Below are 57,671 nucleotides of genomic sequence, written 5' to 3'. Positions count from 1 at the left end.
GATCTTGCCGTTTTTGAAGTCGAGCATGACCTCTTCGCGCTGCTCCTGCTTCAGGTCGGAGTGCATCGGTGCGACGTTCAGCTTCATGCGCTTGAGCGAAAAAGCGAGCTCCTTGACCTTCTGCTTCGAGGAGGAGAAAATGATCGTCTTCGTTCCCGTAGGCTTCGAGAACAACTCGCGGACGATACCCATCTTCTGGTTCTCGTAGCAGACGTAGGCCGACTGCTCGATCGCCTCGTTGGGCTTCGACACGGCGATATTGACCTCGGCCGGATCGTGCATGATCTCCTTGGCCAGCTTGCGTATCTTGGGCGGCAGAGTGGCCGAGAACATGATCGTCTGACGCTCGGAAGGCAGCTGGGACACGATCCGCATGATGTCGTCGAAAAAGCCCATGTCGAGCATCCGGTCGGCCTCGTCGAGCACGAAGTATTCGACATGGGAAAGGTCGATTCCGCTGTTCTGGATATGCGCGATCAGCCGGCCCGGCGTGGCGATCACGATATCGGTTCCCATCAGCATGCCCTGCTTCTGCTCGCTCCACCCGAACCCGTCGCCGCCGCCGTACACGACCGTAGTCGAAAGCGGCAGGAAGTAGGAAAATCCCTGAAACTGGACGTCGATCTGCTGCGCGAGTTCGCGCGTGGGCACGACGATCAGCGACTTGACCACGTTGTCGGGATTGCCCTCCCGCAACAGCCGCTCGAGCAGCGGGAGCGTATAGGCCGCCGTCTTGCCCGTTCCCGTCTGGGCGCAGCCGATCAGGTCGCGCCCCTCCATAATCACCGGTATGGTCTGTTCCTGCACGGGAGTCATCTGGTCGAAATTCATCGGCCGGATTCCTTCCAGAATATCTTCATGAAGCCCCAATTCTTCGAATTTCATAATCTTGCTTGTTGATTTCCGGGCGTAAAGATACGGAAAGTATCGGATTGTTTCCAATGCCTCGGGCAATCGATACCTCGAAAACAACGCGCGAAACGGCCATGTCGCCGAATGTGCGCTCACGAGCGAGACGTGTCGCCGCCGGTGCGAATCCGGCCGCCCCGACGCTAAAAAATCAGCCACTCACATAAAAGTAGGTGGCCGATTCGTTTTTGGCGGAACACAATAAGGCGCAATAAAACCGCAACCGCATGATATTCCCAATGCATGTTCTCTCAAACAAAGTAACGGGTTGATCTAAATAACCGCTAGAACTCATGTATAACCAATAAGACAATAAGCAATATAATACCTAATAGGAAAGGTCCTATAACAATAATGAATCCTGCCTGTTTCCAATTTTTCTGAACAAATTCAAAATGCTGTACGCTTTTCCACTTTTTATATTTCCATGCCCACCGGTTACCGAAGATACCGAAAATAACAGACAGTGTAAGCACACAAATAACCCTCACAAGGATAAACCATTTTAGAATAAGCGAAGGGCCCCCAATGACGGATACCATAATTCCACCGAATATCCACAGCATCCCCCACAGTATCATCCACGGCATCCCATTGAAAACAGCCCATAACCATGAAAAGCAAAACGCTCCCCAGTTGAATTTTAACAACTTCAACGGGCGTTCCGGCATTACCTCATTAGAATAACTATTCTCATTCCGATTATCCGGGGATATATTCACATTCGGATATGCTTTACCGCAAGAGGGACAATATCGGGCATCCTGTTCATATGTTTCCTGCCCGCAATACGGACAGTATTTATAATCGACTCCCATAATTTTAACAATATTAAAAATCAAAAAAATCGTAATCGCAGTACCTCTTCAGGGGGAACGGATATAATGGCATCCTCTCCGTCAAAAATCACGTTAAACCCGATGTATATCTCATCCCTATTGATCCGAATAAGTGCGATCCCATCATATTCATTACTCGAACGATCTTTTTTTACGACACTGGTCTCTAAAACCTCTATTCCGGCAGCAGGAAACTCTTCATTGAGAATTTCTTGCAATGTTGGTTTTGCCATTTCGTTAATCTGATCTTTATCCGAACGAAAAATATCAATAGTATACCCCGCCTCCGTATCGCTGTTTATTACGTTTTCGATCGATTCTATCGCATACCCCAATAATAAAATACCCACGAAAGCAACAATCACCCACAACACACCGTAAAATACCGATTTAGAACGATTCGACCGACTTTTCCGATCTGAATGCGGTTCATACGGTCGATTAGGTCGAACGGTCGGTAAATCAGTGCGAATCGTATCCGCAGCTACCAAATGCCCGCAATGGGGGCACTTATGTACCCGCCACCCGAGCTCTTTGCCGCAATATGTACAGTAACTAATCCGTGATTGCACAACTCGGAAGATTATAATCGCAAAGGACTATGGCATAAACAAACATAACCCATATCTCCTTTAAAATTTCGCAAATCGTCATCTAAATCCATAAGAATATCAAAACGATATTTCAGTTCGTTATCGACATAGAAAGTTGACATTACCACTATAGCCATATGGTATTTTTCCTCAAATTCCTCCCTTATTACGCATAGCATTTCGCATTTAGAATCTGTTTCCGCCAATACTTTTTGCAAAAAAAATTGTTTTTGCAAATGACCTCTGGCAATAAGGCTTAGAATTGTATTACCTTGTGATGAATCATAATATAATCCATCTATTCCCGTTAGCGTATCCGGTCGTATTACGTTTCCGGTTCCTATGTATTGTAATTCTATTTTATACGCAGGAAAAAAGAGTGTTGAATTTGAATCCGCGTCAAAAGAATTTTGTCCCCAAAGCGGTTCGGATGCGGACAAAACGGTTACAATCAAAAGCAAAACAACGTTTCGCCAACGATTTGCAATTGATTTATATGGTAAACTTTTCATATCCCTGTATCAATTTACTGTTAGGAGTATTGCATTTTTCACCTTTGCTTTCCAAGCCGAAATGCCGTTTGATTGCTTGTGCGATATGGGCGTTTACCGTATCAAGCTCTTTTCCTTCAACGGTGTGAAGGTATTGTCCCAGCAATTCGCGGTCGTTTTCGATAAACAGAAAGACCTGATCTGTCAGTCGTTCCGTAAATTCGTTCAGTACGCTCTGAGTGAATTGAGAAATGTCTGAAGCCATAACTATCCATGTGTTAGTTCGCCAAGTCCCATGGCAGTCAAAATGAAATGTAAGCACATAAAAAACGTGGGACTAAACCCTTATTTGCTTTCTGAGGTCTTCGACTACCTTGTACAACAAACAGAGTAAAGCCCACGTCGGGACGTGAGCGTTTACGCTTTACTCTTGTTGTACTTTGTGAAATTGTCGAAGTTTCAGAAAGCAAGAATAAAAGCTAACGCTTTTTATGTATGGTCAGTAAACAGCTCGTTTTATCTCATAGGCCAAAAATTGTATTTTTTACAAAAATAGAAAGTTTTCATAAAAAACGACTGTTTATGACGTTATGAAAACACCCCCAAAGGGAAATTTCCAGAAATCTATCCGGGTTTTCGGCGCGACTCGGCTGCGCGGGCGACCGAACCGTACCGCCTCCGTAGTGCGTTGAACGTTTCCCGGGAAACCTCGTAACGCCTGCATACGTCGGCGATCGACTTGCGGCAGCGCAGCATCCGTACGATCTCCCGACGGTTATCGATCAGTATCCGCAATTTCGTGTAGCTCCCTTTGCGACGGCCGAGTTTCACGCCCTCGGCCCGACACAGGGCCAGCGCCTCTTTCGTTCGCATCGAGATCAGGTTCCGTTCGATCTCGGCCGCCAGCCCGAAGGCGAAGCAGAGCACCTTGCTATTGATGCTGTCGTCGAAGGCATAGCCCTCCTTGATACTGTAAAGGACGATCCTGTGCTCGAGGCAGCGCCCCATGATCGCCATGATGTCGGTCAGCGTGCGACTCAGCCGCGACAGCTCCGTCACGATCAACGTATCGCCCGACCGCATTTTCCCGAGCAACGGGCCCAGCTTTCTCTCCTTCTCGTTCTTGCGGCCGCTGACCACCTCGGTCACCCAACGGTCGACCACGATGCCTCCGGCGGCGGCGAACCGCCTGATTTCGTCCTGCTGGTTCGCCAGATTCTGCTTCCCAGTGCTCACTCTCAAATAGGCAACTACCATGGAATCCGCTATGATCATTCCGGCTCCGTACACAGGCGCCGAACCGATTACAGCAAACTTCGGGCAAAATAAATCCGGCATGGTTTCCCGATCGGTCGTCCGGGAAATCCGCCGCACGGCGGACCTGAATCCGCCCGGTTTTCACCGTCTCCCGAAAAAATCGGGAATCAGGCCGGTTCGGAAGAACCTTCCTCGGCAGCGCGACAGGCAGTCTCCGAGCGGCCCGGCGAATCGTTTTTTTTTGCTACCTTTGGGACCTGCAAACTATCATTCCGCATGGCTAAACTGACTTTTCTGGGAACCGGGACGTCGCAGGGGGTACCGGTCATCTCCTGCCATTGCAGGGTCTGCCTGTCGCCGGACGAGCGGGACAAGCGGCTGCGAACGTCGGCCCTGATCGAGACGGGCCGCGAAACGATCCTGATCGACGCGGGCCCGGATTTCCGGCAACAAATGCTGCGGGCGGGCGTGGAAAGACTCGACGGAATTCTGCTGACCCACGAGCATAAGGACCATATCAGCGGACTGGACGACGTGCGGGCATTCAACTACACTTCCGGCGCTCCGGTGAAGCTCTATGCCGAGGAACGGGTCCAGAAGCGGGTAAGGCAGGACTTCGACTATGCGTTCTCGGAGCATCCCTACCCCGGCGTTCCGGAAATCGACCTGCATACGATTCGCCCCGACGAGCCTTTCTCCATCGGACAGACGAGGATCGTCCCGATCCGGGGCATCCACTACAAGCTGCCGGTCCTCGGCTTCCGGATAGGACCGCTGGCCTACCTGACCGACATGAACCAGATCGACGAGCGGGAAATCGACAAAATACGGGGCGTAGACACGCTGGTCATCAACGCCTTGCGCAAGGAACCTCACCTGTCGCACTTCACGCTCGACGAAGCGCTGCGGATCAGCCGCGCCGTCTCTTCTAACGTCACCTACCTGACGCACGTATCGCACCAGATGGGACGCCACGCGGAGGAACAGGCCGCGCTGCCGGAGGGCGTCTATTTCGCATACGACGGCCTGACCGTCGAAATTCCCGAATAACGTGGAAAAGCTGCTGCTCGTCACGCCTCCGTTCGTTCAGGTCAACTGTCCCTACCCGGCCACCGCTTACCTGAGCGGCTACCTCCGGCACAGGGGATTCGACGTCGCTCAGGCCGACCTGTCGGTCGAACTGATCGGAGCCGTGTTCTCGCGGGACTTTCTCGAGCGGGTTTTCGAGCTGCGGATTCCGGACGAAGACGAGAATCTGGAGCGCATCCATGCCATGCGGACGCGCTATACGGCCACGATCGACGCCGTCGTCGATTTTCTGCGCGGACGGGACCCGGGCCTCGCCCAGCTGATCTGCACGGGCGAGTTTCTGCCGCAGGCGGGAAGGTTCGAGACGATCGGGGAGCTGAGCGACCTGTTCGGCACCCTCGGCACGGCGGAATGCGCCAAATTCCTCTGCACGCTCTATCTGCAGGATCTGAGCGATCTGATCCGCGCGACGGTGACCGAGCACTTCGAGATCGTCCGCTACGGCGAGCGCCTGGCCATGGCGATCGGGTCGTTCGCCGAGATCGAGACCGTACTGGCCGAGCCGAGGAACCCGATCGAAGAAAGAATGTGCGAGCTGCTCGAACGGAAAATCACGGCCGAGCGGCCGACGGTCGTCGGCTTCACGATCCCCTTCCCGGGATGCCTGCTCGCCGCGCTGCGGTGCGCTCAATACCTCAAGGAGCGCCATCCCGACATCCGGATCGCCGCGGGAGGCGGATATCCGTCGACCGAGCTTCGGACGATGAGCGACCGGGGCATCTTCCGCTACATCGACTACCTGATACTCGACGATGGGGAGCTGCCGCTGGAGCGGATTCTTTTGGACGGAGAGCTCGTGCGGACCTACACGCGCGACGGCTATCACGAAGGCGAGGGGAACGTGACCCACAGGGAAAGAGGCTGTCCGGACTTCACGGGGCTGCTTTTCGACCGGTATCTCTCGCTGCTCGAGACGACCAATCCGATGCACCGGCTGTGGACCGACGGACGCTGGAACAAGATGACGATCGCGCACGGCTGCTACTGGGCCAAGTGCGCCTTCTGCGATACGTCGCTCGACTATATCCGGCGGTACGAGAGCGTTCCGGCCGCCACGTTCGTAGACTGGATGGAAGAGGTGATCCGCCAAACGGGCAGCCGCAGTTTCCACTTCACCGACGAGGCGGCCCCGCCCAAGCTGCTCAAGGAAATATCGCTCGAGATACTCCGCCGCGGACTGTGCGTCAGCTGGTGGACGAACGTCCGCTTCGAGAGCCGTTACACGGGCGACCTGTGCCTGCTGATGGCCGCGGCCGGATGTATCGCCGTGTCGGGCGGGCTGGAAGTGGCCTCGGACCGGCTGCTGAAGAAAATGAACAAGGGCGTCGATATAGCGCAAGCCGCGCTCGCCATGCGTAACTTCAGCTATGCGGGCATCATGGTCCATGCCTACCTGATGTACGGCTTTCCTACCCAAACGTTGCAAGAAAGCGTCGACTCGCTCGAGGCGGTGCGCCAGATGTTCCGGGCCGGACTGATCGATTCGGCCTTTTGGCACCGGTACGCGATGACGGTTCACAGCCCGAGCGGAACCGACCCGGAAGCGTTCGGCGTCCGTCGCCGGAATGCCCATGTGCACGCGTTCGCCAACAACGAAGTGGCATTCGTCGAGAACCGGGGATACGATATCCGTCTGGTCGGGGAAGGACTCGACGAGGCGCTCAGACACTACATGGCCGGCGACGGGCTCGACCGTCCGGTTCACAAGTGGTTCGCCGGGAAAACGCCACGCACGACAGTGGACGCCTCGCTCATAGCCGATCAGATGATCCGGCCCGACGCATCGCGTCTGTTCGACGAAAACGCAAGGGTCGTGTGGATCGGTCCTCCTCCCGTTCGGCAAGAGGACGGCCTCGTGCTGCACGGCGCCTCGTCTGCAAGGAAACTGAAATTCAAGCCGCATGAGACCGAATTTCTGCTGTGCCTGATGCAAACCGCCTCCGATCTGTCGCGCAAGTTCACGTTCGGCGAGGCAGCCGAGCTGTTCCGGCATTACAGCGAGGAGTCTTTCGTGGCTTTCTACCTGTCGAAAAAATGGGACCTGATGCGGCCGCTCGGCCTGCTGCAGATATGAATTTCCGGAAAGCCCTGTGGGACGGGCCGCCCCCCGAAATAAGCCGCTGCAAAGGCGCTTGCACGGCAAACAGAGTCACGGTCGCTGCGCACCGAGGATTTCGCATCGGAACACTCGGCGGCCCGGAAACAAACGAGGAGAACGGCCCCGCCCGGCCGGCTCCGACGCGAAAGCGCAAGGAAGAACGAATAACCGCTGCGCCCGAAACGCAGTCAAAAGATACGAAAGCATGAACTTCAAGGACAAAACAATCGTCATTACCGGAGCATCGTCCGGAATCGGTTACGCGCTGGCGTACGAGTTCGCTTCGCGAGGGGCCCGGATCGTCATGGGCGCCCGGTCGGAAGACAAGCTCCGCTCCATCGCCGAAGATCTGGCTGCCCGAGGGACGCAAGCCGTCTACGAACCGACGGACGTCACGCGCGAAGAGGATTGCCGCCGGCTGGTAGAAAAGGCGGTCTCGAGCTTCGGCCGAATCGACGTGCTGATCTGCAACGCGGGCATCTCGATGCGCGCGCTGTTCGACGAGGTCGATCTCGGCGTGCTCAAAAGACTGATGGATGTCAACTTCTGGGGAACGGTCTACTGCACGAAATACGCGTTGCCGTATATTCAGGCCTCGCGCGGATCGATCGTCGGCGTGTCGTCGGTAGCCGGATTTCACGGCCTGCCCGGCCGCACGGGCTATTCGGCCTCGAAATACGCGATGACCGGATTTTTGGAGACGGTCCGCATCGAGAACCTGAAAAAGGGAGTGCACGTAATGATCGCGGCTCCGGGTTTCACGGCGTCGAACGTACGTTTCTCAGCCCTGACCGCCGACGGATCGGCTCAGGGCGAGTCGCCACGCAAGGAGGAGAAGATGATGAGCGCCGCCGAAGTGGCCCGCCGCATCGCGCGCGGGGTCGTCCGGCGCAAGCGTACGCTCGCCATGGACTTCAACGGGCGCGCCACCGTGCTGATCAAAAAGTTCGCGCCGGGATTGCTTGACCGGCTGTACTACAGCCACATGGCCAAAGAGCCCGATTCGCCCCTGAAATAACCGTTCCGCAACCATCACGAGCAGGAGCGGGCACGGCGGATTTGCAGCAACGTCCTTCAGTCGCCGTGCGCGCTCTTGCATGGAATCCAAGCATCAATCGGCCCGGGGAAAGTTATGTATCCGTAGCAAAAGGCGAACGGTCTCTTTTTGTAGTTATAACCGAACAGATACAGACACACGACACACATCAAGAAAAACGAAATGGTTTTGGGGCCGATTCAGGAATGAATACCGCTGAAGCCATTCCCGATACAATCCAGTGCCTCCGTCAACAATCAAGAGATTCTTACCACCAACAAAAAGCGAAGAGATATAAACAGACTTGTCGACAGACCGAAGACTATTTATCAACACGATTCGGCCCGGTTATCCACATTTCAGCGGGACGGCTCCGGAATACACACAAGAAGATCAGGGAAATCGGAAAGGGGCACACCAAGACTCGGCTCTGTCTCTCTTCGGACTCTGCGGACGAAAGGTCCGGTCGCCGCACATTTTCGGAAACGATCCGGTCCCTCCATTCGGCGGACGAAACGCCCGATCGTCGCATATTTCCGGGAACAGATTGCCTGCCGATGAAAATGCAGCAAAGGCTTACTTGCCGAGCAAGGGCTTGAGAAATTGTCCCGTATAGCTTTCCTCGACGCGAGCGACCTGCTCGGGAGTCCCGGCCGCCACCAGACGGCCTCCGTCGCGCCCACCCTCGGGACCGATGTCGATCAGGTAGTCCGCCACCTTGATCACGTCCAGATTGTGCTCGATCACGATCACCGTATTGCCCTTGTCGACCAGTTTTCCGAGCACGTCGAGCAGCACGCGGACATCCTCGAAATGCAGGCCGGTCGTCGGCTCGTCGAGTATATAGAGCGTCCGGCCCGTATCGCGTTTGGCCAGTTCGGTCGACAGCTTGATCCGCTGGCTCTCGCCGCCCGACAACGTCGTACAGGGCTGTCCGAGCGTCAGATAGCCGAGCCCCACGTCCTGAATCGACTTGAGTTTCATGTGAATCGACGGAATCGCCTCGAAAAACTCGACCGCCTGATTGACCGTCATGTTCAGCACGTCGTCGATGTTCTTGCCCTTATATTTGACCTCCAGCGTCTCGCGGTTGTACCGGTGCCCGTTGCAGACGTTGCACTTGACATAAACGTCGGGCAGGAAATTCATTTCGATCGTCTGCACGCCGGCTCCTTTGCACGCTTCGCAGCGCCCCCCCTTCACGTTGAACGAGAAGCGGCCCGCCTTGAACCCGCGAATCTGCGCGTCGGGCGTCGACTCGAACAGTTTGCGGATGTCGCCGAACACGTTGGAATAAGTGGCCGGATTGCTGCGCGGCGTCCGGCCGATCGGCGACTGATCGACGACGATCAGCTTGTCGATATGCTCGATGCCTTCGATGCGGTCGTATTCGAGCGGCCGCTCGTAGGAGCGGTACAGTTCGCAGCTCAGCGCCCGGCGCAGCGTCGCGTCGACCAGCGACGACTTGCCGCTGCCGCTGACGCCCGTCACGCAGATCATCCGCCCCAGCGGGAACTCGACGTCGATGTTCTTCAGGTTGTTACCCCTCGCGCCGCGAACGAACAGACTCTGCCCGCTGCCCTCACGGCGCACGGCCGGGACTTCGATCCGACGGCGGCCGCACAAAAAGTCGGCCGTCATGCCGCCCGAAGCCATCACTTTCGACAAAGGTCCCTCGGCTACGATCTCTCCGCCGCGAACGCCGGCGCGCGGGCCGACATCGACGATCCAGTCGGCCTGACGCATCATATCCTCGTCGTGCTCGACGACGATCACCGAATTGCCCGCGTCGCGCAAAGCCTTCAGGCTGGCGATCAGCTTGACGTTGTCGCGCTGGTGAAGCCCGATGCTCGGCTCGTCGAGAATGTAGAGCACGTTGACGAGCTTCGATCCGATCTGCGTAGCGAGCCGGATACGCTGGCTCTCGCCGCCCGACAGCGAGCGCGAGCTGCGGCTGAGCGACAGATAGCCGAGCCCTACGTCGAGCAGGAAGCGCAGCCTCTCGCGAATTTCCTTGAGCAGCTCCCGGGCGATCTGCCGCTGCTTCGGGGAGAGACGGTCCTCGAGACCCTCCATCCAACGGGCCAGCTCCTCGATGCTCATGGCCGACAGCTCGGCGATGTTCTTGCCGTCGATGCGGAATTGCAGGGCCTCTTTTTTCAGACGCGATCCGCCGCACACGCTGCACACCTTGCGGACGACGAACTGCTCTTTCCACTTGTCGCCCCGGGCGGAGGAGGAGTCCTCCCGCTGTTTCTCGATGTAGTCGGCCAACCCTTCCCACGACACCATGTAATTGCCCGTGCCGCCCAGCTCGCGGGCGTCGATGCGCAGCGGTTCGCTCGCACCGTACAACACGGCGCCGAGAGCTTCCTCGTCGAGCGACTCGATCGGGTCGTCGATCGAAAAGCCGTACCTGCGCCCCAAAGCCTCCATTTCGGCGAACAGCAGATTGTTGCGATAGCGGCCGAGCGGCTCGATGCCTCCCTCGCGGATCGAGCGCCCGCCGTCGGGCACGATCCGCTTCAGGTCGAAAACGGCTTCCTCGCCCAGCCCGTTGCAATGCGGGCAGGCACCCTGAGGCGAATTGAACGAGAAAGTATGCGGAGCCGGCTCGTTGAACGCGATGCCGCTCGTCGGACACATCAGGTGACGGCTGTAAAAACGCACGTTGTTCGTATCGTAGTCGTAGACCATCATCGTTCCCTTGCCCTGCCGCATGGTCTCCTGCAGGCTCTTGAGCATCCGCGCCCGGACATCGGGCTTCACGACCAGGCGGTCGACGACCAGCTCGATATGGTGAATCTTATAGCGGTCGAGCCGCTGGCCGGCATGAATTTCCTGAATCTCGCCGTCCACGCGGGCATACAGATAACCTTTCTTGGCCAAACTCTCGAACAGCTCCCGATAGTGCCCCTTGCGGCCGCGCACCAGCGGAGCCAGAAGCGCGATCTTTTTTCCGGGAAAGTCGCGAAGGATCAGATCGACGATCTGTTCGTCGGTATGATGCACCATCACCTCGCCCGTAACGGGCGAATAGGCTTCCGAAGCACGGGCGAAAAGCAGGCGCAGAAAGTCGTTGATCTCCGTAACGGTACCTACCGTCGAACGGGGATTCTTGTTCGTCGTTTTCTGCTCGATCGAGATGACCGGACTGAGCCCCGTGATCTTGTCGACGTCGGGACGCTCCATCGTGCCGACGAACTGGCGAGCGTAGGTGGAAAGCGTCTCCATATAGCGTCGCTGCCCCTCGGCATAGATCGTGTCGAAAGCGAGCGACGACTTGCCGGAACCCGACAGACCGGTGATGACGGTCAGTTTATCGCGCGGAATCTCGACGTCGACGTTCTTGAGGTTGTGCACTCTCGCCCCGTATACTCTTATCGTCTTATCTTCGGACATAAGTCAAATTTCAAACCTTTCCCCGGACTACCGTGCGCGACGGAAATCCCGGTTCGGAACCTTGATAACGAACGAACGGCCGGCTTTATTATCGTAGTCGTAGTCTCTGATCCAATGGTTCAGCTCGCGGAGCATCTTGTAGTTCGTCCCGTGACTGCGCGCGACGGCGGCCCAATCGATCGGCCGGCCTTCGACCGTCGCCTCGTGGTAGTCCGTCAGCGGCTTGTAATAATCGTCGGGGTCGATACGGAACCCGTAGGCGGCCGGATCGGGCGCGATGAGCTTGAAAGCGAGCACGCGAAAGACATAGCGCAGCGTCTCGGCGGGCAGAAACAGATCGTAATAGGAATCGACGCCCTGCTTCGCAAGCCGTCGCGACACGCCCCCTATGCCGACGTTGTACGAAGCGGCGGCCAACGTCCAACTGCCCAGCCGCTCGTAAGCGTCGGCCAAATAGCGGCAAGCCGCCTCGGTCGCCTTCGTCACATCGTAGCGCTCGTCGACGTCCCCGCCTACGAGCAACCCGACCGACTTCGCATAGACCGGCATCAACTGCCACAGGCCGGCTGCGCCGGCTCCCGAGCGGACGTTAGGGTCGAGCCCGCTCTCGGCCATGCAGAGATACTTGAAGTCGTCCGGAATCCCGTATTTTTTCATGATCGGCTCGATGACCGGAAAATAGCGCGTCGTGGCGAGCAGCGTCAGCGTCGTGCGCGAGTGGAGGTACATGCAGCTCATCAGCTCGCGCAACAGGCTCTCGCGCGTATCGTAGTTGTCCAAAGGCACCGCCTCGCCGGCAAACTCCAGACTCTGCGGCAACGCGGGCACGACGACAGGGGCCAACGTAACGGACGAAGGAGCCGGAGCGCCGGAAGGCTGCGCGCAGGCCGAAACGGAGGCCAGTACGAGCAGCGAGCAAAACAGGTATTTCATATTCATGCGTTACTTTAAGATCAAGCGTACAAAGATACGAAAATTATTCCCTTTTTCGGAGTCGCTCCGATCCTTAGCCGGACGGACGGCCCCGTTCGTCCGGCGGACCGCCAGTCCATCAAACGAGACGGAGCCGGTTCCGCATAAAGCGCCGCATCCTTGTCGTGCCGAACCCCGCGACCGCCGGCTCGGGACAACCGTTTATCACGAACCGCTCCGGCAAGCCGTCGGGCACTTTTCCCGAGAGAATATTCGGCCGGAAGAGGAATAATCGGCCGAAATAACGTAGCTTTGCAAAAAATCGCGCTTATGCTGACCGCAGGACACTACCATACGCTGACCGTCCGCCGAATTTCGGACCACGGGCTTTATCTGGGCAACGAGGAGGGGGACGAGGTGCTTCTCCCGAACCGCTTCGTCTCGCTCTCCGACCGGATCGGAGACCGCAAGGAAGTGTTCGTCTACCACGACTCGGAGGACCGGCTCGTCGCCACGACCGAGCGGCCGCTGGCGACGGTCGGACAGGCCGCCTTTCTGGAAGCGGTCGACAAGACCGTGCACGGGGCCTTTCTCGACTGGGGGATTCCGGCCAAGCACCTGTTCCTGCCGAACCGCAACCAGCAGGGACGCATCGAGATCGGCAAGAAATACGTCGTCTACGTCTACTCGGACAACATCACCGGCCGGGCCGTCGCAACGACCTACCTGAAATCGTTCGTCGACAATGCGGAACCGAGCGTCGCTCCCCGCGACGAAACGGACATTCTGGTCGCGCTCGAAAGCCCGATCGGTTTCCGCGTCGTAGTCAACGACCGCCACTGGGGCATGATCTACCGCAATCAGATTTTCCGTCCCGTACACGTAGGCGACCGGATGAAAGCCTATGTCACGCGAATCACCGAAGACAACCGGATCGACCTGAGCCTGCAGAAGCAGGGATACGACGAGGTGAAGGAGTCGGCCGAGCGATTGCTGGAACTGCTGCGCAAAGCCGGAGGCACGCTCCCGCTCGGCGACGACAGCGCCCCCGACGCGATACACAAGCACACCGGCATGAGCAAGAAAACGTTCAAGCGCAGCGCAGGCCGACTGTTCAAGCAGGGAATCGTCATACTCGAAAAGGAACGGATTACGCTGAAATAAGCGGCGAGTCGAGCCGCGCAGAAATAAAAAAGCGCAGTCAACACATGGCCCAATCGCCACAAAAGCGATCAGTCACATCCCGGTACCCGCCGCCCGACACGTCCGCCGTACTTCCCGAACCTCATTAACTTTCTCTGTGCCGACCGTCGAATCTTCGACGCGCTCGGCTCCCTGCACGAGCCCTCCTCCGGCGGCCAGGATTCGGGGGCAAGGTCCGAACCGGATACGCGGCCTGCGACTGCGAGCCGCAACCGGCGGATGCAAAATCCCATGTGCAAACATTATTCGGTACGTTAAAAAACATAATCGCCCTCACAATCCTCATATTCTCAAAAGCCGGCGAAAGAACGGGCCCGTCAGGCCGGAATCCGCAGGAATCCTGCTACGTCAAACCGGCACACGAAAACATGTGCCGCCTTACGGAAACGACCGCACGATTCGGACGCAGCGCGTCCCGGACCGTCGTCCCCTGTCGAGACGACTCGCCGCTCTCCACGCTTTCCTTGAAAAGAAGCCTCGCGCCGCTGCGCGGCAAAACGCAAAATCGACCTCCCGAATACTCGGCGCGCGAAAGCGGAAACGCCACCCGGAATGCGCGCGGCCGGAACAGCTGCCCCATATTCCGGAATGCCGGCCGGTAAACGACCCGGCAACGGGAACGTCCTCCTCCCGAACGAGCGGACCGAACGCGAAAAAGCCTTTCCCGAGACATAGCCGCGTCGCGGGAAAGGCCTCTCGGAGACGGTTTTCTACACCGCTCCTATCGTATGTCCATCTCGTCGAGCAGATAGCCCGCCCCGCCGACCTTGTCGATCAGGAAAAGCACGTAGCGGATGTCGACGGCGATATTACGGCACTTGGACGGGTCGAACTCGATGTCGCTCATCGTGCTTTCCCACGTGCGGTCGAAGTTCAGGCCGACCAGTTCGCCCCGGCCGTTGAGCACCGGGCTGCCCGAGTTGCCGCCCGTCGTATGGTTCGTCGCGAGGAAAGCGACCGGAACCGTCCCGTCGACAGCCCAGCGGCCATAGTCCTTCGAAGCGTACAGATCGCGCAGGCGTTGGGGAATATTGTAGTCGTACACGGTCGGGTCGTCCTTTTCCATGATTCCTTCGAGCGTCGTCTGAGGCGTATAGTACACGCCGTCGAGCGGCTTGTAGCCCTCCATGCGGCCATAGCTGACGCGCAGCGTCAGATTCGCGTCGGGATAGAAAACGGCATCGGGCTCCATTTCCATCAGTCCGCGCATATAGATACGATAGAGCGAAGCGATCGATGCGCTCAGATCGCGGTAACGACCGAATATACGATCCCGGTACACCGCGTCGAAGGCATCGGCCAGCCGAACGGCCGGATCGGCCTCGATCGCAGCCTGCGCGGTCGCCGAATCGCCTGCCGTCATCCGCTCGAATCGCTCGGGTGCAGTAAAAAGGCTGTTCCCGAACAGATCGTCGACGAATTCCCGCACGCCTCCCAGCGAATCGACCGTCCGGACGAAAGCCTCGGGACGGAACTCCTGCGGCACATTCTCCAGATACTGTCCGAGCATCCGCTCGGCGATCCGGCGGTCGATCGAGGGACTGTAATCCTTGTAGAACGCTCTGGCGGCAGCGGCCCGTTTCGACACCGGCATCCGGCGGACAGCCGACGCGAAACGCGAGAGCTCGACGGCCCAGTAAGCCTCGTTATAGTAATCGCGCGCGAAGGCGTAAGGTTCCAGCTCGGCATACAGGGCCTTCATCCAGCCGAGCAGACCGGTGTACTGGGGATGCGAGGCCGCCCATCGGTCGAAGCGGCTCTCCTGCTCGCGCTTCTTGCCGAGCGTGCCCAGACGTTCCAACCCCCGGCTCTCGCCCTGCCACTTTTTCCACGCGTTGGCCACCGAGGCATGCTTCGACGCGTAGCGGATGCGCGTATCGGCATCCTTGGCCTGCTCCTCGCTCATGATGTCGAGACGCATCGTCCTCAGCGCGATCTTGTGCGGGTTGCCTCGATTCAGCAGATAGTCGACCGCATCGGACAAAACGTATTGCTGGGTCTGCCCCGGAAACCCGTATATGAACGTAAAGTCGCCCTCGCGCAGTCCGCGCGTCGAAATCGCGAGCGAGCGACGCGGACGGAAAGGCACGTTATCTTCCGAGTAGTCGGCCGGAGCATTGTCGGGCCCCGCATAGATGCGGAACAGCGAAAAGTCGCCCGTATGGCGCGGCCACATCCAGTTGTCGGTATCGCCGCCGAACTTGCCGATCGACGAAGGCGGAGCTGCCACGAGACGGACGTCGGTGTAGTTGCGGTATACGAACAGGAAATACTGATTGCCGTAAAAGAACGGCTCGACATCGGCCCGGCAGTCGGTCCCCCGAACCGCCGCGTCGGCCACCCGGGCCGCATTGAACCGGATCAGCGAGTCGCGGCGCGCCTCGGGCAGATCGTCCCGCACCCCGTCGAGCACCTGCGCGGTCACGTCCTCCATGCGGACCAGAAACGACACGTACAGGCCGGGGTTGGGCAATTCTTCGCTCCGATTCATGGCCCAAAACCCGTCGGTCAGGTAATCGTGCCGTACGCTGCTGTGCGACTGGATCGCGCCGTAGCCGCAGTGATGGTTCGTCAGCAACAGCCCCTCGCCGGAAACCAGTTCGCCGGTGCATCCGCCGTTGAACAGCACGACGGCATCCTTCAGCGAAGCCTTGTTGACGCTGTAAATATCCTCGGCCGAAAGGCGGAACCCCTTCGAGCGCATGTCTTTGATCCGCGTGCCTATCAGCGCCGGAAGCCACATGCCCCGGTCGGCCCGCAGCGCCGGGGCCAGCATCAGGGCGGCCAGCAGCGCGATAAAAGATTTCTTCATCATAGATTTTTCCAAAAGGTCGATATGCAAATTGCGGCAGATTCTACCCTATCAGTTCGTCCAGCTCGACGTACAGCCGCTGCACGGGCAGCCCCATCACGTTGTAGAACGATCCTTCGATACGCTCGATCCCGACATAGCCGATCCACTCCTGAATGCCGTACGAGCCAGCCTTGTCATAGGGAGCGTACGTGTCGACATAATGTCCGATTTCCTCGTCGGACAGAGACCGGAGAAAAACGTCGGTCGACGAGGAAAACGAAACCGCGCGGTCGGCCGTGCGGATCGTCACGCCGGTGACGACCCGGTGCCTGCGGCCCGAAAGCGCACGCAGCATCGCGACCGCGGCACCGCGGTCGGCGGGCTTGCCGAGAATATGATCGTCGACGGCGACGACCGTATCGGCCGTCACCAGAATGTCGAACGAGGCGAGCGGTAACGGATAGGCGTCGGACTTGAGCCGCGCCAGGTAAACGGGAACCTCGCCGGCCGGCATACCCGCCGGATAGGTCTCGCTCACGTCGTAAGGCTCGGCCTGCACGAAAGGCAGTCCGCATCCGACGAGCAACTGCCTGCGCCGGGGAGAGGCGCTGGCGAGAATCAGCCGGTAGGCTTTCAACTTTTCTGCGAGCAACATGGTTTGATCGTTTTTTGCCATTCAAAAATAATCAGTGCGATTCAGTCCGTCGAGCGGCGTGTGCGGCCTCCTCCGGCACCGTTCTCTCCGTTCGCGGAACGGGTTTCGCTCCGAGAGCGATCCGCTGGGAACCGCAAGCGGCCGGGACACAAGCGTCCGCATCCGGTCATTTGATATCGAAGTCGAACATCATCCGTCCCTCGAGCCATGCCTGCAAGCGGTCGCCCGGACGGACCGGACCGACGCCGACAGGCGTGCCGGTGAAAATCAGATCGCCGATCTTCAGCGTGATGAAATGCGAGAGGTAGGATACGATCCTATCGACGCCGAAGATCATCTGCGCCGTATCGCCCCGCTGCCGTAGCTCGCCGTTGAGCCGCATCTCGAAACGTAACCGCTGCACGTCGCCGCCCAACTCGGCGAGCGGTACGAACTGCGGCGACACGGCGGCCGAATAGTCGAACCCCTTGCAGATTTCCCACGGCAGCCCCCGGACGATGCAGTCGCGCTGCAGGTCCCGCGCCGTAAAGTCGATGCCGAGCCCCACCTCGTCGTAGCAACGGGACGCGAAACGCTCGTCGATCGCACGCGCCACGCGGCCGATCCGCACGACCAGCTCGGTCTCGTAATGCACCTCGCGGCTGAAAGCGGGCACATAGAACGGATCGTTGTTGCGCAGCAGCGCCGTGTCGGGCTTGCAGAAAAAGACCGGCGCGGACGGAATGTCGCGGCGGCCGTCCAGTTCCTCGATATGTTCCGCATAATTGCGGCCGATGCAGATGATTTTCATTTCATGTCGCTTTTGAGCAGTTCGACCATCCGGCTCCCTACACGGTCCGACACCCCGCTGCGGCCGATCAGCGAGCGCAACTCGGCGTAATCGGTCTTTATCCGCTCGTGCTTGGCCCCTCCGGGCAGAACGGCCTGCAGCTCGGCCGTCGCATTGGCCATCGTCATATGGTGTTGCAGCAGCTCGCGCACGCACTCGCGGCCGAGTACGAGGTTGACGAGCGAGACGTATTTCGTCTTGAGAAACATCTTGCCGATCAGCATCGACGGCCAGTCGCGGCGATAGCATACCATCTCGGGCGTGCCGAGCAGAGCCGTCTCGAGCGTCGCAGTCCCCGACGTGACGACGGCCGCCTCGCTGTGGGCCAGTAACTCGTAAGTCGCGTCGCAGACGTAGCGCACGGGCGAGCCCGCGATCAGCGGCTCGTAGACCGAGCGGTCAAGCCACGGCACGCCCGCCACGACGAACTGATACTGCGGAAATCGCCCCGACAACTCGACCATGAACGGCAGATTGTAGCCGATCTCCGAGCGCCGGCTGCCGGCCAGGCATGCCACGACCGGACGTCCGTCGAGCCCGTGCACGGCCCGGAACTCCTCTTTCGAGCCGAGCGCGGCACGGCGCGCATCGATCGCGTCCATCAGCGGATTGCCCTCATAGATCGCCTCGATACCCCGGCGACGGAAATACTCGACCTCGAACGGAAAGATGACGAACAGCCGGTCGACCCAACGCCGGATTTTTTTCACGCGCGACTCCTTCCATGCCCAGACTTTCGGCGCGATGTAGTAATAGGTCGGTATGCCGCGCTCGCGGCCGAAACGGGCCAGACGAAGGTTGAAACCGGCATAGTCGATCAGCACGAGCACGTCGGGAGCGTAGGCCGCCACGTCGCGCTTGCACTGTTCGATCTGGCCGAAGATCGTCCGCAGATTCTTCAGCACTTCGGTAAATCCCATGAACGACGCTTTCTCGTAGTGCATCGCCAGATTCTCCGCTCCGCCTACGGCGGCCATCTTGTCGCCGCCCCAAAAGCGGAAGCGGGCTCCGGGATCGGCCTTCAGTATGCCCTTCATCAGGTTCGACCCGTGCAGGTCGCCCGAAGCCTCGCCGGCTATCAGATAGTATTTCATAACGACTCGGTTTGCATAAATATTTACCTGCCGACTCCGGCTACTCTTCCGCACGAAAACAGGGATGCCGTATTCCCGGCATACGCTCCGTTTCCGAGACGCGCCGGCCCTTCATTCTATCGTATACCCGTAAGAACCCGGCGAAACGGTTTTCGCCCGGCCCCTCCATCGTACGGACGCGCTTGCTGTCCGACGGCCGGCTGCTCCCGCACGAGCGGCCGAGACAGCCGCCCGGACGTTTTCAACCCGTCCTTCGAATCTTCCGGCTCACCCTGCGAATCCGCGCCGAGCGGTTCGCAGCCTTGGCCAAGTCCCGACCGATTGCCGTCCGGTCTTTTCCCGATGCCCGGGCAAAAATCCGGGGGCAACCCCGACACGGCCCGTTACCTCAACAGATCGGGCCGCAACCGCTCGGTACGCTCGAACGCCTGCTGCTCCTGCCACTTCTCGATCTCGGCGAAGTTGCCCGACAAGAGCACGTCCGGCACCTTCCAGCCGCGAAAATCGGCCGGACGCGTATAGACCGGCGGCGCCAGCAGGTTATCCTGAAAACAGTCGGTCAGCGCCGAACTCCCGTCGCCGATCGCACCGGGCAGAATGCGCACAACGCTGTCGGCTATAATCGCGGCGGCCAGCTCGCCTCCGGTCAGCACGTAATCGCCGATCGACAGCTCGCTCGTGATCAGATGTTCGCGCACCCGGTAGTCCACTCCCTTGTAGTGACCGCACAGGATGATGATGTTCCCGAGCGTCGAGAGCCGGTTGGCCTCGTGCTGGTCGTAGCGCCGGCCATCGGGCGAAGTATAGATGATCTCGTCGTAGCTGCGCTGCCGCTGCAACTCCTCGATGCACAAAAAAATAGGCTCGGCCTTCATCACCATGCCCGCCTCGCCTCCAAACGGGTAGTCATCGACCTGACGGTGTTTGTCGAACGCGTAATCGCGCAGGTTGTGCACGCAGATTTCGACGAGCCCCTTCTGCTGGGCGCGCTTGAGTATCGACTCGTTCAGCGGGCTCTGCAACAACTCGGGTACGACGGTCAGAATGTCTATTCTCATGGCCGGATCAGTTTCTGGTAGCGCTCCCGCCTGCTGCGGTGAACGAAAACGATGTCTTTCGTATCGCCGTCGGCGAGCGGCCTCATCGTCCCCTCGCTCAGCACATAGCCGTCGTAACCGATCGAGCCGAACAGCGCGACGATTCGCGGACGGTTATCTCCCCCGGTCTCGATCAGCACGGTCGGGTGATGCCGCTCGAGCAGCGGACGCATCTCGGTCATCACGACAAGCTCGTAGCCCTCGATATCGCACTTGATCAGATCGATCCGGTCGAGCGACGCGAACAGCTCGCTGCCGCGCCTCATCTCGGCCTCGAATTCGACGAGCGCCAACCCCGCCGCCGGCTTGTCGAGCACGAAGTTCTGCCCCGTGCCGAAATAGCCGTCGCGGTCCACCGTCGCGTTGCCCATGCGAATCGTCCGGTCCGCGTCGCCGAGCGCGCAGGCGAGAACCTCGACATGGCGGAAACGGCGCAGATTGTGCCGCAGCACGCGGCGGATCGGCTCGACCGGCTCGACGGCCCGGACACGTCCCTGCGGCCCGACCAACGAGGCCAGCGCATAGGAGTAATAGCCAAGGTTGGCCCCGATGTCGATCGCCGTATCGCCCTCCGACACGAGATTTTTCAGGAAACGGGGATACTCGTAGGCGGCCGAGCGGCCGATCCCCGTGCGGTAGCCGAGCAGGTACATTCCGCTCAGCGTCTTCAGATAACGGTCCAGCGACAGAGTCCGGTACATGGCCCGGCGGACCGCATGTCCCACAGCGCCCACTTCGCTCGCTCTTTTAAGATTCAACAATTCACCTCTCCTCCGAGCACCTCGGTCACGAACGGATTGTAGAGCGCCTCGTGGCCGATCGTGCTGTCCTGCCCGTGACCGGGATAGAAATGCACGTCGTCTCCCAACGGCATCAGCTTGTCGAGTATGCTCCGCATGATCCAGCTGTAGTCGCCGCCCGGCAGGTCCGTCCGGCCGATGCTCTCGCGGAACAGCGTGTCGCCCGTCAGCAGCAGTTTCTGCTCGGGATTGTACAGCGCGATGTGACCCGGCGTATGGCCCGGCGTCTCGATGATCCGCATCGTCGTATGGCCGAAACGAATCTCCTTCTGCCCCTGCAGGTCGACGTCGATGCCCGGCACCGAATCGACCCGGAACCCGTAGATCGCGCCGTGAGTCGGCGCCGACTCGATCAGAAAGGCATCGCGCCCGTCGATCGCGAACGGAACGCCGTAGGTGTCCTTCACGTAATTCACGCCGAGCATATGGTCCACATGACCGTGCGTATTGACGGCCATGACGGGGCGCAGCCCGTTCTGCTCGATGTATTTCGACAGCGCCGCGTTCTCCTGCGGGGTGTATCCGCCCGCATCGACGATGATGCACTCGCCCGTAGAATCCGACAGCACGATCGTATTCTCCTGAAACGGATTGGAAACGATAACTCCGGTCTTTATCATATATTTGTCCTATATTTACGCCGCAATCGCAGACAAAGATAGCGATTAGTTACTGTGGTAAAAAACAAAACGGGAAAATAAGTGGGAAGAAAAAAAGCGAATCATCCGCTGATCGAGTCGCTCGAAATCGTCGCCGTAGCCGCCGAGGGCAAGGCGCTCGGGCGATGGAACGACATCGTCGTGTTCGTTCCGATGGCCGTGCCGGGCGACGTGGTCGACGTACAGGTGTGTTGCAAACGCCGGAGATACATGGAGGGCCGTATCGTCCGTTTCGTCCGCCGCTCGCCGCTGCGCGTCGAGCCGGTCTGCGAGCATTTCGGCGTCTGCGGCGGATGCAAGTGGCAGAACATGCCTTACGACGAACAGCTCCGCTTCAAGCAGGAGCAGGTCGCCGAGCAACTGAAACGCATAGGAGGAATCGAGCTGCCCGAGATCGGCCCGATCAGGGGCTCGCGGCAGACGCTGTTCTACCGCAACAAACTGGAATTCACTTTCAGCGACCGGCGCTGGCTGACGCCCGAGGAGATCGCCGCGCAGGACGAGCCGGCGCGGGAACCGGCCCTCGGCTTCCATATTCCGGGACTGTTCGACAAGGTGCTCGACATCCGCAAATGCTGGCTGCAGCCCGATCCGTCGAACGCGATCCGGCAGGAAGTCCGCGCATTCTGCATCGACCGGGGCTACTCGTTCTACGATATCCGCGAGCATCGGGGACTGATGCGCAACCTGATCGTGCGCACCGCGTCGACGGGCGAGGTGATGGCGATCGTCGTGTTCGGGGAAGACGACCGCGAGCGCATCGACGCGCTGCTGAGCCACACGAGAGAGCGCTTTCCCGGACTGGCATCGCTGATGTGGGTCGTCAACACGAAACTCAACGACACGATCGGCGATCTGGAAATCCGCCTGCACAGCGGGCGCGACCATATTTTCGAAGAGATGGAAAGCCTGCGTTTCAAGGTCGGGCCGAAATCGTTCTACCAAACCAACTCGTCCCAAGCTTACGAACTGTACAAGATAGTCCGCGAGTTCGCCGCGCTGACCGGACAGGAAACCGTCTACGACCTGTACACGGGCACGGGCACGATAGCCAACTTCGTCGCCGCCCGGGCGTCGCGAGTGATCGGCGTCGAGTACGTGCCCGAAGCGATCGAGGACGCCCGGACCAATTCGCGCCTCAACGGCATCGACAATACGACGTTCTACGCGGGAGACATGAAGGACGTGCTCGACGAGGCGTTCGTCGAGCGCAACGGTCGGCCCGACGTCGTGATTCTGGACCCGCCCCGGGCAGGTATCCACGAGGACGTCGCGCGCACGATCCTCGGCGCAGCGCCCGGACGGATCGTCTACGTCAGCTGCAACCCGGCCACGCAGGCCCGCGACTTGGCGTTGCTCGATGCCGACTATCGCGTGCTCCGCATTCAGCCGGTGGATATGTTCCCGCACACCCACCACGTCGAAAACGTCGTGCTGCTGGTCCGGAGAAACGAACAAAGGATATGAATCCGTACTCATGGAACGATTTATCATTGACAACTATTATTGCGAATTAGACCGAAGAATCATCCTCCACATCTTCGAGACGTTTTGTATTCTGTTTCCGCAACGGCACTTGCAACGAGATCGCATCGCCGTAGTCAAATGGGACAGGGACTATCCTCTGACTGCACCGCAGCGCATGAATCCGGGACAAACAGAAAAATTCCGAATCTACCTCAACGCCTCAACAAAATACTGGTCCCAAATTATTTACCAACTGAGCCATGAATTGAGCCACGTTGTCATGGATTGTTATCCGCAAACAGATGCCCTAAAATGGATACCCGAATGTTTATGCGAAGCGGCATCAGATTACCTGTTGGAATTAAGCGGTGCATTCTTCGAAAAATTCGACCCGTCCTATGCTTGTTGTCACGCAGACTATTTGGCAACTCATTTGGCCGACTCGGGCGAGATTCGGGAGGTTTCGTTGGCCGGATTTTGCCAGACACGGGCAAAAGAACTTGCAACCGACCCGACGGAAATCGAGAATAAAGGACGTCCGAGAAACAATCTGATCGGAAAATATCTGTACCGATTGATTCGCCTCAATCCCGTAGGTTGGCAGGCGATCACCCTTTTCTCCGCTCCGATTTTACGCGACTGCACCGATACAAGAACATTTTCCCAAGCATGGCACAGCTGTTGCCAGACCGAAGAACAAACGGCATTCGTCAACGCGTTGAGCCGGATGCTATTCGACCGGTCTGCGGCGGAATGACATCTTTTACGTCTCACGCAACATGCAAATTTACAACGCTTCCCCAGACCAAAATGCAACATTCCGGAAGCGGGAAGCATCTGAATAATACAGAACATCCATACGAAAAGAGAACCTTTAAACTCGAAACAAGATGAAAAAGACGATCGTACTCGCCGCCGCGCTGCTGATAGCCGCCGGCGCCTCGGCTCAGGAAAAGAATTTTCTCGACAAACCCTATATCGAAGTGACGGGCAAAGCCGACATGGAGGTGACACCGGACGAAATCTACGTGCGGATCGTCATCAACGAAAAGGACAACAAGGGGAAAGTCTCGGTCGAGCAACAGGAAAAAGAGATGTTCCGCCGTCTGAAAGCCGCGCACATCGACATCGAGAAGGATCTGGTCGTGCAGGACATGACGAGCGACCTGCAAACCTATTTCCTGCGTAAGAACGCCATTCTCTCGACGAAAACCTACCAACTGAAAGTCTCCAGCGCCGCGCAGCTCGGACAAGCGTTCGAAGCTCTGCAGGCGGCAGGGATCGCCGACGTGAACATCGAGCGCACCGACGTGTCGAACATGGACGAGCTGCGCCAGCAAGTACGCGCCGATGCGGCCAAGGCGGCCCGCAAGAACGCCGAGGTGCTGGCCGAAGCCGTAGGCCAAACGGCCGGTCCGGCCGTCTATATTCAGGACTACGGCTACAACACGCCCCGCTATGCGAACGTGATGCTGATGGCCAAAAGCGCCGCCGTCGCCGATGCGGCCGGCACGGCGGAAGCGGCTCCGAATCTGGAATTCGAAAAAATCAGGATCGAGCACTCGGTCACGGTCCGCTTTCTGCTGAACTAAGCGGAACGGACATGATCCGGCCGACCATAGAGCTAACTGAAGACGGGACGCCCACGCTGAGGCATCCCGTCTTCGGCGATACGTACCACTCTACGCGCGGAGCGACGGGAGAGTCGATGCACGTCTACATACGGCAAGGGTTCGCGGCAAGCGGCCTGCCCCATGTCAGGCTGCTCGAAGTCGGGTTCGGCAGCGGCCTGAACGCATGGCTTACGGCGCGGGCCGCTTTCTTTATGAACCGCACGGTGGCTTATACGGCCTTGGAGCCCTATCCCGTCGATCCGCGAACCGCCGCGCAACTCAGCTACGGAGCCGACCGGCTGTTCATGGCCCTGCACGAGGCTCCGTGGAACGTTCCGGCGCGAATTACCGAGCGATTCCGCATCCGAAAGGTCGAAACTTCCTTGCAGGATTACGAATTTGACACTACCTTTGATTTGGTTTACTTCGACGCTTTCGCTCCGGACACGCAACCGGAACTGTGGACGGCGGACGTTTTCCGCCGGATATTCGACATCCTGAGCGAAGGAGGGCTGCTGGTCACCTATTCGGCCAAGGGTGCGGTCAAGCGCAATCTGCGCGAGGCGGGATTCGACGTGAAGCGCCTGCCCGGAGCCCTCGGCAAAAGGCATATGGTGCGGGCCGTCAGACCGGTCGGATAAATCCCCGGAAGCGTCCGGAACGACCCAAAGGACAGGACAAAGCGATTGCAGCAACCCGCTCATGCTTCGGGAACTCGGACGGAACCGGCCGGACCGTAACCCGTCCGCACGGCAATCGGGCAAGAGCGGACCATGCGCTAACAACGACAACCGTTATGAAGGAAAAACGGCTATACTCTTTCGAATACCTGCGGTACGCTCCGCTGGAGGACCTGCCCGAGGCGGAGCGGCGGCTGGCGAATTGTGCCGCCGAGGCTTGCTCGAAGTCGTATGCGCCCTATTCGGACTTCCGGGTCGGCGCAGCCGCGTTGCTCGATGACGGGGAAATCGTGTCGGCAGCCAATCAGGAAAGCGAGGTCTTTCCCTCGGGCATGTGCGCCGAACGCAGCCTGCTTTACTACGTGCAGTCGAACCGGAGCGGACGGAAAGTCCGCGCGCTGGCAATCGCCTCGCTGCCCGCTTCGCGGGAATGTTCGCCCTGCGGAGCATGCCGGCAGGTGATCGCCGACACCGAAAAGAGGCAGGGCGCTCCGATCCGGCTGATCCTGTGCGGCGCCTGCAGCGCGACGGTCGTAGAATCCGCGCGCGCCTTGCTGCCTTTCACGTTCGAGCTCGAATGAATCCCATGACAAGCAAAAAAACGACCGCAGCTGCCGAACCCGTAACCCGGGCGCTCTCTTTTTCTTCCCGAACAGCCGAACGGAAAAGAGCCGTCTTCTGTCCGGCCGTTCTCCCGAAAGCCGTCCCGGCTACGCGGATCGCACCATGCACCCGAGACATCGCCGTTTTCGACCGGCACGGGCAGAAAGAACGACGCAAACGGCCCGCGTCCGTCTGCGAAAATCCCTCCGGGCTTGCAGAAAACGGAACGGGATTCGGCCCCGCCGGCCGACGAAAGGCTCGTTTTTCACGGACGAACCGTTTCTACGGATATACAGAAACCGATACGGGCGAGATAACCGTCCTCCGCCTTCAGCCAATTCGAAACCGAACATGCCGTCTTTGGCACAAACGCGCAGGCGCCGCATGAATACCCGAAACGACCGCATATGTTTGAACCCGAACGAATACTATACGAAGACAACCATCTGATCGTCGTGAACAAGCGCTCCGGCGAGCTGGTCCAGCCCGATCCGACGGGCGATCCGGCTCTCGAGGACGAAGTCAAGGAGATGATCCGCGTCCGCGACGGCAAGCCCGGAGCCGTCTTTCTGGGCGTCGTACACCGGATCGACCGCCCGGTCAGCGGAGCGGTCCTGTTCGCCAAAACGAGCAAGGCGCTCGCGCGCATGAACGAGACGGTCAAAAACAGACGTATCCGCAAAATCTATTGGGCTATTACTGAGAACCGTCCCTCGCCCGAATCGGGAAGTCTCAGGCATTTCCTCATGCGCGACGGGCGGACGAACCGTACGAAGGCCTACGACCGTCCGGTCCCCGACGCCAAGGAAGCCCGGCTCGACTACCGGCTACTGGCTGAAAGCGATCGTTACCGGCTGCTCGAAATCGAGCTGCTCACCGGAAGACACCACCAAATACGAGCCCAATTGTCGAAGATAGGATGCCCGATCCGCGGCGATCTGAAGTACGGAGCCCCGCGCTCGAACCGCGACGGCAGCATCTCGCTGCATGCCCGCTCGATCGAGTTCGTCCATCCGGTCCGCCGCAGTCCGGTCCTCATCACGGCGCCGGTACCGCCGCAGGATAACCTGTGGAAATATTTCGAACAGACCGCCGGGCAGCAACAGTCCTCCAGCATCGGAGGAAACGGCTTGTAAGGTCCTGCCCGGCCATGCGAGCGAAACAGGATATTCCGGGGCTTGCCGCGCGACCGAACGGCGATAGAGAACGGATATTTTGCGGAACGGTCCGCCGCAGCCCCTGAGCCCTGAACTCGAATGCGGATCGTCATGCACCGGCCTTGACCGGAAGCCATAACCGCATCGCGGGAAACGGGCTCCGATACATAGGCTCAGAGGATTCCGCCGGCAAACGAACCGAACCGGACGACGAAATCGATGGATCGCGAACAATTTTACCGAGAAATATACGACATCGTGAGGGCTATTCCGCCCGGCCGCGTCGCAACCTACGGGCAGATCGCCTCGCTGGCTGGCAGGCCGCTGTGCTCGCGCATGGTAGGACAGGCGCTGCATCGGGCTCCGGCATCGTCCCGCCTGCCTTGCCACAGGGTGGTGAACAGTCAGGGACGGACGGTTCCCGCCTGGCCCGAACAAAAAATCCTGTTGGAAAACGAAGACGTAGCCTTCAGGTCCAACGGCCATGTCGACATGCGGCGCAGCCGCTGGAATCCGGAGACCGAGTAAAAGCCGCTTTCCAAAAGCCGATATCGGACTCGCCATGGTCCTCTTCGGAAGGCTCGACACGGATGCAAAAAAGCGGAGCCGCCCCTCAGGGACAGCTCCGCTCGACTCAACGGCTCAGAGCCTATTTCTTAGCCTCTTCTACCGACACCTTGCGGAAATCCTTCAGCAGCTTGCTCAACTCCAGCGCAGCCTTGCGGGCACGGGTTCCGGCAGCCTTGTTGTTCTTCTCTACCTGAAGATCGGCGTTCTCGGTGAATGCGGCGATCTGCTCCTTGATTTGAGCTACTAACTCTTTCATAACGATATTCTTTTAAAGATTAAACATTCGGACATACTCCCCGGGCCTTATTATACGACCCTCGCATACGCGACCCGGAGCCTCGTTGCCGCATGCAAATATAGCAATTCCCCAATAAATTAGAAGAAAGCGGTCCATTTTTTACCTCTCCGAGCCGATTTTATCGGCGATTCCAGATGCAACGATAATTGAAACGCCGGTTCGGCGCCGTGTCCCCGTGCAAGCAGAGCGAAATGGGGTCCTCCAGTTCATAGGCGTTGTCGCTCCACTTGAAGTCGAACGTAAACCCGTCGCCGGTCAGGCCCAGCAGCTTCCGAGGCACGATGACCTCCAGCCTGTTTCCCTCGTAGCGGTAAGGCAGCTCGGCCGCCTCGATCCATTGCTCCGAATCGGAATCGTAGCGCATCAGCGTCGTCGTCCGGCCGTCCTTCACTTTCTTGTTGATCACGAAGTCATAGCCGTACCAGCCGGTCGAGGAATCGTTGTCGGCATCGATCAGCAGCAGCATCCAGTTGTTTCCGTCGCTCGGCGTCAGCGCATCGGCCGTTTCGGCATAAAACCCGATCGCGCGCCGTCCGACAGCCACCTTGGCGGTCAGAATATCGTTCCGGCCCGAAGTATCGACATAGTGCAGCCCGGCGTAGCCTTTCGCATCGCGGTGGAACACGTCGCCGCGCGTATCGCGGTACTCGGTCGTCACGGCATCCCACTCGCCGAAATCGCCGTCGGCTTTCGCCTCGGCATAGCCCTCGAGGCGCGGAATCGGACGGGCGCCCTTATAACGCCTCAGATTCTGGGCCATCTGCATGTAATAGTTATCGGTATAGCCGCCCTTGACAGGATGAATGCAGCGGTTGAACTCGGCGTTGTACTGATCGACGAAAAAGAAAGGACTCTGTCGGCGGAGCCAGGACACTGTCTTACCTTCGCCGCCGGGCTGGTATTTGCCGGCCGTCCACTCGTTCCAGTCGTTGATATAGAGGAACTCGGGATCGCACGCGAGCGCCTCGTCCCAGCGTTCCTGAAAGTAAATGCCGTAATGCTCGGGATGCTCGACCGTCTTGCCGAGCCAGGGCACATAGGTCGGAACGGGCAGGTCGTGCTCGTCGAGCTGCGGCTCGCCCGATGCGCGCGACCACGATTTCCCGACGCCGATCGGCTCGGTCCCGCCCATCGTCACCGGATGCTGGGCCGGCGTCACGGCAGCCTGCTCGCGCCGACCGTTATGCGTCGAAAGCAACTCTTCGGGCTTCAGGGCGGCTACCTTCGGATCGGCCATGTTATAGCCGAAGCTCCAGTTGTCCTCCGTGCCGACGAAACGCTCGCCTCCCCACTCGTAATAGCCCCACCACATCGTGCGCAGCGTGAAAAAGTCTTTCACCTCGGACGTGTAATCTTTGTATACCTTCTCCGTATAGTCCGGATCGCCGAAATGCGGATTGGCAGGATTCGTCACCGCGTCCGGATCGTAGTGCGGATTGGTATTCGAAATGCTTCTCTCCGCGGCATCGATCCCCGGACGGCTGTTGTAGAGCAGCAGCGGCTTGCCGTCCCACTCGAACCACAGGTCGGAATAGAGACCGGGCTTGTATATGCGGTCGTAGAGATCCTGCACGACGGTAATCACCGGACCGTTGAACGCCCAGAAACAGAACTTGGGCACTTTGTTTCCCTCGGCCTTCATCCGTTGCATCGTACGGAAGATCACGTCCCACTCGTCCCAGTAGCGGACGGCGTTGGTCACGTCCATGATCATCACGTCGACGCCCGCATCGGCCAGCATCGAGACGTCCTTACGAATCACCCACTCGTCCTGACTGAGAAAATAGCCCATCTCGGGCTCGCCCCAGTGATAGGAGCCTTCCTTCCAGAGCGGATGATGCGCATCGAGACGCGCGGACGGGTCCTGTTCCAGAATCTTCGTCACATCCGCCGTATAGGGACTTTTCAGGTTGTGCAGTCCCTGCGTATGCCAGGTAATGTAGAAAATACCCACTACGCGGCGCTGGTCATTCTTCGGCAGGCCGACCTCCTCCTCGGTCGGCATCGTTCGTCCCACCGCATCGGTGGCGACCCACGTGTCGGGATAAATGTCGCGGAAGGAGGCCGTATCGGCCCTCTCCGACCCTGCAACCGAGACCTCGGCCCGATCTCCGGCACGGAGAACCGTGGCCGCCGAGACGCAGGCGATCGCCACGCCCAAACGGACACAGCGTTCGATCGTTCTTCTTTTTTTCATAACAGTTTAGGTTTAAGTTCAGGTCGGCTACCGCCGGCGGAATTCCCTTTCACCGAATTCACGTCCCGGAACGACAGCCATACAAATTTATCAAATTTTCGATCAAGCCGCTCCGTCCGTTATGAAAAATATCGAGAACGACGCTTACCTCCCGCCGGTTCCCCGGTCCGGCCAGCCGAGGAAACGGAAATCGCGGACGACGGGCAAACGGGACGGCGAAACCGAAAACAGCCGTCCGCCACCGGCTTTAGCCCGGAATTTGCAAGAGAAGCCCCGCCGGCAGCCCGGAACAGGAACCGGCGCCCGTAAGGCAACATCCGTTTTTAAAAGTCGTCCATGCACGTTTCACGCCCATATCGAGTCGGAATCATCGCCGCGCTGGCTTTGTTGTGCATGGCACCGAATCCGGCGGCCGCCCGCACGTCCGAGAAAAGCCCGAAAACGCCGGAAATCGCCGGCGATATCGCTGCGGTCGCCCTCCCGGCTGCCGGACTGATCGTCTCGCTGGCTGTCGGAGACCGTCAAGGCGTCAAGCAACTGGCTCTGGCGTGCGCCGCCGATCTGGCCGTCGGCTACGGGTTGAAATACGCGATCGGCAAATCCCGGCCGGCAGGACACGAAGGGCCGGCCTTCCCGTCCATTCACTCGGCGGTCGCCTTCGCCGGAGCATCGTACATCCAACGACGCTACGGCTGGAAATTCGGAGCTCCGGCCTACGCGCTGGCCGTCTATGTCGGCTGGAGCCGCATCGGAGCCGGCGCGCGAAAACACGACATTTGGGACGTGCTCGCCGGAGCGGCTTTGGGAGCGGGCTGCGGTTACCTGTTTACGAAGCCCTACCGCAAACGGCGGACGTCGCTCGCCGTCGTTCCGGTCGGCCCGGTCGGCGAATGCGTCGGAGTCCGCGCCGCCCTCGTGTTCTGAGTCATCCAAGCGCAAACGAGCGGATCGGACCGCGCGTTGGGCGGCACAACACCGGTGTCCTCCTATCGAGCCTTGTCCGAAACGGACAAACCGTCCCGCCGAGCGTCCGAGAGCATCGGTCCGAAAAAACGGGCGGCCACGGGCGGCAGGGCATCAACCGGATGTAGGTTTCGCCTTTCCTCGGACCTCCGCACTCGTCCGACAGGCAGACTCGCATGCCGGACCAGAGCGAATGCGGCCATGCCGGTAATTCAGAAAATCGTCCACCCGCGCGGCTTGATCGCAAAACCGATCCGCCAGTAGCTGTGGAACTGCCGGTATTCGATCATGCTTTCGGCATAACCATTGTAATATTGCAGGAAAAGATACTGATTGCTGCGTCTCGAAAGCCGGTAGCCCGCCTCAAGACGCAGGTTCGCGTTCAGGTTCCAGCCGCCGCGTTTGACGACCAGCAGCGAGAGGCGGACCCGCTCGTCGAGGCTCTTGTAATTGACGGCTGCCTGGCCGTAGCCTCCGTAGCGTACATAGTCGGGATTGTCGGAAAGCCCCATCGGAATCCAGAGCTTGAGCTCCCCGCTGAAGCGCCGGTTGAACTCGAATATCCCCGTCAGCGAAATCCGGTTCCAGCTGCGCGACGAATCGCCTCCCCGGCCGTTCGACTCATGCTCGAACTGCAGCATCCCGAGTCCCACGAGCTTGTCCCGGCGGGTAATCGGAGTGCCCAGCCCGAGCGTCGGGTTATAATTGCTCTCGGCGAAAGGTTTCGATTTCTTGTATATATCCCAAAAGGACTTCTGCGTATAGGTAAGGAACAGGTAAGTATGAAAAGGAAGCACGCCCTTGATCAGGCGGTGACGGATGCTGATCTGAAACTTAGCGTCGGAATTGTTCTTGGTCAGCTTCCCGCCCGAAAAGCTCGAGCCCGTGACGAAGTAGTTATCCTTGTAAATTCCGAACGGAGGAACCGACTCCAGCCGGCTGTAGACCTCGGCCGTGTCGGGAAACCGCTCCGGATCGGGATGACGCCGGTGCTTCTGGGCTTCCGCCGAACCGAGGCACGACAAGATCAGCAGAAGGGCCGCTATTTTTTTCCTCATGTTTCGATCCGATATAATTAATGGGTGCCGGGCACGTTGTTCCGACGCACCGAAAACGGTCCGGGAACGGACAGGAATCCGCAGCTCCCGGCGAATCCCGCTCCGACCTGTTCTCGGTTCCCTACTGATTCCCCGCGTCGCCCTGCACGGAACCATACGTTCAATTCCCGGGCCGGAACGGCGGTCGCCTCCCTACGCGACGAATTTCGGCCATGCGCGGAATCTCGGTTTGGCCGTCCCTCGGAAAGCACCGGACTCCCGAACGCGGAACCGGCTTTTATTGCAGAAAAAAAACGCCCCGCATCGAATGCAAATTTGGACAAAGAGCCGCGAATATACAACCTCCGGACAGTTCCATATTCCTGCAAAAATATCCGATTCGTCAGATTGTCGTCCGATAACCGGAACTTATTTGTTAAGTTTGTCCTGAACTCAACGTCATAGCCATGAAAGAGCACAACATCCCGCGCCTCGACCTGACGACGATCAATCCGGAAGCCCGGGAGAACATCGAAACGATCGGCCACGATCTGGCCGTGTTCGACGACTTCGGCGGAGTTCCGGTTTTCGAATATCCGAGCCGGATCAATCTGGCCGTGCTCTCCCTGTGTCTCAGCGGAGAGGCCAGCGCCAGCATCAACCTCAAGGAATACACGTTCCGTACCAACGACATGCTCATTCTGATGCCCGGGCAAATCGTCCAGCGACACGGCGAGAGCGACGATTTTACCGGTTGCGCATTCGCCATATCGACCGATTTCGTCAAAAACTCGCTGCTGGGAATCCAGCAGTTCCTGCCCGTTTTTCTGCGACTCAAGGACGATCCGTGCCTGCGCCTGAATCCGGACGAAATCGTCCGGATACTGGAGTACCACTCGTTCCTCCGGCAGAAAATGAGGCAGAAAAGCCACCGTTACCAGCGTGAGATCGCCCTGTCGCTGCTTCATGCGCTTTTCTTCGACATAGCCCACATATTCGATCAGCACCAGCCGGTCTGTCCAAAGCCCCAGACTCGAAAGGACGAGCTCTTCGAGCTGTTCATACGCACGGTCGGCGAGCACTATAAGCAGCAACGGAGCGTAGCGTTCTACGCCGACAAGCTCTGCCTGACGCCGAAGCACCTGTCGAACGTAATCAAGGAGCTGACGGGAAAATCGGCCAGCCAGTGGATCGACGACTACGTCGTACTCGAAGCCAAAACCCTGCTCAAGTCGACCAACCTGACGATACTCCAGATTTCCGAGGAACTCCACTTCGCCAACCAGTCCTTCTTCGGAAAATACTTCAAGCAGCACACGGGCCTGTCCCCCATGCGATACAGACGGTCCTGAGGCCAAGAATCGACCGAGACCTGCCGCAAGCCTTCCCTTGCGCGGCGCTCCCGGCTCGTATCGGGGATGCCGCCCCGCAAAGCGCCGACCCGACGAAAAAAAGCGGAGGATCGCTCCTCCGCCCTGCGTTCGCGACGCAGCCCCCAAATCGGAGGCTTCACCTCGCTCAGTAGTTGTTCTTCTTCGGTTCGAAATAGGCCTTGGGATGGCTGCACGACGGGCACATCTCGGGCGCGTTCTTGCCCTTGTGCACATACCCGCAGTTGCGGCACTGCCATTCGATCTCCTCGTCGCGCTCGAACACCTTGTCCGCCTCGACGCGTGCGAGCAAAGTCCGGTACCGGGCCTCATGCTCGGCCTCGACTTTCGAGATGAAGCGGAACGTCGCGGCAACGGCGGGGAATCCCTCCTCGTCGGCCACCCGCGCGAACTCGGGGTAGAGCTCGGTCCACTCTTCGTTCTCGCCCGCGGCCGCAGCCGCCAGGTTCTCCCGCGTCGTCGCTATGACGCCGGCCGGATAGCTGGCCGTAATCTCGACCATGCCGCCTTCCAGAAACTTGAAGAAACGTTTGGCATGCTCCTTTTCCTGATCGGCCGTCTCGAGAAAGACGCCCGCGATCTGTTCGAAACCTTCCTTCTTGGCCACGCTGGCGAAGAACGTGTAGCGCGTGCGCGCCTGCGATTCACCGGCGAACGCCTTGAGCAGATTCCGCTCGGTCTTGGTTCCTTTGATACTTTTTCCCATCTTGCTTTAAGTTTTAAATGACACCGGCACCGGTCGTCGGTATTTTTTCCATAAGCAAAGATAAGATAAATGCGCGAATACGACGCATTTCCGCCTATCATAAAATACGATCAGGCCATAAGCCGGAACTATCGCGGGAAAAGCGGCGCGAACCGCACGGCCCCGTCTCCCCCCCGAAAATGTTGCTCGGCCGATTAAAAATAGATATCTTTGGCAGGCGCTTCGGCCGATAGGAAACCCTTTCCGAATCCGAACGGGCACCTTACAAATACTGTTATGAGCGATTCGATCAAACACGAGTGCGGCATCGCCATGATCCGCCTGCTGAAACCCGTCGATTTCTATCTAAAAAAATACGGCTCGGCCTTTTACGGGCTGAACAAAATGCACCTGCTGATGGAAAAGCAGCACAACCGGGGACAGGACGGAGCCGGACTGGCCAACATCAAGCTCTATCCCGAGCCCGGATGCGTCTACATCGACCGCGAGCGCTCGAACACCGCCACGCCTATCAAAGACGTTTTCCAGCGCATCGAGTCGCGGATCGCGGAGGCGACGGCGAAAAACCCCGAGCGGCTCCGCGACGCGCAGTGGCTCAAGCGCCATGTCGGATTCACCGGCGAGGTGTTCCTCGGCCATCTGCGCTACGGCACGTTCGGCAAGAACAACATCGAGAACGTGCATCCCGTCTCGCGCGAGAACAACTGGATGACGCGCAGTCTGGTACTGGCCGGCAATTTCAACCTGACGAACATCGACGAGCTGTTCCGGCGCCTGATCGAACTGGGACAGTACCCGCCGGCGACAACCGACACCGTGACGATCCTCGAACGCATCGGACATTTCCTCGACCGCGAGAACGACGACAAATACCGCTATTTCAAAGATAAGGGATACTCCAAGCAGCAGATTACCGACCTGCTGGCCAAGCATATCGACCTGAAAGAGGTCGTCTCGCTGGCAGCCCGTCGCTGGGACGGCGGCTACGTGATGGCCGGCATGATCGGGCACGGCGACGCGTTCGTCATGCGCGACCCCTGCGGCATCCGTCCGGCGTTCTACTACCGCGACGACGAAGTAGTCGTGGCCGCCTCGGAACGCGCGGTGATCCAGACCGTATTCAACAAGCCCTACGAGCAGGTCCGGGAACTGGAGCCGGGCCATGTGCTGCTCGTCCGCCGCGACGGGGACTTCTCGGTCGAACCGTTCACCGCGCCGCAGCCCATCCGCCCCTGCTCGTTCGAACGAATCTACTTCTCGCGCGGAAGCGACCGCGACATCTACCGCGAACGCAAGCGGCTGGGCGCGCTGCTCGTGCCGCAAATCCTGCGCAGCATCGACCACGACATCGAAAATACGGTTTTCTCCTATATTCCCAATACGGCCGAGAGCGCCTTTTTCGGACTGGTCGGAGGATTGGACGAATACTGCCAGCATATCCGCGCCGAAAGGATTCTCCGCGAGAACGGCTCGCTCACCGAACAGCGGCTCAAGGAGATCCTGCGGTTCAAGCCCCGTTTCGAGAAAGTGGCGATCAAGGACGTCAAGATGCGGACGTTCATCACGCAGGACAACGACCGCGACGATCTGGTGGCCCACGTCTACGACATCACCTACGGCACGATACGTGCCGGAAAAGACAATCTGGTGATCCTCGACGATTCGATCGTGCGGGGCACGACGCTGCGGCAGAGCATCGTCCGGATACTCGACCGGCTCGAGCCGCGCAAGATCGTCGTCTGCTCGTCGGCCCCGCAGATCCGCTATCCGGACTGCTACGGGATCGACATGTCGCGACTGGGCGACTTCGTCGCCTTCCGGGCCGCTGTCGAACTGCTGCGCGAAAGCGGACGGCAGACGCTCATCGACGACGTCTACCGCGAATGTCTCGAGCAGTTGCAAGGCGAGCGAAGCCAAGCCGCGAACTGCGTCAAACGAATCTACGAGCCGTTCACCGACGAGCAGATTTCGGCTAAGATCGCGCAGATCATCAAGGCGCCGGATATCCGCTCGCAGGTCGAAGTGATCTACCAGACCGTGCCGAACATGCACGAGGCGATCCCCGCGCACGGGGGCGACTGGTACTTCACCGGCGACTACCCTACCCCGGGCGGCAACGCGGTCGCCGATCAGGCGTTCGTCAACTTTTACGAGAAACGCAACGAAAGAGCATATTAAACCAAGACGGCCGTCCGGGACCGAGCGAGCGACACGGCGGAGAAAGAAATCCCGTTCCCGTCTCAACCACGAATACGAATACCTTATGAGCCGAACCCTTCCGTTCAAGTTGCTGTTGTCGGCGCTGCTGCTGTTGCCGGCCATCGGGCTCGAAGCCCAGAAACCCGATCCGGTCGCATGGGAAACCTCCGTCGAGAGCATGGGCGAAGACGTATACCTGCTCCGGATCGAGGCCCGGATCGAAGCGCCCTGGCACATATACGACACGGGGCCTTACGAAGGCGGCCCCAACCCGACGACCATCTCTTTCGAATCGAACCCGGATGCGGAGCTGATCGGCGGCATCGCGGAACCCGCGCCTCCCCGCCGGGTCCGCGACGAGCTGTTCGGCATGGAAATCGGGACCTATGCCTCGAAAGCCGTGTTCACCCAGCGGGTACGGCTCAAAAAGGCCGGCGACATTACGCTGAAGGCTACCGTCGAATGGATGGCCTGCGACGAAGGCAGCTGTCTGCCGCCCGAAGAGCGGACTCTGACGTTCACGATACGCGGAGCCTCGGCAGGACAGACAGCGGGCGGCACGGGTGCAACCGGTACCGAGAGACCGGCGCAGGCGGAAACGAAACCTGCTCCGGACATACGGCAGACGACCGAAGCCCGAGGCCGGGCAAACGAGGCGGCGGACGGACAGAGTCCCCTCTCGCAGACGAAAATTTCTTTCGGCGACAAGCCGTCCCCGAAAGCGGACTCGCCGACCGAGGATCGGACAGACAAGGCGGAAGCCGCCGCTTCCGCCGAACCGGACGGACAGGAAAGCGCACTCCGGCCTGCCGCCTCGTCTGCCCAAGAGACCGGAGGATCACTGTGGGCCGCCATCGTCGAGGCCATGCTGTGGGGACTGGCGGCCCTGCTGACACCCTGCGTCTTTCCGATGATTCCGATGACCGTGTCGTTTTTCATGAAAGGCAGCGAGAACCGGACGCGGGGCCGATTCAGAGCGCTGGCCTACGGACTTTGCATCGTCGGACTCTACACGTTGCCTATCACGATCATCATCGTCATCACCAACCTCTTCGGACAGGGAACCGTCACGGCCGACATTTTCAACTGGCTGGCCACGCACTGGATTCCGAACGTGATCTTCTTCCTCGTCTTCATGGTTTTCGCCGCCTCCTTTTTCGGAGCGTTCGAGATCACGATGCCGAGCCGTTTGGTGAACCGAAGCGACGAACGGGCGGACCGGGGCGGCCTGACAGGTATCTTTTTCATGGCGCTGACGCTCGTGCTGGTCTCGTTCTCGTGCACGGGCCCGATCGTGGGTTCCGTACTGATCAAGTCGACTTCGGGCGAGATATGGGCTCCCGTTTTCACGATGCTGGCCTTCTCGGTCGTGTTCGCGCTGCCCTTCACGCTGTTCGCCCTGTTCCCCTCGCTGCTGAACCGCCTGCCCAAAAGCGGAGGCTGGCTCAATTCGGTCAAGGTCGTACTGGGATTTCTGGAGCTCGCGCTCGGACTGAAGTTCCTCAGCGTCGCCGACCAAACCTACCATTGGGGAATTCTCGACCGGGAAGTATATCTGGCGCTGTGGATCGTCATCTTCTCGCTGCTGGGCTTTTATCTGCTCGGCAAGCTGCGTTTCAAACACGACAGCGAGGTGAAATCGATCGGCGTCGCACGGCTGCTGCTGTCGGTCGTCACGTTCTCGTTCGTCGTATACCTGATCCCCGGCATGTGGGGCGCTCCGCTGAAAGGCATATCGGGCTACCTGCCGCCGCTCGAAACTCAGGACTTCGTGCCTGCCGTACCGTCGCCTTCGGCCGCCGTACCGGACAAAGACGCGTTTCCCAAGCCGAAGCACAGCGACTTTCTGAAGCTGCCGCACGGTCTCCGGGGCTTTTTCGATCTGGACGAGGCCGCACAGTACGCTCGTCAGGTCGGGAAGCCCCTGTTTGTCGACTATACGGGACACGGCTGCGTCAACTGCCGGGAAATGGAGGCCAAGGTTTGGTCGGACCCGCAGGTGCTGCGACTGCTGCGCGACGACTTCGTGATCGTCGCGCTGTATTCCGATGATAAGAAGGTCCTGTCCGAAAGCGAGTGGATCGCCACGCCGGACGGACGGACGCTCAAAAGCATCGGGAAGATCAATGCCTATCTGGCCCACAAGCGGTTCGGAATCAATTCGCAACCCTACTACCTGATCCTCGGGCCCGACGAGCGGCCGCTGGTCCCGGGACGGGGCTACAACCTCGATGTGCAGGCGTTCGTCGATTTTCTGGAAGAAGGGCTGCTCAATTATCGGGCGCTGAAATGACGCCTCGAACCGTCCGACAGACCGTCGCGCACCGGCGACCGGCGGCAGCGGCCGGCCGGACGGCCCCGTCGAAAATCGCAGAGGCTTTGCAAAATCGTGAAAAGATTTTACCTTTGTCGGCGGAAAAGCGAGGCTGCCCGCAAGAGAGGAATAACCTCTACGGACAAACGGGAAGAACAGGTTTTAAGCCGGCTTCACGGAGCCCGTCGGAGGGCAAGTTTAAGCCTCGAATCACATAAGGACCCATAGCTCAGTTGGTTAGAGCAGCGGACTCATAATCCGAAGGTCGTGGGATCATGCCCCTCTGGGTCCACGACAGACACTGCCGAAGCATTTCGGCGGTGTCTGTTTTTCTTCATCGGTCTCGTTCCCCGGACGGCCGGGACAAACCGTTTCTCCCGAACGCAGACGCAACGCCCTCCGAATGCGGGACCCAAGCCATAAAGCCGGAAAACATCGCCGGAAATACCCAAATCCGCCGGCAGGCTTTTCCATTCCGATATATTTCCTTATATTAGCAGGACAAACAAACCCAACAAACCGGATCAGGCGACGGTGCCTGACTCATTCACCCGGCAACACGGAATCACTTTCCATGCGGACCGTCGGTCCGACAAAAACAGTGAATTATGAAAAAAGTGGTAGCACTATGCACAGGCATGCTGTTGCTGGCCGGATGCAACGGCAGTACGAAAGGCTGTCGGGAGCCTTACCGAGAAAGAAAAGGCATTCTCGGAATCTCATGGAGAATCGAATCGTTCAAGCTGATCTTCCCTAAATACGACGATTGCCGGAATCCCGGCATAATAGCCGAAGACGACTGGAAGCTCTTCCTGTTCGACGGAGTGAAAAACGCCGGAGCGGAACTGGATTACGACCTGATCGAGCCGCAACTGCCCGCCGGATCGCCCCGACCGTTCAGCATATCGGAATACGAATTCGAGCCCGGCGACTTCACTGCCCTGCGCCTCGATAACGTCTGCGCCAAGCCGGGCGTCCGCTATTGCATAGAGTTCAAGCGCAAGGGAAGCAGGCCGAAAGCGACGCGGGTCAGGGTCTATCTGATCGTCAAGCCCAACGTGGACTGGGAACGGAGAATGATGTTTCCCGACGATCTGGCCGGCCAGCCGATCTGACCTCCAGAAACGACGATCGGTCGGCAGTCGTCCGATCCCGCACCGCTCGGCATTTCCGTCCCCGGAGAGTACGGAACGATGCACCGCCCGCATACCGGAAGAGACCGGTTACGCAGCTCGGGGCCCGGACTGTCCCCAATCCGGGAGGGAGCAGGCAACGGAGCATAAAACGGACTAAGCCATGCGCCGGGTTCGGACCGATGCGGCCCAAGGCGGCAAAATAAGAAGATACGGACAGAATCTTCGGGAAAGACATTCCCCGCCGAACGGGAAAGTTCGTCGGAACGAGCCGATCCCGGAACGGCTTCCGCCCCAAGCCGGCCGGCTCAGCCGATCGCCATTTCCTGCTGCTCTTCCTCGGTCAGCTTGCGCGTACAGAAGAACCAGTCGTGGCACGTCACGCCATCGGCCGGATGCTCTTCCTGACGGTCCAGAGCATCCATCGTACCGGGCGACGGTACGACGACCTCGTCGCCGGGCCGCCAGTCGGCCGGCAGCGAAACATGGAAACGATCGATCGTCTGAAGCCCGACGAGCACTCGTCTGAGCTCGTCGAAATTGCGTCCGAGCGCCAGCGGATAATAGATGATCGCACGGATGACCGCGTCGGGATCGATAAAGAATACGGCACGGACGGCTTTCGTCCCGCTCTCGCCGGGATGAATCATACCGTACAGCGTAGCGACGTGCATCGAAACGTCGTCGATCAGCGGGAAGCGCACGTCGACGTTTTTCATGCCGTTGAACTCGATCCGCTCGCGAATCGTATGAAGCCATGCCAGATGGCTCGAGAGGCTGTCGACCGACAAACCGATCAATTGGCATCCGAGCCTTTCGAAATCGCGGGACATCGCCCCGAAAGTCATGAACTCGGACGTGCAGACCGGCGTGAAATCGGCCGGATGGCTGAAAAGAAGGACCCATTTGCCCTTGAAATCGTCGGGGAACCGGATCGGCCCCTGCGTTGTCGAAGCCGTGAAGGCGGGGGCTTTCTCCCCGATTCTCGGCACGGAGTGCGTTTGATTTTCCATAATTCCTTTTTTGATGATCGTATCCGACGGCGGGCGAACAGGGTCCTTGCAAAAAACGCTGCGACGGAACGGACGAATCACTCGGTTTCCGTTTCGTAGTCGTCGTACAGGTTGTTCAGTTCGAACCATGCGCTGTCGAGCTGCTGGTGCCACAGTTCCAATACCTCGTCCGGAGTATTCTCCGGCGCGCGGTCGATCCGCTTGCGCATCTCGGCTATTTCGTATTCGAGTTCTTCGCGTCTTCCCATATTCGTTTCCGCTCAATCGGGCGGAAAGCGATAACTTTTCACCCGGTCATACCGGCGGCTCCGCCGTCTCTACGCTCCGTACAAATCCCGTGCTAATCTGCCGCCGAGGCGGACGCAATCTTCTCCGTATAGCGCAAAAGCCTGAAACCGCCGAGAGGGGGATCGCACGGGCAGCCGTCGCCGAACGTTCCGCAACCCGAAAGGGAAAAAACCACCTTTCCGAACAAGCGGTCCGAGACCGGTCCGGCAACGGAATGCCGCCGCACATGTTGTCCGAAAAAGAAGAATATATCGGACTAAAAATGAAATATCTCCGAAAAAATACTATCTTTGCCTCGCAATGGTTTCCGAGACGGCGAATTCCGCTTCGCCGAGCAGGAATTAATAGGGAATGCCGTGCGAATCGGCAACAGTAACCGCTGCTGTATGTCTCTGCCCTGCGCCGGAAGAAGCGTCTTCTGCAGGGTCAAAAAGTTTTAAAATTTATGTCACTGGCGCCGCTGTCGTCGGGAAGGCTTTAAAACAGAGACGAGTCAGAAGACCTGCCTGAGCGAACGGATTTTACTTGCCTGCGGTTTATGGGTGGTAATCATTCGATGTCGCGCGCCGGCCGGCGCGTATCTTTCCGGAGGGTATTTCTCACCCGTACATCGCTTGCTGTAAAATCTCCATATCATTTTTAACCAAATTTACAGCAATGATGAAAAAGCTACTGTTCTGTTTTCTGGCCGCAGCGCTCGTGCTGACGTCGTGCTCGAAGGACGACTCGCTGCCGCTGCCCGAAGTCTCGAAGGTCGAGATCATCGGCGCGACCGAAGGCCAAATGAAAATCACGACGGGCCAGACCGTCGGCTTCTCGGTCGAGTGCGAAAACGTCGCGATCGACCGCTACGAATGGATCGTCAACGAAAAAATCGAAAGCGAAAGCGTTAGGTTCGACTTCACGCCTGCGCAGCGCGGCACGTACGATATTTCGGTCAATCTTTACAACGCCGACGGCGGAGTCACGACCAAACAGATCGGAGAGTTGCAGGTAGTCGATCCGGCTCCCGTCATCGCGTCGATCTCCTGCAACGACGAAGCGCTGAGCGACCCGGTCGAGGTGGCCGTGGGAACGGCTGTCAAGCTGACCGTCGAGGTATCGAACGTCGAAGTAGCGAGCTACGTATGGACGATCGACGGCGACACGGTCGAGACCGCTACCGGCGCGACGCTGGACATTCCGGTCTCCGACCGGAGCGGATCGCTGGCCGTTACCGTTTCGGCCGTCAATCTGGACGGGATCGCGTCGGAAGACTCGGCGTTTACGGTCAATTTCAACGGTCCCTACAAGAACGGGTTATGGATATTCGGCTCGACTGCCGGCGGACTGGGCTTTTTCGATCCGAGCGGCGAGGGAACGTTCTACGAGGATAACCTGTATACGACCGTCAACGGCGAAAGTACGGGCAGCACGAACGGAATCAACGACCTGAGCATTTACGACAACAAGCTCTATATCCTGATTCCGAATAACCAGTCCAACCGTTCGGCCGTCATCGCCTGCGACGCCCAGACGCTCAAGAAGGAAAAAATCATTACGGCCGAGGGCTTCGATCCCGCCACGCTTCAGTCCTCATCGGAAATCTACAATCTGCAGGTAATCGACACCAGCAAGTTCTATGTACTGTATAATTCAAGCAACGCCAATAACCAGACCGGCATCGGCGTGCTGAAGGTCGCTCCGGACGGAATGAATACGTTCACGACGATCGACGCCACATACGGTGCGGTCGGCGTCGACGGCCCGTGCTACTCGCACATGGTCAAGAACGGGAAATACATCATGGTCGGCAACGGTAACAAGATCGCGGTGATCGACACCGAAACCGACCAGGTAATCCGGACGATCGACGTGGACGAGGACCGTCAGGTCTGCGACGTCGTGAAGGGCCGCGACGGCAAATTCTACGCCGTAGTGGCGGGAAAAATCGACAAGACGGCAAATCCGTTCTGGATGTGGGGAACGACAGCCACTTCCTCCGCGTCGGTACTGACGATCGATCCGCAGACCTATGCGACGACCGAGCGGACGTTGGCGATAGAGGGGCTTCCGATGGTCAGCGTGGGCAACGGCCTGTACGGCTGCATGGCATGCGCCTCGGCGACAAGCGACGAGCTGTTCATCAAACAAGAGGGATATTCGGCCACCCAGATTTACCGGTACGACTGCCAAACAGGCAAAACGAGCGTTTTCGCCACGACGAGCCGATCGCTGGCCAAATACATGACCGCCACTCCCGATGGCCTGCTCTACGTTCCTACGACGGATTTCTATCACGTCTATACGGAAGTATACCGTATAAGCGACGGTACCCGAATGACCGGCGTCGAGTCCCGAATCGGCAAAGTCGCAGGCGATGGCGGCATCGTTTCGACCTACTCCTTCGCCGAATAACGGAACCGAACATCCATTCACAAGGCAAACGACACCATGCAATACACTGCGATAATGAATAAAATCCTTACTGCATTGACACTCATGCTCGCGGCAGGTCTCGCGGGCTGTTCAAAAGACGACGGGGCGAACGTTCCGATCACGGGTATCTCGATCACCGAGACGAAAACCGTACAGATCGGACAGACGGTGCAACTGACCGTCACGGTTATGCCCGAAAACGCGACGGAAAAGCCGGACTTCGCATGGAGCAGCTCCGATTCCGGAGTGGCGACCGTCGACGACTCGGGCAACGTAACGGCGCATAGCACGGGCGACGCCATCATCACGGTCCGGCTCCGCAGCAACGAAGCCGTCCAGGCGACGTGCACGGTAACGGGTTCCGAGGAAACGGCCGAGTACGATCCCGACGAAGTAGTCGAATTCGAGGACTCCAAGTTCCAAGCCCTTACCCTGTATTACGACAAGAACAACGACGGAAAACTGCAGGCATGGGAAGCCGCGCTGGTCACCGAGCTGGAACTGAGCGGCCAGTCGATCAAATCGCTCCAGGGCATCGAATATTTTACGGAGCTCGAAAGTCTCAATTGCACGAGCAACCTGCTCACGTCGCTCGACGTGACGAACAACCGGAAACTCCGGGCCCTCTGGTGCAAATCGAACCAGATCGTATCGCTCGACGTGACTCCGCTACGCGATCTGCAGATACTCAACTGCGAGAGCAACCGCCTCACGTCGCTCGACGTATCGCAGAACACGGAACTGGTCCACTTGCTGTGCGGCATGAACAACGGCGCCATGACCGACGACGACGGCATTACGAAAATCGACGTATCGAACAATCCGAAGCTCGAAACGCTCAGCGTCTACTACCTGAATATCAGCGAACTCGACGTGACGAACAACCCGAGTCTCAAGAAACTCGATTTCGGCATGTGCTGCCATACGCGCTGGGGAGACCTGACTCCGATCGAGCATATCGATCTGAGCCGTAATCCCGAACTGGAGGAACTGAACTGCGCGAGCAGCAACTATCCCGGCTTCGGCCTCGACGAGCTCGACGTGTCGAACAACCCGAAACTCAAACGGCTGACCACATACGGAAACCCGAAGCTCGGATCGCTCGACCTGAGCCGGAATCCCGAACTGAAGACACTCAACTGCTGCCATAACTCGCTGTCGGCACTCGACGTGACGAAATGCCCGAAGATCGACACGCTCTACTGCGCCTACAACGAAATCGGCACGCTCGACCTGACACAAAGCGCCGAGCTGGTATGGATCAACTGTCAGAACAACCGGATCGACAAGCTCGACGTGAGCAATACGAAGATCGGCTACCTGATGGCGTCCGACAACCGGATCGCTTCGGTCAACATGGGCGACAAGACGTTCGACACGCCGAGCCCTTCCGGAAGCGGCTACGAGGACGCAGGACTGCCCTATCTCTATATCAATCTGAACAACAATCAGCTGACGGACATCGACCTGTCGAAACAAAAATATCTCTATTGGCTGGAAATCAGCGGCAACCGACTGACGTCGCTCGACCTGACCGGTTGCTCGAAAGTGGGCGGCGTGCTGTGCGGCGACAACAGCTTGACAAGCCTCGTGCTCGACGGATGCACGCGGCTGTGGGAACTGCGCTTCGCCAATAACGGGCTGAGCGGAGAACTGGACCTGTCGCCGTTCTCGCTGACGAGAATCGCATCCGAAGGCAACCGGCTCGAAACGATCTATGTTCCGCAGGACTTCGATCCGGACGCGACCTATTTCATGGGCGGAGTCGGAACGCTGCCCTGCTACACGAAAGACGCGGAAACGGACTGGGTCAAGAAATAGGAAACCGGAACGAGCGCCCGTTTATGAGAAAAACGTTCCGGCCGACGGCCGGAACGTTTTTTTCTGATATCACGATATCCGAGATGGTATCCGAACGTGTCCGTAACCAAGTTCTCCACCGACGACACAGCAAGACGAGCGCCGGGCCCTCCCCCGGCGGAAGAATCACGAAGAAATAAGGAAACGGCTGACCGACTAACGCCTTTTCTTGTCCCAGCGCGGCGTGATGCCTATGAACAGACCGAAATTGCGGCCGGGCATCGGCCGGGAAAGCACCGAAACGTACTCCTCGTCGAACAGGTTGTAGACCCACAGTTTGACGGACAGCTCGCCCACGCTCAGACGGAACGTCTTGCCAAGACCCAGATCGTTCATGTAGTAAGAATTGAGCAAATAGAGACTGGATCCTTTCTCGTTGCTCGATGTCGTATAGCGCTCGCTGTAATAGTTGTACCGGTAGGTCAGCTCGTATCCGCGCCACGAAAGCCTTCCGGTAACGCCCGAGGAATATTCGGGGACATAAACGAGCTGCTTGCCGATCGACTGGTCGTACCACTCTTTCGGATCGCCCCAGTTGATCGAGCGGGTCTTGGCCCAGAAAGCGTTCAGGTTCAATGCCCAGCGGCGTCCCAGCTTCACGGACAAGTCGCCCCGGAGCTCGACGCCGTAGCTGTGCACCTTCTTGACGTTGAGCGGCGTCCAGAATCCTTTGAATGTCGGCAGCCAGACGATCCAGTCGCGTATATGCGAATTGTAGACGGTAACCTCGCCGCCGAAATCGAATGCTCCCTCCTTCACGCGGAACTCCATGCCCCCTTCGTAGGTATATCCCTTTTCGGTTTTCAGCGAATCGTTGCCGCCCGGCTTGAAATAAAGGTCGTTCAGCGACGGATAGCGGTAATTGCGAGCGACGGAAGCCTTGAGCACGACGCCGAACCGGGGCCACAGCGTATAATCGACGAACCCGGCCGGAATCAGCGGCGTCAGGTTCCGTCCGTAACTCTCGCCGCGCAGGTCGATACCCAGCCCCAGACGCGGATGAGGCCGGTACTTCACCGTAGCGAGCAGCGACACTTCGGCCCTTACCTTGTCATAGCCGAGCCGGATCGTATCCTCGGGCTGCGCCCCGCCCAGATCGGGGTCGTCCAGGCTGCTCACCGAATGGACATTGACCGACGCATTGGCCGTCAACGCCCACTTCGGCGTAGGATAATACTCGGCATAGAACTGCCCGTAGCCGGAGTTGATCCGGCTGTGCGAGTGGATCATCTGCTGCAGCTCGCCGCTGTCGGGATCGGGATTCCCGTCGTAACGATACAAGATGTAGGAATAGATATAGCCGGCCTTGGCGCCCATTTTCAGCCCGTCGCCGCGACGGTCCCACGAGGCGACCGCACGCAGCGTCGTCTCGTCCTGCGTCGAGCGGGCCTGTCCCTCCTCCTTGTAGTCCACCGTCAGCATCGGGATGCCGCGCCGCGAATCGGTGACCCAGGCCGCCAGCCCGAAGCGATTCCGCTCGTCGGGCTGATAGTAAAACTCCTGCAACAAGTGAAAATCGCGGTACGAGCAGTTCTTGTTCCGCTCCATCGGATAGACCCATTGCCCGTCGATCTGCTCGTACTTATCGTAATTGCGATACTCGAAATCGTTGTCGGAGGTCACGTAGCATACGCGGGTCGAGGACTCGAACTTCCGGGTGCCGTAGGTGAAACGCAGGAACTCGTCGTAAGTGTCGAAACTGCTGATGCCTTGAATGAAGTGCACGCCGGCTCCCGATTCGCCCAGCGGTTTGGTCCCCAGCGTGATCGCCCCCCCCAAACCGCCCCCGGACACCCCGACCGAACCGGCTCCGTGATAGAGGCTCGCCTCGTCGATGAAATAGGAAGGGATCAGCGAGAAGTCGACCATGCCGAGCATGGGCGAATTGATTTTCATGCCGTTCCACGTCACCTGCGTATGCGAGGGAGCCGTGCCCCGGAACGAAGCCGTCGCCATCGTTCCCCGGCCATACGACTTGATGAATACCGGCGTGCTCTGCGACAGCAGGTCGCCCAAACTGTTGGTCACGTTCTGCCGCAGCGCCACCGAATCGAGATTCATCTTCGTCACTCCGATGTCGGCCAGACGCCGCCCGGTCACAACGGCCTCCTTCAGCCGAATCGTGCGCGAGGAAAGAGGCTCGGACGCCTCGGGAGACTCGCAGACGGTCCCGTTCGCCGCCCTCAGGGAGGCTGTCGTCAGCGTCAGCGCGGCCGCCAGAGCGGTCCTATACAGTCGGTTCATAGCGATCGTCATTTAAAACAGAAAGCCCCGGGGATGATGCCGACTTGAAAACTGTCGAGCAGCCCGCCCCGGGCCGAGTAACGGAAAACCCAGCCGGGCTGCACGTAATCGAGCGCATCGGCCAGATAGACCTCGGAAGTCCGGGGATCGACCGTCAGCCCGTACCAGTAGTTGCCTGTCATATTCTCCAGAAACGGCTTTTCGGGCAGCGATTCGGAGCGGACGTCCATGCGCCAGACATGATCCTTGATAAAATACAGCGTATCGCGCGTGCCGTTCAGACAAACCTCGGACGCCCGGTCGCCGAACCGGAACATGAAAGCCCTATCGACCCGCTGGGTGGCGGCGTCGATCCGGTAGAGCCCCGGCGCCTCCTGTCCGTAAGGACTTCCGGGATAACCGCCGTCGGTGACGGTCCATATCTTGCCGAAACGGTCCAGCGCGAGCGAAGTGGGTTGTTTGCCGACCTCGATGTACTTGACGACGCTGTCGGTGCGCGTGTCGATGACCAGTATCTTGTTATCGTACGACCAGCAGTTCGTGAAAACGAAGTCGCCGTACTGCACCATCTGCTCGGTCGACGGCTGATTCTTGCCCGGAATCTTCACGTCGATGCGGCCGGTGATTTCGAACGTTTTCGGATTGATGATCGTGATGTGCCAAGCGTACAAGTCGGTCACATAGGCCTTTTCGTCGCTCAGGAAATGGATGTAGCGGGGCGAAAGCAGTCCCTCGATCATTCCCTTGAGCTCGAACGTATCGAGATCGATGACGAATATGATGCCCGAATTGTTGACGACAACATACCCCAGCCCGTTGCGAATCGCCATCGACTGGGCCACATCGCCCAGCTTGATCGTATTCGTGCGACGGAACACCTCGTTCTCCACCCGCATCGAATCGATGTCGTAGTAGGACAACGAAGCGTTCCCGTACATGAAATTTCCTTCGTTGGTAATGAACAGCCCCCGGCCGTCCGCACCGATCTTTTCGGGAGCCCGAGCCCCGTAGTCCATGCAGGACGTCACGATCCCGAAAGCCGGAAGCAACGCCAATAGCGCGACAAGGATTCTTCTTTTCATAATCGCCGTACATTATCATACAGCACGGCCACAGGGGAAACCGGTCCGCAGAGAAGCTCCGGACGGATTACCGGCCCATACACCGCAGGCTGTAATCGAAACGTGCCGGGCCGGTCTTCTGACTCGTCTCCGCTCCGAAGCCTTCCCGGCCCAAAGGCCAGTGGCATCCGTTCCGGAACGTTTCGCTTCTGCCGGCCACCCGGACCGAAAAGAAGCCGAGACATACAGCAGCGGTAACTGTCGCCGATTCGCACGGCGTTCCCTCATTCGTCTCCCGGACGGTCCGCCCGTCGGGATCGAGCCTCGACACGTTCGCAAAGATAGCGAATATATCGGAACAAAGTACCCCCAAAAGCAAAAACAGCCCGGACGAAGAGCCGATTCGACCGAGACGGGAAAGTCCGCAGCCACTTCCATACGCTCCGGAATCCCGCGAGCGGCTCGCGTCAAGGACCGCCGAAATCGCTCTGCCCAACGCTATTCTTCGATGAGCGTATCTTACGAGCCGATTCGGGACAGGAGCGGACGACGGCAGGCCGTTGCCCCGTTACTCACGGAAGCCGCCCGACGTTCGATCAATACCACAGGCTTTGCATCCGGGGAACGGAAGTCCGCACGGAAAAAAACGGACATTTTTCCGCAGGGCAATCGGCTGGGAATCTTTCCCTGCACGGCGGCAAGCCGGCACGAGCAGCCTGCAAACGGCGGGAAACGGACAAAACGGCTCCGATTTTGCATCGCGTCCTACCGGACCTCTTTCAACGGACGGAAAGCAAGCCCCCACAAGGAAGCAATCAACGAAAAACAAAAGATTATGGAAAAAAAGCAATCGACCGCACTCGAAAAAGCGGACACGGCCACGCTGACGCTCAGCATTCTGTTTGTCGTATCCATTCTCTGCACCATCCTTTTCTCGCTCACAGCCTAAAAGAAGCGCCCTCTCCGGCGGCCGCCTATCCTCAACGGCAGGCGGCCGCCATCTTTTTACATTCCAGCCGGTATTCCGCATACATCCGATTCTTTCAGGCATTTCGACAAGGGAAACGTACCGGCCCAGCCCTCGCAAGCACAAAGACTGAAAACAAAAAAGCCCTTGCTCGGGATGCAAGGGCTCGATGCTTAAATAAGCGGATTTGAATTTGGTCGGGGTACCGGGATTCGAACCCGGGACCTCCAACTCCCGAAGCTGGCGCGCTAACCGGGCTGCGCTACACCCCGAACGAGTTCCGCGTTCGAACATGGCCTCGGGCCACTTCCGTTCAAACGCGGTGCAAAGATAATAAAATTTACGTCAAAAATGCAACTGTTCGGGAAAAGATTTATTCGACTATCCGCCGAAACCGTTCGGTTGCAGGCGCTTCCCGTATCGCATAAGCCTCAGACAATCAATAAAACCACCTGACGAAACGCCCGGCAGCGCTGTCAAGGCAAAGAAAAAGCCGGCCGCAGCCTTGCTCCTACGGCCCGGGTGTCTTATTTTTGCTGTGAAAACCCAAATGGAAATGACCAAACGAATGCTTTACCGATCCGTACTGGCCATAGCGGCCATGGCGGGTCCCTGTCTCGCGGCGGCTTCCGCCTCGCGAGCGAACGAAACCGTACAAACCTATTGGAACGATTCCGGGGCGCGCAAGGGCCTCTATGTCGAGCGGGCGAAAGACGACCCGAACCGCGAGCCGACCATTTTCCTTGCCGGGCACAAGTACCGCGACATCGGCATGAACTGCTACGACCTGTTCAACTGCGCGCTCAAATTCACAGATGACGGACTGCGGATCGACCTGTCGGACTCTTTCGCAACGCTCGAGTTGCTCAAGAAAGAAGGGATCGGCCTCATCCGCTTCAACTGCGGCATCTATTACAGCGCCGAGCTCGGAGCCTCGTACATGACCGACCGGGACGCCTATATCGATGCGTTGCGTCAGATCGCGGCCCGCGCGCAGGAACTGGAAATCGGACTGATCCCCTGCCTGATGTGGCATTATGCCGCCGTGCCGGAATATTTCGGCGAGCCGCTCCGCAGCTGGGGCAGGCCGGGCAGCAAAACGGTAGAGTTCCTGAAAGCCTACACGACCGACATCGTCACATCCCTGAGGGAATACAAAAGCATCTTCGCATGGGAGTTCGGCAACGAGTTCAACCTGCACGCCGACCTGCCCCAATATGCCCAGCGCCATACCCAGGCCGACCCGCCCGACTGGCGTGACGTTTTCGGGACGGAAGATCCGGACTGGCGGATCAGGGGCAAGGATATCCTTTACGCCTACCGCACGTTCACGCGCATCGTCCGCCGGCTCGATCCCGACCGCAGAATGCTGCTCTCGGGCAACGCGATCCTGCGCGAAACCCAGTACAATCAGTATACCCGCGACCGGATGACAATCGACGACACGAAACAATACCGCAAGATCAGCCGCATACTGAATCCGGGACCGATCGAAACCGTCTCGGAGCACGTATACCAGCACGGCCGCCAGTTTGCCGATCTGGGCAAGGTCTCCCTCGACGAGCAGATCGCCATCGCCGTCGAAACGGCCCGATCGCTGGGCAAGGTATACGTAATGGGCGAGTTCGGGGCGATCCGCGGATCGCGCGAGGAATACGTTCCGTTCTTCGAAGCGTTCCTCAAAGCCGGAGTCCAACTCTCCCTGTTTTGGAATTTCTCGCTGCGAGGCAACATCGAGCAAAGCTGCACGCCGACCGAACGCGGCCCTTACATTTTTGAATTGATCCGCGAATACAAGCAAAAAGACGCGGCCCTGCACGGAGAATAGGCAGAAACACGATACGGATGACTATCGAACAAGGCCGGCAATTTTTCGTTGCCGGCCCTGTCGCATACTCCGACCGTACAGGAAAAGCTACCCGAAGCCACCTATCGACACTTTCTCATCCGGTAAATCTCAGTTTACACAAACGGGCAAAAAAGGTGTAACCCGAGCGAAAAACGACGATATGCGGCGGTCACATCCACACGGAGAAAAGCCTTTCAGAGTAGTCTGAAAGGCTTTTCTCCGTTGTCGGGTACCAGGATTCGAACCTGCCCCCCTGCACCCAAAGCAGGTACGCTAAATGGCTTGTGTTGTATAAAAACGCCTTTCAAACACATTCTAACGCACATATTGACTTCTTTTCGCTTTTACCGTTATTTCTCGGTTAACACATTGGTTGACACATTTGTGAAATCCCAATGCAGGTTAATAATTAAGTGAATTAGTACAGTATTGCTGGTGTCAAAAGAAAACGCCGCATTTTTTCGGCCCTCTTTCCCTATTCTTTAAGATACGACGCAATTTAACTCCAAATCAATCATATAAAGAGAACTCGTCAGTTATTTCTGAATATAAATCATTAAATGACCTTTGAGTTGTGGTATTATCAATAATAGCTTTTGAAATGAATAATATTTGACGAATATATTTTCTATCAGGGCAATGATATTTTATTGTGCGGCGAAATGGTTTATATGAGTCTTTATTGTCAAGATATTTCTGGTTTAAACTGGAACATCCAATGCGTACACTTTCGATATCTGATAACGGCTTGCTATGCGCAATTTGCATAATTCCTTGCGTTGCTGGTTTATTGCTAACTCTAACCCATATTCTTTCTAATAATCTTATAAATTGAGGCTTATTAAAGTTTTCAAATATTAATATGGATATTATTACAATTTGGAGGCTGGGATTGTCTGGTAATAAAGAAGAATATTTTTTACTAAATTTTGTATAATTCCTTAGTATGTATTTTTTCTTTCGATTTTTCAATTCAGGGAGATAAGCTAATGTTGGTTCATATATTTGATTAGCAGGTGTAGATTCTTGGGTGCTATTGCCAATTTGATATATAAAAATGATTATGAGTAACCATATCTCATTTTTTAATTCTGAAAAGTCTGGTAAAATATCATTTACTTTATCAATAAATGTTTGGCAAAATATGTATGCTATTAGAATAATTGATAAGTAGTAAATAGATATTATCCACCAATTTACGATGCGTCCTCTACCATATAAGATTATGATTAGTAGACGTAGTATTATATAAAAATATATTACGTATATGATATTACTTACATATTCGTTTAATTGAAAATATTGTAGTATTGCTACACATAAAATCAAATAGACTAAAGGCCCAAAGACTTTAACTGCATAATTGAATGATATGGCTTCATCTTGTTCGTCAAGTAATGAAAATCGCACATATCCTTTTGAATATGAGCGACTACCAATCCAGTTTTGAATTAAAAAAAGTATGAAAGCCAATCCGAAATAAATTGCATAAGTCATAATATGGGTTATTGAGTTGTAAATAGTGATTTAAATATATGTATTTTTCTTTTATGTGACAATGAGCATTTTTTTTCTTTGTAATTTTCAGCAAATTGCATGCAGATCCAACAGTAGCGATGCGCGGGAGTATTTGTAAACCTCTGCTTTGCCGAGTTGCTTTTCCCGCTTCATGTCGGTAATCAGCTTGTCGTATAATTCAACGACGCTCCCGCATTGTGTCTGCGACCGAAAGTGCGACACTAACGTATCGGCGGTGTACTCGCGTTGCTGGGCGGTCATTTCGACAATAAGGTCGTTGTATTCCGCCGTTTTTGCGGCTATCAGCCGTTCGATTCGTTCCTTGTTGGGGCAGTTGCGTTTGGGCTTGCCTTTTTCGAAATCCCAAAACTTTTCGGGCAGGGAAAGGCCGAGCGAAACGTATTTGCGTTTGCGGTCTTTCGTAACTCGGAGCATTAAAGGAAGTGTGCCGTCTTTTAATGGTTTGTACTTGTAACAAACAACCTCGGTGCTTGCTTTCATGGTGTCGTTTGGTTGACACATTGGTTAACATAAATGGCTGAAAAACGTGTTAACCGAGCAAAAATCGGCAAAATCGAAACGGCTGCGACAAGATACAAAAAAACCTTTCAGAGTAGTCTGAAAGGCTTTTCTCCGTTGTCGGGGTACCAGGATTCGAACCTGGGACCCCCTGCTCCCAAAGCAGGTGCGCTAACCGGGCTGCGCTACACCCCGAACTGAAAATCCGTCCGCCGTCCGGAAACGAACCGTGCAAAAGTAATACGTTTTTCGGGATTTACCAACAAACGCCGGCACGACCGCCGCAAACATCCCCCTGTCCCGGCCGCAACGGAATCCGCCGGCCGGTTTCCAAACGGGCATGTCGCTGGACATACGGACGGCGAAGTGTCAGAAAACGCCGTTTCCGCACCGAGACGACACATACCTTCGAACAGGAACCAAACACACAGCCCCGCCCTCTCCCGGCCGTAAAGCGGCATTCAGGAAACCGTCCCGAACCGAAAAACCGAAACGGACCGGTGCCACCGCACTCCTTCAGCGGAACCGCGACGGTTCTGCCGCATGGGAAAAATCTCAGAGCGGCAGAATGACGACGCGGCTTCCGGGCAGATCGGGAACATAGAGCCGGTCCCCGTCGAGCGACAACCGGGCCGGGCCACCGATCGCTACGCCGGGATCGAGCAGGTGAACCTGTTTGTCCGCGAAATCGTAGTACCCCACCTCGGAATCGACCCAATTCGTAAAATAGAGGCGGCTGCCGTCGGCGCTCAACGCCAGGCCGTCGTACTGCCCCGGCCGGCCGAACAGCTTGGTCGCCACAGGCGCCGAAATGTTTTCGATACAATAGATCGCATTGTCGGGCGTCGTCACGCCGTCGGGCGGATAGGACGCGACGTACATCGTATCGCCGCGAATCGCGATGCCGTTGGCTCCGGGAATCGTCACATACGGTTTGAGCGAGGCGGTGTCGATCGCATACGGGCGCGTCACGTCGAGCGAATAGATGCTTCCCGTGTTGGTCACCGTCACGTAAAGCGTATTTCCATGCAGGGCCATGTCGTTGACGTACAGCTCTCCGTCGGGGAAACGGACGATCTGAGGAGCGGCCGCCGTATCGCGCAGATCGTACACGGCCAGCTTGCCGACGTCGGCGATCAGCAGGCAGCTGTCCTTGACAAGCATGCCCTTCGGAGCCGACAGATTGCCGTCGGAGGGAATCAGCACGCGCGAGACGGTATCGGTGAATTCCAGCACATACCCTTTTCCTTCGGTATTGAGCGGGTCGAGCTCGCTCGACCCGAAACTGCCCACGAGCAGCTTTCCGTCCGAAGGAAATACCGCCTCAGCGAACCGTATCCGGTCGGTCAGCACGGCAGGCGCAGAATCTGCCTGTCGTTCGGCGCAGCCGGTCAGCGCCCAAGCGAGAATCGCGAAAAGAAAGCTTTTTTTCATATCGTTTTCTTTTTAAAGGTAAATTATCTTATCCATGAGACGGGTTTGCTCGTCTCATCGTTCATTTTCGTTTTTCCCGTAGCTACTCCCTTTATCCCCTTTTATTTTCATATTCATATTCATATTCATCCTCGTCCTCATACTCATCCTCACCCTTGTACCTGCCATTGCTTCTCACCCATTTTACGTATTCTTCCTCCCTTTCTCTTCTCCACCATTCTAATAGTTCCTCATCTTCTTTGGCTTCCTGCTCCCTTTGTGCGTTGGTGTACGAGCGGGCCGCAATCATTGCGATTATGGGCTACAATATGATGAGCAGTAGCCCGACAATATGAGTACAGATAACGAATATGATCTCTCTTACCGGGTCCTTTTCGCTCCAATCCGCCCACTGGGCAAATTTGTCGAAGACCTTGTCCATTAGCTTGGGTTCACCTTCCATATCGGTATTTTCTTATGACTTCTTCCGTATTCTCACCGAAGACAGAACGGGATACTTGAATATATCGATAACATAGTACGCCGTACTATATTCCCGGCTTTTAGCTTTCCTAACTCATTCTTCCAAAGCCATTACGATATGTCTGCCGACTCAAACCAGCGGTTCGATGCGGTCGAACAACGGCCGGAAATCCTCGTTCCGGGCCGCCAGATAAGTATCGAATCCGCAAGCCTTCCCCGTATCGACGTTAGCCTGCGAATCGTCGATGAAAAGCGTCTGGGAGGGAACGATGCCCGACGACTCGATCATCCGACGGAAAATCTCCGCCCCGGGCTTGACCAATCCCATCTCGTACGACAGGAACAGCCGGTCGAAATAGGCGTCGATCGTCAGTCCCTGCTTGCGGAATACCCCGTTTTTCATATAGGTCATCATAATGGTATTGGTATTGCTGAGCATAAAGAGGCGGAATCCCCGGCGACGCAAATCGAGCAACATGTCGAGTTTGTAGTCGGGTATGTCGAGCAGGAAGCCGCACAAGGCCGCGTCGATCGCCTTCGGATCGACCGGACGGCCTACCGAACGCGAAATCTCGTCGTAGAGCGCCTCGGGGCCGACCTCGCCCTTTTCGAGCTGCAACAGCACGCCCGACTGCCGGTAGGGATCGATCAGCGTTTCGATCTGTCCGTATCCTATCCTGCGGAAAGCCTCGATCGAACGCTCGAGACTATAGTCGATCAGCACGCCGCCCAGATCGAACACGATGGTCCGGAACTTTTTCATACATTTTGAGTTGGTGGCATACAAAGATACGCAATTTCAAAATAATTCATATATTTGATTTACAAACGCCATACCGCACCGCACATGACGAACCGCAATCCGATATACCGAGTCTACCGCTTCTACGCGGACGGCTTCCGGGCCATGACGCTGGGACGCACGCTGTGGGCGGTCGTGCTGCTCAAGCTGCTTATCATGTTCGGCATCCTGAAGCTCTTTTTCTTTCCCGACACGCTCGGCGGGTTCGAAAACGAGCGGCAAAAGGGCGACTACGTGATCGAACGAATGCTGGATTCTAAACCTTAACGATATGATACTTACCTCTACCGATCTGATGAACGTGGTAGACTGGTCGCGGGCGCAATTCGCGATGACGGCGATCTACCACTGGCTGTTCGTGCCGCTGACGCTCGGGCTCGGTTTCATCTGCGCGATCATGGAAACGCTCTACTACCGCACGGGCGATCCCTTCTGGAAGCGCACGACGAAATTCTGGATCCGCATCTTCGCGATCAACTTCGCGATCGGCGTGGCGACGGGCCTGATCCTCGAGTTCGAGTTCGGCACGAACTGGTCGAACTACTCCCATTTCGTCGGCGACATTTTCGGTGCCCCGCTGGCCATCGAGGGCATTATGGCCTTTTTCCTGGAAGCTACGTTTTTCGCCGTGATGTTTTTCGGCTGGAACAAGGTATCGAAAGGCTTTCATCTGGCATCCACTTGGATCACGGCCATCGGCGCCAATCTCTCGGCGCTGTGGATTCTGGTAGCTAACGCATGGATGCAGTCGCCCGTCGGCACGACGTTCAACGTCGAGACCGCCCGTCAGGAGATGACCTCGTTCTGGGACGTGGTGCTGTCGCCGGTGGCGATCAACAAGTTCTTCCACACGGTCACGTCTGCCTACGTGCTGTCGGCCGTCGTAGTCGTCGGCATCAGCGCATGGTATCTGCTGCGCAAACGCGAGGAGCTGTTCGCGCGCAGGAGCATCGTCGTCGCATCGGTGTTCGGGCTGTTCTTCTCGCTGATGGCCGCGATGACGGGCGACGGTTCGGCCGTGCAGGTGGCCCGGACGCAGCCGATGAAGCTGGCGGCCATGGAAGCCCTCTACGACGGGCGCCAAGAGGCGGGACTGGTCGCGGTCGGAGCGCTCCGACCGGTCGACAGGACCGTCCGCACGAGCGACGACA

49 protein-coding genes, 3 tRNA genes and 2 riboswitches (2 of these 54 cut by a window edge) are annotated in these 57,671 nt (G+C 57.8%); of the genes, 22 read left to right on the top strand and 30 right to left on the bottom strand.

Annotated elements, in window-relative coordinates; genetic code table 11:
- The 6 genes from NQ491_RS00500 to NQ491_RS00475 form a co-directional block, all read right to left on the bottom strand.
- A protein-coding gene (locus NQ491_RS00500; protein ID WP_019245329.1) for a DEAD/DEAH box helicase crosses the window boundary here: on the bottom strand, positions 1-885 show its 5' portion. The gene continues 474 nt to the left of window position 1, outside the view; the window shows 885 of its 1,359 coding nt (coding positions 1-885); it begins with the start codon at positions 883-885; its stop codon lies beyond the left edge, outside the window.
- 308 nt (positions 886-1,193) lie between these two features.
- A complete protein-coding gene (locus NQ491_RS00495; protein ID WP_147524841.1) occupies positions 1,194-1,727 on the bottom strand; it encodes a zinc ribbon domain-containing protein in 534 nt (177 codons plus the stop codon).
- Positions 1,728-1,747: 20 nt separating this feature from the next.
- Positions 1,748-2,122 (bottom strand): hypothetical protein, encoded by a 375-nt coding sequence (locus tag NQ491_RS00490; protein WP_147524842.1) that lies wholly within the window; start codon positions 2,120-2,122, stop codon positions 1,748-1,750.
- A gap of 209 nt (positions 2,123-2,331) precedes the next feature.
- The gene (locus tag NQ491_RS00485) at positions 2,332-2,853 is read right to left on the bottom strand and encodes a hypothetical protein (protein WP_147524843.1); all 522 of its coding nucleotides are present in this window, start codon (positions 2,851-2,853) and stop codon (positions 2,332-2,334) included.
- Positions 2,834-3,097: a hypothetical protein gene (locus NQ491_RS00480; RefSeq protein ID WP_147524844.1), complete on the bottom strand. Its 264-nt coding sequence runs from the start codon at positions 3,095-3,097 to the stop codon at positions 2,834-2,836. The genes NQ491_RS00485 and NQ491_RS00480 overlap by 20 nt, the downstream gene beginning before the upstream one ends.
- Positions 3,098-3,456: 359 nt before the next feature.
- On the bottom strand, positions 3,457-4,089 hold the full coding sequence (locus NQ491_RS00475; protein ID WP_026089563.1) for a recombinase family protein: 633 nt from the start codon (positions 4,087-4,089) through the stop codon (positions 3,457-3,459).
- 276 nt (positions 4,090-4,365) lie between these two features.
- Here NQ491_RS00475 and NQ491_RS00470 point away from each other — a divergent pair, with 276 nt between their 5' ends.
- From NQ491_RS00470 to NQ491_RS00460, 3 genes are all read left to right on the top strand, one after another.
- Complete coding sequence (locus NQ491_RS00470; RefSeq protein ID WP_019245334.1) at positions 4,366-5,139, top strand: MBL fold metallo-hydrolase; 774 nt, start codon at positions 4,366-4,368, stop codon at positions 5,137-5,139.
- 1 nt (position 5,140) lies between these two features.
- Positions 5,141-7,252, top strand: coding sequence for a B12-binding domain-containing radical SAM protein (locus tag NQ491_RS00465; protein ID WP_019245335.1), 2,112 nt, complete (start codon positions 5,141-5,143; stop codon positions 7,250-7,252).
- A gap of 229 nt (positions 7,253-7,481) precedes the next feature.
- Complete coding sequence (locus NQ491_RS00460; RefSeq protein WP_019245336.1) at positions 7,482-8,294, top strand: SDR family oxidoreductase; 813 nt, start codon at positions 7,482-7,484, stop codon at positions 8,292-8,294.
- Between the two features lie 594 nt (positions 8,295-8,888).
- Here the strand turns inward: NQ491_RS00460 and uvrA are convergent.
- Together uvrA and NQ491_RS00450 are read right to left on the bottom strand one after the other, a co-directional pair.
- Entirely contained in the window at positions 8,889-11,714 is a 2,826-nt protein-coding gene (gene uvrA, locus NQ491_RS00455) for an excinuclease ABC subunit UvrA (RefSeq protein WP_026089564.1), read from the bottom strand.
- Positions 11,715-11,741: 27 nt separating this feature from the next.
- Positions 11,742-12,647, bottom strand: a complete 906-nt coding sequence (locus NQ491_RS00450) for a lytic transglycosylase domain-containing protein (protein ID WP_232423187.1) — start codon at positions 12,645-12,647, stop codon at positions 11,742-11,744.
- 309 nt (positions 12,648-12,956) lie between these two features.
- Between NQ491_RS00450 and NQ491_RS00445 the strand changes: the two genes are divergently transcribed.
- The gene (locus tag NQ491_RS00445; protein ID WP_019245339.1) at positions 12,957-13,790 is read left to right on the top strand and encodes a CvfB family protein; all 834 of its coding nucleotides are present in this window, start codon (positions 12,957-12,959) and stop codon (positions 13,788-13,790) included.
- A gap of 760 nt (positions 13,791-14,550) precedes the next feature.
- Here the strand turns inward: NQ491_RS00445 and NQ491_RS00440 are convergent.
- The 7 genes from NQ491_RS00440 to NQ491_RS00410 form a co-directional block, all read right to left on the bottom strand.
- Positions 14,551-16,644 (bottom strand): S46 family peptidase, encoded by a 2,094-nt coding sequence (locus tag NQ491_RS00440; RefSeq protein ID WP_019245341.1) that lies wholly within the window; start codon positions 16,642-16,644, stop codon positions 14,551-14,553.
- A gap of 40 nt (positions 16,645-16,684) precedes the next feature.
- Positions 16,685-17,278 (bottom strand): Maf family nucleotide pyrophosphatase, encoded by a 594-nt coding sequence (locus NQ491_RS00435; RefSeq protein WP_019245342.1) that lies wholly within the window; start codon positions 17,276-17,278, stop codon positions 16,685-16,687.
- A 166-nt stretch (positions 17,279-17,444) separates the two neighbouring features.
- A complete protein-coding gene (locus NQ491_RS00430; protein WP_019245343.1) occupies positions 17,445-18,068 on the bottom strand; it encodes a fumarylacetoacetate hydrolase family protein in 624 nt (207 codons plus the stop codon).
- Positions 18,065-19,201 (bottom strand): lipid-A-disaccharide synthase, encoded by a 1,137-nt coding sequence (gene lpxB, locus NQ491_RS00425; RefSeq protein ID WP_019245344.1) that lies wholly within the window; start codon positions 19,199-19,201, stop codon positions 18,065-18,067. The genes NQ491_RS00430 and lpxB overlap by 4 nt, the downstream gene beginning before the upstream one ends.
- A gap of 383 nt (positions 19,202-19,584) precedes the next feature.
- Positions 19,585-20,259: a tRNA (guanosine(37)-N1)-methyltransferase TrmD gene (trmD, locus tag NQ491_RS00420; RefSeq protein ID WP_019245345.1), complete on the bottom strand. Its 675-nt coding sequence runs from the start codon at positions 20,257-20,259 to the stop codon at positions 19,585-19,587.
- Positions 20,256-21,056, bottom strand: coding sequence for an FkbM family methyltransferase (locus tag NQ491_RS00415; protein ID WP_232423188.1), 801 nt, complete (start codon positions 21,054-21,056; stop codon positions 20,256-20,258). The genes trmD and NQ491_RS00415 overlap by 4 nt, the downstream gene beginning before the upstream one ends.
- The gene (locus NQ491_RS00410) at positions 21,053-21,718 is read right to left on the bottom strand and encodes an MBL fold metallo-hydrolase (RefSeq protein WP_019245347.1); all 666 of its coding nucleotides are present in this window, start codon (positions 21,716-21,718) and stop codon (positions 21,053-21,055) included. The genes NQ491_RS00415 and NQ491_RS00410 overlap by 4 nt, the downstream gene beginning before the upstream one ends.
- Before the next feature lie 81 nt (positions 21,719-21,799).
- On the opposite strand from NQ491_RS00410, the gene rlmD reads away from it, so the two are divergent.
- From rlmD to NQ491_RS00375, 7 genes are all read left to right on the top strand, one after another.
- Entirely contained in the window at positions 21,800-23,224 is a 1,425-nt protein-coding gene (rlmD, locus tag NQ491_RS00405; RefSeq protein WP_019245348.1) for a 23S rRNA (uracil(1939)-C(5))-methyltransferase RlmD, read from the top strand.
- A 10-nt stretch (positions 23,225-23,234) separates the two neighbouring features.
- Complete coding sequence (locus NQ491_RS00400; RefSeq protein ID WP_019245349.1) at positions 23,235-23,981, top strand: hypothetical protein; 747 nt, start codon at positions 23,235-23,237, stop codon at positions 23,979-23,981.
- Between the two features lie 133 nt (positions 23,982-24,114).
- A complete protein-coding gene (locus tag NQ491_RS00395) occupies positions 24,115-24,816 on the top strand; it encodes an SIMPL domain-containing protein (RefSeq protein ID WP_019245350.1) in 702 nt (233 codons plus the stop codon).
- A gap of 11 nt (positions 24,817-24,827) precedes the next feature.
- Positions 24,828-25,478 carry a tRNA (5-methylaminomethyl-2-thiouridine)(34)-methyltransferase MnmD gene (gene mnmD, locus NQ491_RS00390; protein ID WP_019245351.1) on the top strand — a complete coding sequence of 217 codons (651 nt, stop codon included), beginning with the start codon at positions 24,828-24,830 and terminating at the stop codon, positions 25,476-25,478.
- Positions 25,479-25,633: 155 nt separating this feature from the next.
- Positions 25,634-26,098, top strand: coding sequence for a cytidine deaminase (locus NQ491_RS00385; RefSeq protein WP_019245352.1), 465 nt, complete (start codon positions 25,634-25,636; stop codon positions 26,096-26,098).
- A gap of 429 nt (positions 26,099-26,527) precedes the next feature.
- Complete coding sequence (locus NQ491_RS00380; protein WP_019245353.1) at positions 26,528-27,256, top strand: RluA family pseudouridine synthase; 729 nt, start codon at positions 26,528-26,530, stop codon at positions 27,254-27,256.
- 240 nt (positions 27,257-27,496) lie between these two features.
- Positions 27,497-27,805, top strand: coding sequence for an MGMT family protein (locus NQ491_RS00375; protein WP_019245354.1), 309 nt, complete (start codon positions 27,497-27,499; stop codon positions 27,803-27,805).
- Between the two features lie 121 nt (positions 27,806-27,926).
- Here NQ491_RS00375 and NQ491_RS00370 read toward each other — a convergent pair whose 3' ends face one another.
- Positions 27,927-28,103 carry a histone H1-like protein Hc1 gene (locus NQ491_RS00370; protein ID WP_019245355.1) on the bottom strand — a complete coding sequence of 59 codons (177 nt, stop codon included), beginning with the start codon at positions 28,101-28,103 and terminating at the stop codon, positions 27,927-27,929.
- 160 nt (positions 28,104-28,263) lie between these two features.
- Positions 28,264-30,342, bottom strand: coding sequence for a hypothetical protein (locus NQ491_RS00365; protein ID WP_019245356.1), 2,079 nt, complete (start codon positions 30,340-30,342; stop codon positions 28,264-28,266).
- A 336-nt stretch (positions 30,343-30,678) separates the two neighbouring features.
- Here NQ491_RS00365 and NQ491_RS00360 point away from each other — a divergent pair, with 336 nt between their 5' ends.
- Positions 30,679-31,266, top strand: coding sequence for a phosphatase PAP2 family protein (locus tag NQ491_RS00360; RefSeq protein WP_074431110.1), 588 nt, complete (start codon positions 30,679-30,681; stop codon positions 31,264-31,266).
- A gap of 251 nt (positions 31,267-31,517) precedes the next feature.
- Here the strand turns inward: NQ491_RS00360 and NQ491_RS00355 are convergent, their stop codons facing one another.
- Positions 31,518-32,363, bottom strand: coding sequence for a phospholipase A (locus NQ491_RS00355; RefSeq protein ID WP_019245358.1), 846 nt, complete (start codon positions 32,361-32,363; stop codon positions 31,518-31,520).
- Positions 32,364-32,809: 446 nt separating this feature from the next.
- On the opposite strand from NQ491_RS00355, the gene NQ491_RS00350 reads away from it, so the two are divergent.
- On the top strand, positions 32,810-33,694 hold the full coding sequence (locus tag NQ491_RS00350; protein WP_019245359.1) for a helix-turn-helix domain-containing protein: 885 nt from the start codon (positions 32,810-32,812) through the stop codon (positions 33,692-33,694).
- A gap of 166 nt (positions 33,695-33,860) precedes the next feature.
- On the opposite strand, the gene rbr is transcribed toward NQ491_RS00350, so the two are convergent.
- Positions 33,861-34,439, bottom strand: coding sequence for a rubrerythrin (gene rbr, locus NQ491_RS00345; RefSeq protein WP_019245360.1), 579 nt, complete (start codon positions 34,437-34,439; stop codon positions 33,861-33,863).
- Positions 34,440-34,715: 276 nt separating this feature from the next.
- Between rbr and NQ491_RS00340 the strand changes: the two genes are divergently transcribed.
- The 4 genes from NQ491_RS00340 to NQ491_RS00325 all read left to right on the top strand — a co-directional run bounded on the left by NQ491_RS00340 (position 34,716) and on the right by NQ491_RS00325 (position 40,067).
- On the top strand, positions 34,716-36,617 hold the full coding sequence (locus tag NQ491_RS00340; protein ID WP_019245361.1) for an amidophosphoribosyltransferase: 1,902 nt from the start codon (positions 34,716-34,718) through the stop codon (positions 36,615-36,617).
- Between the two features lie 85 nt (positions 36,618-36,702).
- Positions 36,703-38,931, top strand: coding sequence for a protein-disulfide reductase DsbD family protein (locus NQ491_RS00335; protein ID WP_019245362.1), 2,229 nt, complete (start codon positions 36,703-36,705; stop codon positions 38,929-38,931).
- Between the two features lie 239 nt (positions 38,932-39,170).
- Positions 39,171-39,244: transfer RNA gene (locus tag NQ491_RS00330), tRNA-Ile, on the top strand.
- A gap of 316 nt (positions 39,245-39,560) precedes the next feature.
- Complete coding sequence (locus tag NQ491_RS00325; protein WP_147524845.1) at positions 39,561-40,067, top strand: hypothetical protein; 507 nt, start codon at positions 39,561-39,563, stop codon at positions 40,065-40,067.
- Positions 40,068-40,393: 326 nt separating this feature from the next.
- Here the strand turns inward: NQ491_RS00325 and NQ491_RS00320 are convergent, their stop codons facing one another.
- Positions 40,394-41,098, bottom strand: a complete 705-nt coding sequence (locus NQ491_RS00320) for a peroxiredoxin (RefSeq protein WP_026089567.1) — start codon at positions 41,096-41,098, stop codon at positions 40,394-40,396.
- Positions 41,099-41,175: 77 nt separating this feature from the next.
- Positions 41,176-41,346: a hypothetical protein gene (locus tag NQ491_RS00315; RefSeq protein WP_019245365.1), complete on the bottom strand. Its 171-nt coding sequence runs from the start codon at positions 41,344-41,346 to the stop codon at positions 41,176-41,178.
- A gap of 324 nt (positions 41,347-41,670) precedes the next feature.
- A riboswitch (cobalamin riboswitch) is annotated at positions 41,671-41,910 on the top strand.
- A 133-nt stretch (positions 41,911-42,043) separates the two neighbouring features.
- On the opposite strand from NQ491_RS00315, the gene NQ491_RS00310 reads away from it, so the two are divergent.
- Positions 42,044-43,783, top strand: a complete 1,740-nt coding sequence (locus NQ491_RS00310) for a DUF5074 domain-containing protein (RefSeq protein WP_019245367.1) — start codon at positions 42,044-42,046, stop codon at positions 43,781-43,783.
- Positions 43,784-43,837: 54 nt separating this feature from the next.
- Entirely contained in the window at positions 43,838-45,625 is a 1,788-nt protein-coding gene (locus NQ491_RS00305; RefSeq protein ID WP_157365661.1) for an Ig-like domain-containing protein, read from the top strand.
- A gap of 195 nt (positions 45,626-45,820) precedes the next feature.
- On the opposite strand, the gene NQ491_RS00300 is transcribed toward NQ491_RS00305, so the two are convergent.
- The 3 genes from NQ491_RS00300 to NQ491_RS00290 all read right to left on the bottom strand — a co-directional run bounded on the left by NQ491_RS00300 (position 45,821) and on the right by NQ491_RS00290 (position 50,208).
- Complete coding sequence (locus NQ491_RS00300; protein WP_147524846.1) at positions 45,821-47,908, bottom strand: TonB-dependent receptor; 2,088 nt, start codon at positions 47,906-47,908, stop codon at positions 45,821-45,823.
- An 8-nt stretch (positions 47,909-47,916) separates the two neighbouring features.
- The gene (locus NQ491_RS00295) at positions 47,917-48,990 is read right to left on the bottom strand and encodes a YncE family protein (protein ID WP_026089568.1); all 1,074 of its coding nucleotides are present in this window, start codon (positions 48,988-48,990) and stop codon (positions 47,917-47,919) included.
- Positions 48,991-49,081: 91 nt separating this feature from the next.
- A riboswitch (cobalamin riboswitch) is annotated at positions 49,082-49,312 on the bottom strand.
- An 818-nt stretch (positions 49,313-50,130) separates the two neighbouring features.
- Positions 50,131-50,208, bottom strand: a tRNA-Pro gene (locus tag NQ491_RS00290).
- Between the two features lie 284 nt (positions 50,209-50,492).
- Between NQ491_RS00290 and NQ491_RS00285 the strand changes: the two genes are divergently transcribed.
- Positions 50,493-51,764 carry a cellulase family glycosylhydrolase gene (locus NQ491_RS00285; RefSeq protein ID WP_157365662.1) on the top strand — a complete coding sequence of 424 codons (1,272 nt, stop codon included), beginning with the start codon at positions 50,493-50,495 and terminating at the stop codon, positions 51,762-51,764.
- A 531-nt stretch (positions 51,765-52,295) separates the two neighbouring features.
- Here NQ491_RS00285 and NQ491_RS00280 read toward each other — a convergent pair.
- The 6 genes from NQ491_RS00280 to NQ491_RS00255 all read right to left on the bottom strand — a co-directional run bounded on the left by NQ491_RS00280 (position 52,296) and on the right by NQ491_RS00255 (position 56,481).
- A complete protein-coding gene (locus NQ491_RS00280) occupies positions 52,296-53,282 on the bottom strand; it encodes a hypothetical protein (protein WP_147524848.1) in 987 nt (328 codons plus the stop codon).
- A gap of 87 nt (positions 53,283-53,369) precedes the next feature.
- Positions 53,370-53,804 carry an Arm DNA-binding domain-containing protein gene (locus NQ491_RS00275; RefSeq protein ID WP_026089569.1) on the bottom strand — a complete coding sequence of 145 codons (435 nt, stop codon included), beginning with the start codon at positions 53,802-53,804 and terminating at the stop codon, positions 53,370-53,372.
- Positions 53,805-53,942: 138 nt separating this feature from the next.
- Positions 53,943-54,017, bottom strand: a tRNA-Pro gene (locus tag NQ491_RS00270).
- A gap of 360 nt (positions 54,018-54,377) precedes the next feature.
- Positions 54,378-55,256, bottom strand: coding sequence for an LVIVD repeat-containing protein (locus tag NQ491_RS00265; protein ID WP_019245375.1), 879 nt, complete (start codon positions 55,254-55,256; stop codon positions 54,378-54,380).
- 91 nt (positions 55,257-55,347) lie between these two features.
- The gene (locus tag NQ491_RS00260; RefSeq protein ID WP_019245376.1) at positions 55,348-55,545 is read right to left on the bottom strand and encodes a hypothetical protein; all 198 of its coding nucleotides are present in this window, start codon (positions 55,543-55,545) and stop codon (positions 55,348-55,350) included.
- A gap of 303 nt (positions 55,546-55,848) precedes the next feature.
- Positions 55,849-56,481, bottom strand: coding sequence for an HAD family hydrolase (locus NQ491_RS00255; protein WP_019245378.1), 633 nt, complete (start codon positions 56,479-56,481; stop codon positions 55,849-55,851).
- A gap of 84 nt (positions 56,482-56,565) precedes the next feature.
- Here NQ491_RS00255 and NQ491_RS00250 point away from each other — a divergent pair, with 84 nt between their 5' ends.
- Complete coding sequence (locus tag NQ491_RS00250; protein WP_019245379.1) at positions 56,566-56,787, top strand: DUF4492 domain-containing protein; 222 nt, start codon at positions 56,566-56,568, stop codon at positions 56,785-56,787.
- Between the two features lie 4 nt (positions 56,788-56,791).
- On the top strand, positions 56,792-57,671 hold the 5' portion of the coding sequence (locus tag NQ491_RS00245; protein ID WP_019245380.1) for a cytochrome ubiquinol oxidase subunit I. 743 nt of this gene lie beyond the right edge of the window; the window shows 880 of its 1,623 coding nt (coding positions 1-880); it begins with the start codon at positions 56,792-56,794; the stop codon falls past the right edge of the window.

This window comes from Alistipes ihumii AP11, assembly GCF_025144665.1.
Taxonomy (GTDB): Bacteria; Bacteroidota; Bacteroidia; order Bacteroidales; family Rikenellaceae; genus Alistipes_A; species Alistipes_A ihumii.
This window is presented reverse-complemented; position numbering and strand designations above follow the sequence as displayed.

Excerpts from the sequence above, each read along its gene's own strand:
- NQ491_RS00370 (WP_019245355.1), bottom strand. The coding sequence starts at position 28,103 with ATGAAAGAGTTAGTAGCTCAAATCAAGGAGCAGATCGCCGCATTCACC.
- uvrA (WP_026089564.1), bottom strand. The coding sequence starts at position 11,714 with ATGTCCGAAGATAAGACGATAAGAGTATACGGGGCGAGAGTGCACAAC.
- NQ491_RS00300 (WP_147524846.1), bottom strand. The coding sequence starts at position 47,908 with ATGAACCGACTGTATAGGACCGCTCTGGCGGCCGCGCTGACGCTGACG.
- lpxB (WP_019245344.1), bottom strand. The coding sequence starts at position 19,201 with ATGAAATACTATCTGATAGCCGGCGAGGCTTCGGGCGACCTGCACGGG.
- NQ491_RS00450 (WP_232423187.1), bottom strand. The coding sequence starts at position 12,647 with ATGAAATACCTGTTTTGCTCGCTGCTCGTACTGGCCTCCGTTTCGGCC.
- NQ491_RS00305 (WP_157365661.1), top strand. The coding sequence starts at position 43,838 with ATGAATAAAATCCTTACTGCATTGACACTCATGCTCGCGGCAGGTCTC.
- NQ491_RS00315 (WP_019245365.1), bottom strand. The coding sequence starts at position 41,346 with ATGGGAAGACGCGAAGAACTCGAATACGAAATAGCCGAGATGCGCAAG.
- NQ491_RS00460 (WP_019245336.1), top strand. The coding sequence starts at position 7,482 with ATGAACTTCAAGGACAAAACAATCGTCATTACCGGAGCATCGTCCGGA.
- trmD (WP_019245345.1), bottom strand. The coding sequence starts at position 20,259 with ATGAGAATAGACATTCTGACCGTCGTACCCGAGTTGTTGCAGAGCCCG.
- NQ491_RS00250 (WP_019245379.1), top strand. The coding sequence starts at position 56,566 with ATGACGAACCGCAATCCGATATACCGAGTCTACCGCTTCTACGCGGAC.
- NQ491_RS00355 (WP_019245358.1), bottom strand. The coding sequence starts at position 32,363 with ATGAGGAAAAAAATAGCGGCCCTTCTGCTGATCTTGTCGTGCCTCGGT.
- NQ491_RS00480 (WP_147524844.1), bottom strand. The coding sequence starts at position 3,097 with ATGGCTTCAGACATTTCTCAATTCACTCAGAGCGTACTGAACGAATTT.
- NQ491_RS00435 (WP_019245342.1), bottom strand. The coding sequence starts at position 17,278 with ATGTTGCTCGCAGAAAAGTTGAAAGCCTACCGGCTGATTCTCGCCAGC.
- NQ491_RS00285 (WP_157365662.1), top strand. The coding sequence starts at position 50,493 with ATGACCAAACGAATGCTTTACCGATCCGTACTGGCCATAGCGGCCATG.
- NQ491_RS00485 (WP_147524843.1), bottom strand. The coding sequence starts at position 2,853 with ATGAAAAGTTTACCATATAAATCAATTGCAAATCGTTGGCGAAACGTT.
- NQ491_RS00360 (WP_074431110.1), top strand. The coding sequence starts at position 30,679 with ATGCACGTTTCACGCCCATATCGAGTCGGAATCATCGCCGCGCTGGCT.
- NQ491_RS00260 (WP_019245376.1), bottom strand. The coding sequence starts at position 55,545 with ATGATTGCGGCCCGCTCGTACACCAACGCACAAAGGGAGCAGGAAGCC.
- NQ491_RS00410 (WP_019245347.1), bottom strand. The coding sequence starts at position 21,718 with ATGATAAAGACCGGAGTTATCGTTTCCAATCCGTTTCAGGAGAATACG.
- NQ491_RS00365 (WP_019245356.1), bottom strand. The coding sequence starts at position 30,342 with ATGAAAAAAAGAAGAACGATCGAACGCTGTGTCCGTTTGGGCGTGGCG.
- NQ491_RS00475 (WP_026089563.1), bottom strand. The coding sequence starts at position 4,089 with ATGGTAGTTGCCTATTTGAGAGTGAGCACTGGGAAGCAGAATCTGGCG.
- NQ491_RS00495 (WP_147524841.1), bottom strand. The coding sequence starts at position 1,727 with ATGGGAGTCGATTATAAATACTGTCCGTATTGCGGGCAGGAAACATAT.
- NQ491_RS00295 (WP_026089568.1), bottom strand. The coding sequence starts at position 48,990 with ATGAAAAGAAGAATCCTTGTCGCGCTATTGGCGTTGCTTCCGGCTTTC.
- NQ491_RS00470 (WP_019245334.1), top strand. The coding sequence starts at position 4,366 with ATGGCTAAACTGACTTTTCTGGGAACCGGGACGTCGCAGGGGGTACCG.
- NQ491_RS00430 (WP_019245343.1), bottom strand. The coding sequence starts at position 18,068 with ATGAAAATCATCTGCATCGGCCGCAATTATGCGGAACATATCGAGGAA.
- NQ491_RS00255 (WP_019245378.1), bottom strand. The coding sequence starts at position 56,481 with ATGAAAAAGTTCCGGACCATCGTGTTCGATCTGGGCGGCGTGCTGATC.
- NQ491_RS00375 (WP_019245354.1), top strand. The coding sequence starts at position 27,497 with ATGGATCGCGAACAATTTTACCGAGAAATATACGACATCGTGAGGGCT.
- NQ491_RS00340 (WP_019245361.1), top strand. The coding sequence starts at position 34,716 with ATGAGCGATTCGATCAAACACGAGTGCGGCATCGCCATGATCCGCCTG.
- mnmD (WP_019245351.1), top strand. The coding sequence starts at position 24,828 with ATGATCCGGCCGACCATAGAGCTAACTGAAGACGGGACGCCCACGCTG.
- NQ491_RS00325 (WP_147524845.1), top strand. The coding sequence starts at position 39,561 with ATGAAAAAAGTGGTAGCACTATGCACAGGCATGCTGTTGCTGGCCGGA.
- NQ491_RS00445 (WP_019245339.1), top strand. The coding sequence starts at position 12,957 with ATGCTGACCGCAGGACACTACCATACGCTGACCGTCCGCCGAATTTCG.
- NQ491_RS00440 (WP_019245341.1), bottom strand. The coding sequence starts at position 16,644 with ATGATGAAGAAATCTTTTATCGCGCTGCTGGCCGCCCTGATGCTGGCC.
- NQ491_RS00350 (WP_019245359.1), top strand. The coding sequence starts at position 32,810 with ATGAAAGAGCACAACATCCCGCGCCTCGACCTGACGACGATCAATCCG.
- NQ491_RS00385 (WP_019245352.1), top strand. The coding sequence starts at position 25,634 with ATGAAGGAAAAACGGCTATACTCTTTCGAATACCTGCGGTACGCTCCG.
- NQ491_RS00380 (WP_019245353.1), top strand. The coding sequence starts at position 26,528 with ATGTTTGAACCCGAACGAATACTATACGAAGACAACCATCTGATCGTC.
- NQ491_RS00320 (WP_026089567.1), bottom strand. The coding sequence starts at position 41,098 with ATGGAAAATCAAACGCACTCCGTGCCGAGAATCGGGGAGAAAGCCCCC.
- NQ491_RS00310 (WP_019245367.1), top strand. The coding sequence starts at position 42,044 with ATGATGAAAAAGCTACTGTTCTGTTTTCTGGCCGCAGCGCTCGTGCTG.
- NQ491_RS00275 (WP_026089569.1), bottom strand. The coding sequence starts at position 53,804 with ATGAAAGCAAGCACCGAGGTTGTTTGTTACAAGTACAAACCATTAAAA.
- NQ491_RS00335 (WP_019245362.1), top strand. The coding sequence starts at position 36,703 with ATGAGCCGAACCCTTCCGTTCAAGTTGCTGTTGTCGGCGCTGCTGCTG.
- NQ491_RS00280 (WP_147524848.1), bottom strand. The coding sequence starts at position 53,282 with ATGACTTATGCAATTTATTTCGGATTGGCTTTCATACTTTTTTTAATT.
- NQ491_RS00395 (WP_019245350.1), top strand. The coding sequence starts at position 24,115 with ATGAAAAAGACGATCGTACTCGCCGCCGCGCTGCTGATAGCCGCCGGC.
- NQ491_RS00265 (WP_019245375.1), bottom strand. The coding sequence starts at position 55,256 with ATGAAAAAAAGCTTTCTTTTCGCGATTCTCGCTTGGGCGCTGACCGGC.
- rbr (WP_019245360.1), bottom strand. The coding sequence starts at position 34,439 with ATGGGAAAAAGTATCAAAGGAACCAAGACCGAGCGGAATCTGCTCAAG.
- NQ491_RS00400 (WP_019245349.1), top strand. The coding sequence starts at position 23,235 with ATGGAACGATTTATCATTGACAACTATTATTGCGAATTAGACCGAAGA.